Here is a 57,671-nt window from a genome sequence, read left to right as displayed (position 1 = left end):
CTTCAATCCCTTTCTGAAAGACTCCTGCCATACGCATGATGGTTATGCTATGTACGGCCCCATGCCGGACAGCACGCATATCGACGCGTCGGGCGGCTGGCACGATGCGTCGGATTACCTGCAATACGTAACTACCTCGGCCAACGCCACTTATCACCTGCTGGCCGCCCTGCGCGACTTTCCAACTGCCTTTGGCGACCAGCATCAGCTAAATGGGTTGGCGGGTGCCAATGGCCTGCCCGATGTGCTGGACGAAGCCCGCTGGGGACTCGACTGGCTCCTGAAAATGCACCCCACCGACACGTGGCTCTTCAACCAGCTCGGCGACGACCGCGACCATTCGAGTATGCGAATCCCAAAACTCGACAGCATGTATGGCAAAGGGGCTGAGCGGCCCGTATATTTTGCAACGGGCCAGCCGCAGGGGCTGTTTAAGTACAAGAATCGGGCAACAGGCGTGGCCTCTACAGCGGGCAAAGTGAGCAGCGCGCTGGCATTGGGCTATCAGCTGACGCGAAAAAATGACCCCGCCTATGCCGGTAAACTCTGGCAACGGGCGCAGTCGGCGTATAAACTTGGGCTCGAAAAACCAGGCAATTGCCAGACCGCGCCGGGCCGGGCACCTTATTTCTACGAAGAAGACAACTACGCCGACGATATGGAACTGGCCACCGTGGAGCAACTTAACGCCATGGGGGCTACTGGAACACGGGCGGCCAAATTACAAACTACAGCACTGGACTTTGCCCGAATGGAACCCGTTACGCCATGGATTCTGAACGACACCGCCCGGCATTATCAGTGGTATCCGTTTGTGAACGTCGGCCATGCGGAGCTGGCGAAACGGCTACCGGCCCACGATCGAAAAACCGTTACCAATTACTACAAAGCCGGTATTGAGGTAATTTGGAAACGCGCCAGTCAGAACGCGTTTTACCGGGGTGTACCCTTTACGTGGTGCAGCAATAACCTCACAACGTCCTTCGCCACGCAGTGCTTCTGGTACCGGCAGCTCACCGGCGATACGCAGTTTGCCGCGCTGGAACAAGCCAATTTCGACTGGCTGTTTGGCTGTAATCCATGGGGCACGAGTTTCGTTTACGGCCTTCCCACCAACGCCGATACCCCCTCGGACCCGCATTCGTCTTTTACGCATTTGAAAAATTACCCCATCGACGGCGGGCTGGTGGATGGCCCCGTACGGGGTAGTATTTACAGCCGACTGATCGGGATTACCCTGCACGAACCCGACGAGTACGCTTCTTTCCAAAGCAACGTAGCTGTATACCACGACGATTATGGCGATTACAGTACGAACGAACCTACCATGGATGGCACGGCCTCGCTCGTGTACCTGCTGGCCGCCAAGCATGCCGAGAAAGTTCAACCCGCGAAGGCAACTACGTCCCAAAAACGTCAGAAACCGGCAAAAACGCTAAAACTATCGACCAAAGCCGACCTGAAATCAACCTATTTCAAAGGGGCAAAAATCAGGGGTGACACCAGTGCCCGCCGACTGGCGCTGGTGTTTACCGGCGATGAGTTTGCCGATGGCGGCTCCACCATAGCCCGAACCCTGCGAAAGCACCAGGTTCGGGCTTCGTTTTTTCTGACGGGTCGGTTTTTACGGAACCCCGCTTTTACCCCGCTCCTAAAACAGCTTCAACGGGACGGCCACTACCTCGGTCCCCACTCCGACCAGCACCTGCTCTACTGCGACTGGACAAAGCGGGATAGCCTGCTCGTGACCCGGCAGCAGTTTGTGAATGACTTACGGGCTAATTACGCGGGGTTAGCTCATTTTAAAGCCCCTCAAAAAACCACTAAACTGTTTCTGCCGCCCTACGAGTGGTACAACGACAGCATTGCCGCGTGGGCCAGAGCAGAAGGCGTTCAACTTATCAACTATACACCCGGCACACTCAGCCACGCGGATTACACCACCCCCCAGGATAAGAACTACCGCAGCAGTGCCACCATACTGCAATCCATATACACCTATGAGCAGAAAAAACCCACTGGCCTGAACGGTTTTATTCTGCTGATGCACATTGGCGTAGCCCCAAATCGAACGGATAAACTGTACGATCATCTAGATGAATTAATCGCTGAACTTCGGCAGAAAGGATACGCCTTTTTGCGGGTCGATGCGTTGTAAAAAGAACCTAAAACCTTACGCATGAAAGTGTGTTGATATAGATACTGACGACCGGAACTTCGGCCAATGTCGGCTTACTCAACTAATGAACTTTTACCATGCGTACATTCCTGTTTCTTCTGGCGGTTAGTCTGTCTGGCTCCGCCTGCTTCGCCCAGAGCGATTCATTGAAAAAAGTAGAGCAAACCCCTGTTCAGCAAAGTCCGTCACCAAAACAGGTAGCCATTCCGGGCGTTGATACACCCCTGTCGGGTGGTGGCATGACCGCCCAGACGCCCAACAACCCCATTCCGCCCGTTCAGGACAACAAGAAACGTAAAACCCTGCCTCCCAGCGACCCACGGGCGTTTGGTGTATCGGTACCTATTGGAAAAACAAAAAAAGATACCTTGTAAGCCTTACGGATGGCCCAACGCATTTAAGCCTGTCACTCTATTTTAACTATAAGACTGATGGGCTCTGCTTTGTTTTTGGCCAGACAATGCGGTTACTTTGTGTCAACGTTCTTTGTTTTCCGTCAAACAAGCTAATGGTTTTCCTGAGAGGTTCAGGAAATGAAAAAGGAATCGTGTGAGAATCACGAGCAGACGTTGCTACTGTCAGTGACTATTAAAAAAGGGTTTGCCCTCGATGTCCATTGTCCTTCAGCGGTTCGCCCACTCCGGCGAACCGGTTGCGATAGGATGAGAAGGACGGCAAATACCGTCACAAGCCAGGAGACTTGCCTTTAGCTTTGCTGATTACGCCCACACGCGATTGGGTTTTATCACGATTGACTGCTTCATTCCGGCTTCTCCCCGAGGCTGGGTGTGGTATGTCGTGTTGTGTAAATTCTGGATCATGTGGTGGGCGTATGGAGTTCGGCATCGAACGCGATCAACCATTTAATCCGTTTACAACATGATCGCACACAACCTCGGCTATCCACGAATCGGTAGCCACCGCGAACTCAAACGGGCCTGTGAACAATTCTGGGCTCACAAAATCACCCCACAGCAGCTTCAGGAAGCAGGCCTTCAACTACGGCAGGCTAACTGGCTGACCCAGCAACAGGCTGGCATTGCACTCGTCCCCTGCAATGACTTTTCGTTCTACGATCAGGTACTCGACATGTCGCTGACAGTCGGGGCAATACCAAAGCGGTTCAAACCCCTGCTCGATGAATCAGCGCCAAACCCGTTGGCTCTCTATTTTGCCATGGCTCGCGGCTATCAACAGGATGGGCTGGACCTGAAGGCGATGGAGATGACCAAGTGGTTCGATACCAATTACCACTACATCGTTCCTGAGTTTTCGGCAGATCAGTCGTTTTCGTTGCTTTCCGACAAAATCTTCACCGAGTTCGACGAAGCCAAAGAAACGCTGGGTACGCTGCCTAAACCGGTTTTGCTGGGTCCGGTATCCTACCTTCTTTTGGGAAAGGAAAAAGAATCGGGCTTCGACCGACTGACGTTGCTCGACCGCTTGCTGCCGGTTTATGAACAGATACTTGGCCGGTTACAGCAGCAGGGTGCCGAATGGATTCAACTCGATGAACCCTGCCTTTCACTGGATTTGACGGTCCATCAGCAGGAAGCGATAACCTCCGTTTACGGGCAGCTGCGCCAGCAGTTCCCTGATCTCAAACTACTACTTGCGACTTATTTCGAGTGCTACGGAGCCAACCTGAATCTGGCCATTCAGTTGCCCGTCGATGCACTTCACCTCGATCTGGTCCGTTGCCCAAACCAGTTAGCCGACATCCTGACTACTGACTTTGTCAAGCGCCCCACCCTATTGTCGCTGGGTGTGGTGGACGGCCGAAACATATGGATCAACGATCTGGAAAAATCCCTGGCTGTGATTGGGCAAGCCACAGCAGCGCTGGGTGCTGACCGAATCCTGATTGCGCCCTCCTGCTCCCTGCTGCACGTTCCCTGCGACTTGTCGACCGAAACGACTGAAGCAGGATTACCTCTCGAACTCAATCAATGGCTGGCTTTCGCCCGCCAGAAACTCGACGAAGTAGTCACCCTCGCCACGCTCAGCCAGGAACCCGGCAATCCACAGGCGATTGCTTTGCTGGCAGCTAACCGGGCCGCCTTACAAGTCCGGCGGGCATCGGACCAGATTAATCGACCGGCGGTACAGCAGCGGCTGCATCAGCTAAGCGAGCAGGACACCCGACGAACGAGTGACTTTTCACAGCGTCAGGCCGTACAGCATGACCGGCTCAGATTGCCCCTTTTCCCGACGACTACAATTGGTTCGTTCCCCCAAACAGATGCCGTGCGGGCCAATCGGGCGAAATTTAAGAAAGGAGAAAAGACGCTGGCCGAGTACGAAGCCTTCATCCGGTCGGAGACGGAGCAGGCCATCCGCTGGCAGGAAGACGTTGGCCTGGATGTACTGGTACATGGGGAGTTCGAGCGCAACGACATGGTAGAATATTTCGGTGAGTTGCTCGACGGGATCGCCTTCAGCAAAAACGGCTGGGTGCAGAGTTATGGGTCGCGTTGCGTTAAACCGCCCATCATTTTCGGCGATGTTCACCGGCCCGAACCCATGACCGTGCGTTGGGCTCAACTGGCCCAGTCACTGACTGACAAGCCCGTTAAAGGTATGCTCACCGGTCCTGTTACTATTCTGCAATGGTCATTCGTCCGGGACGACCAACCCCGGCGCGACACCTGTCTGCAACTGGCGCTGGCCATTCATGATGAAGTTGTGGATCTCGAAGCGGCCGGCATCGGCATTATCCAGATCGACGAGCCCGCCCTGCGGGAAGGATTACCGCTACGCCGTGAAAACTGGGATACTTACTTAAACTGGGCGGTTATGGCGTTTCGGGTGGCGGCATCGGGCGTACAGGACCACACCCAGATCCATACCCACATGTGTTACGCGGAGTTCAACGACATCATTGGCACCATTGCCGACCTGGACGCCGATGTCATTACCATTGAGACCTCCCGCTCGCAGATGGAGCTTCTGGATGCATTCGCCCGTTTTGCGTATCCGAACGAAATAGGGCCGGGGGTGTATGATATTCACAGCCCACGTGTACCAACTGTAGCCGAGATGGTTGAACTCCTTCAGAAGGCAACTCAGGTATTGCCCGCCCGGAACTTGTGGGTGAATCCCGATTGCGGTCTAAAAACACGCCGATGGCCGGAAACGACCGAAGCGCTGAAAAACATGGTACAAGCGGCCCAAACCGCCCGTGAGACCGTACTGGAAGCGGTATAAGTGCACAGGTCTTCGACTGATTCCGGGTCGAAGACCTACTTTATTTTCCCATTAAAGCCCAATTATTATGTCTATTGACTATACACGTTCGCAGGCTGAACGAATTTTAGCGGCCGAAACCCGAATCTTCAAAGCTGTTTTTCCCGGCACGACCAATCATTACGATACACTGTTTGGGGGTACGGCCCTGCAACTGATGGATGAGGTAGCCTTTATCACCGCAACCCGTTTTTCCCGCAAACGCATGGTTACGGTATCATCCGACAAGATCAATTTCACCAAATCCATTCCGGCCGGAACCATTATCGAGCTGGTTGGCCGGGTAGAACACGTTGGCAACACCAGTATTCGGATCGCCGTCGAGATTTACGTAGAAGAAATGTATTCGATGGAGCGGCACCAAGCTATTCACGGTACGTTTACGTTCGTGGCACTGGATGAAAACAAGAAACCAATCCGGATTTTATAAACTTCCGCTAATCAGAACGAATGAATTATAAAGCTATAACTACCTTAAAAAAAGCCGATACGGAAGGGCGCATACCTCATCATACACTGGATCAATATGTTCGTAATGAGTTAGCCCAGCAGCTGATTAAGGCCCTGAAGCCCACCCTTGCCATTGATCGCCCTACCCCCGAAACAGCCTCGTCCGGTTTGGAAACCCCATTGATGGTTGATTTTACGACCGAACTGTTCATTCTTAAACCCGACCAGTGGCAGCAAGTAAGAAACTCCCTCAATGCATCGGCCAACACCCTCCCGCCTGATCAGCAGCGTCTTATCCGACAACTAATTGATGAGATTGAAACGACTCATGCAGGTCTGCCGCCCTTCGTGTAAGTATAAACCAGCCCCTTGGGTCACGAAACGGTTACCCGGTCCACGCAAATAGCTGGCCAGGGTCTGGCGTTGGGCAGTCCGGTGCACCGTCGTTAACTCGTTGGCTTATCGGGCAGGGGGGCGGATGCGTGGAATTCGGCGTAGATTCGGTGCATATAATCGTCAAGCAGGGTTCGAATGTGGCTTCGATCGTCGGATTGGGCGATGAGGCCGACGTGATATTCGCGGCTGATACGCCAGCAAACCTCCGGGTCGCTAAATACCGACAGGTCGGGCCATTGCTGCCGGGCGAGGGAAATGATCAATCCGGCATGGCGACCCGTATCGGTGGGCGGAATGTAATGTTCTTTATTGGCCATGGCCGTTTCGAGTTTAGCCCATTCCCGCCATAGGTTCACGCCCGAAGCAGCTTCTACCATCTCGGCAATATGAGCGCCACCCACGCGCGAGGCCGTCTCCAGAAAATACAGTTCCCCGTCATGATCGCCCCGGATGTATTCGGAGTGCGAAGCACTATACCGCATCCCGAAAGCCGAAAGCACCTGGTCGTTAATCTGCCGCAGTGCGTCGGTTTCGGGGGTATCGAGGGGTAGTGTTACCGTTCGAAAAATGCCGCCCCCATGCGACACCTCCATCGGCGTCGCCAGGTATTGGCTGACCCGTGTAAACACCGCTTTGCCATCTACCGATAAGGAGTCGACGTGGTAGACGGTTCCCGGCTTAAACTCTTCAATCAGGTAATTATGCCGGTTTTCACCCAGCAAATGAATAGCCGACCAGGCTTCGTCCAGCGAATGCACTTTTCGAATACCCGTGGCCGACGCTTCCGAACGGGGTTTTATGAGCCAGGGTGCTTCGGTGGTCTGGAGGAACGCCGTTACGGTTTCGTCGTGGAAAAGGGAGCAGAAGGTAGGCACGCGGATACCGGCGGCAAAGGCGCGCGTGCGCATGGCCAGCTTATCCCGAAAATAGCGCGCAGTCGTCTGGCCCATCCCGTCGATGCGGAAGGTTTCGCGGATAAGGGCTCCTTTCTCTACATCGAAGTCATCCAGGGCCACCACCCGGTCGATTCGTCGGGAGCGCATCGCATGAGCCAGTCCCATAATCATCTGGTCCAGTACGTCGGGCGCGTTGCTGGGTGATGGCAGGAAAAAGAATTCATCGATGGACTCACGGGGCCATGCTTCATTGGCAAGTTTCTGGTCAGTTAACAGGTAAACCGTATTTCCTGACTCTTTACAGGCCTTCATGAAATCCTGTCCTTTGAAGAACGTGGCGATGCACAGAAAAGAAAGTTGACTCATACGCTCGATTGTTCAGGTTTAGTTTTACCTCTGTAACGCTTTCAAAAAACCTTACAGGGCTATTGTTCCGGATGGCCGGACGAAATAGTAAACTGTGTTTGGCGAAAAAAGATACGGCCAAATAGCCAGACAACGAATTTTCTTACTCCTTTTTGGCAAGAATCAGCTGTAAATACGCGATTAACAGTCGGATACCAAAACCAGTCGCGTTCTTTTGCGATCCAAACTCCGAATCGGCAAACGCCATGCCGGCAATGTCCAGGTGCGCCCAGGCCGGGTGTTTCTCCGAAAATACCTCCAGAAACTTGGCCGCGCTAATGGCGCCGGCGAATGGCTTACCGCTGTAATTTTTGACATCGGCCACATCCGATTTTATGTCTTCGGTATACGCATCCCAAACCGGCAGCCGCCAAAGTCGCTCTCCCGTCTGGTTGGCAGCCTGCGTGAGTGTAGCAGCTAATTCATCATTGGGTGTAAACAGCCCGGCCGCATGGTAGCCCAGCGTGGCAATAACACTGCCCGTCAGGGTAGCCAGGTCAATCAGCACATCGGGCTGGTAGTTGCGGACCATATAGCCCAGCCCATCGGCCAGAATAACGCGGCCTTCGGCATCGGTATCAATGATTTCGATGGTCTTGCCCGAATAGGCCGTCACCACATCGCCGGGTTTGGTGGAGCGGCCATCGGTCGAGTTTTCGGTAGACGGGACAATGCCGATCACGTGAATGGGCAGTTTCAGCTTAGCGGCCACCTCCACCGTACCCAGCACAGCCGCAGCCCCACCCATATCGCTTTTCATAAGGTGCATATTAGACGACGTCTTGATGGATACTCCGCCCGTATCGAAGGTAACACCCTTGCCCACCAGCCCAACTTTCCGGGGGTTTTCGACCCCTTCCGGCTTATATTCAGCGATGATCAGCACCGGCGGCACATCACTCCCCTGGCTCACGCTGAGCAGCGCCCCCAGTTTCTGCCGCTCGAGTTCGGCTTTATCGAGCACCGTTACGCTGTACGCGAACTGATTGCCAGACGCAGCGGCCCAATCGGCCAGCGTTTGCGGTTTTTTGTAGTTGGCGGGGGCATTCATCAAATCCAGCATTTGCAGCTGGGTGTGGGCAATGGCCTCCGCACGGGTCAGGGCTTCCTGCGCGGCTGTGTGCTGGTCGGGGTTTACCTGAAGCGACAATATTCCTGCGTCGGTATAAAAAACCGGTGTTTCGGGTTTGTCGGTCTGGTACAGTTTCAGGTCATACCCACCCCCGCGAACGCCCAGCACAACACCGGCGACTACGTTTCCATCGAAGGAAGTGAGGTCGATGGCCAGCATTGCCGAAAGTTTCCTTTTCTGGTCGAAGAAAAATTTGCGGAATGTACGCAGCCAGTCCATTTCCTGCGGGTCGTTTCCCAACCCTAACAGGTATATCTTTTGCCCATTCTGGCTATACACGGTCAGCACTTCTTTGGCTTCCGCTTTAAAGTCGCGTTGCAGCACCTCAGTCGATAAGCCCAGCGTTGGGGCAAGGCGCGCTAGTTGGTCGGCCAGCGAATCGGATTGCAGAACAGGAACAATCAAATCACCGGAGGCCGGTGACGGTGTCGTTAAAATGATGTTCATAATTACTCAATGAGTTACATAGGTTCTAGCTGTTAGAACCCCTTTCCTACTACTTGCCCTATCTGCATACCCTCAGTTAACAAAGTTATTTCTTCTTAATCTGTATTAGCAGGGATCAAGCTTTACACGAACGACTCAATCAAAATACATCAGAGCCCTTGCTCTTAAAAACATAGAGTTTTCCTGTATTTATGTCAAAGGCCGAAAACTGCGACTCTTTTGCCGTTGAGATAAATAACTTGAAATAGCCTTTATGATTTCCAAGCCCTGAGTTTGCATGGCAAGAACAGCTACTCTGCATAACTAATGCTAATTCTCTAACTGCTCCTAAGCTGTCAGCATATACATAATCATTTTGAGTTGCCTCTGCCAACAAAGTTGGTAGCTGATCCTTTTGTATTTCGAATTCGCCACACATTATCCCTCCTCCCCATAAAATAGAATTACCATTCATGAATTTGAGGGATTTAGCTGTGTTGTTAATGCGCAAACCACTGATTCGTTCGGCCCACTCAATTGACGAAAGAGGTTTTAAAAGATGATACAATGTTAGTCCAGCAGCAACTATACTTGCTAAGATTAGTCTCTTCTTACTGGTCATGGATACATAACTTTGAATAACCTCGCCGTATCGGCCGTATCTTCTTTATAACTTCAGTTAATGATACGGCATTCCAGGCATAATCTCAATAAAAAAGCCATTCTACCGCCTTTGGGAACTCCCGGCTCCAGTGCGCTTCCTGGTGAGTACCAGTGGGATCGACCGATATGCGGATGTCGATCGAATGCCCGCCGTAATGCTGACGGACCAGTGATTCGTTGAAGCGCTGTATATTAGGCACCATGTAGGCCGACTCCTGTTCGCCACCATAGGCGTAGATCTTCATGGGTACGGGCGCTTGAAAGCGAATAGCGTCGAAATAGATTTTGGGCGAAATCCAGAGCGAAGGCGAGAAAACCATCAGTCGGCCAAACACATCGGGGTGCAGCAAGCCCGCGTAAATGCTGATCAAACCACCCAGCGAACTACCGCCAACGCCGGTATGGGCCGCATCGGACAAGGTTCGAAACCGCTTGTCGACGAGAGGTTTTATGGTTTGCAGAATAAAATCCAGGTAATATTTACCCCGCCCCTGACCGGCGCGAGTGCGGGTAAAGGTGAACTCCCGGATACGCTCATCATTGGCATGATCAATAGAAACCAGGATTACCTCGTGGCGATTCCGGCCAGCCAGCAGGGCCATTTTCTGATCGACTTCCCAGCTGCCGAAGCCCGCGCCACCACCAAACAGATTCTGGCCGTCGTGTAAATACAGGACGGGATACTGTTTGTCTGAAGTCCCGTAATCGTGCGGAAGCAGCACATGAACCCGGCGGGTGGCCCCCAGCTGAGGAGATTCGAAGGTATCGCCCAACAACTCTATTTTCGGCAGGAAGTCCGGATTGAACGGCATACCAAACCACCGCCAGTGGGGTACATAATCCTGCTTTACCGATTCGGCAGCAGCTACCCTCCGATTCAGGACGCCCTCGCCCGAAGCGCCCAGTTCCACATGGTCCCAGCCCCCCCGCGTGTATTTATATTCCAGTATATCAGGCAGATCAACGCCCTCCGGAAACTCGTACATAAATTGACCCGGCGCTATAGACTGCATCTGAAAGCGATCCAGATCGGGATACCAGTCACAAAAATTGCCCGACACAAATACCGGACGGTCATCTGTGCTATGCGTACGCAATTCTAAACGTAGTGATGAAGACATACGCTTAGAATCGGATACAGCCCCGGGTTGGTTCAGTACGTTCCGGGAAAGTTAGGGTACAGGAAAGCGGTCAGGCAAATGCCCATGTATCGGCCAATCCTTTTACTACCGAAACGAGTTGGTTGTAATTGGCGGGCTTGGTCATAAACTGGTTAGCTCCCAAGGCCAGACTTCGCTGCCGATCGGTGTTGTCCGATGAGGTAGAAAACATCACAACAGGCAAATGGGCGAATGTGGGTGTGCTGCGAAGTTGCGTCAATGTGTCGAAGCCGTTCTGCCGGTTCATATTTATATCCAGCAAAATCAACTGGGGCAGGCGCTCACAGCTGGCTAGCTCGGGTATGAGTTGATCCCCATCAGTCAGCGTAATTACGCTGACGGGGCGTTCGGCATCTTCAAAAGCAGAGCTAATAAACAGGCGGTCGTCCTCATCATCGTCAACGACCCAAACGGCGGGAGCATCTGCATAGCCCGAACCTAAAGGCGAATGGAAAGCCATCGCAAAAAAAATTAAAGTAAAGCGTTGGATGGTTACGTTCGTTGAGTAGACGATACCGACTGATTACGGTATACGGACCATAGCTTTTCTTCAGCTATGACTTTTGTGCAGGTTACCTTTTTTTACTTATACTGGCAAACCTATGATAATAACAGTTCAAATATAGTATTGTGAAAAATAAAACACTACAAAATAAACTTTTTAATTAACTAAATCTTGTCTGATTTTACCAGAAAACTATACTTTTAACTAGGTTCTTATCATCATGTATGCAAATAACTGCCGCTAAGGTAGATGCTTATTTTAAATAATTCCAAATAGTAGCCTGTAATTAGTCTAAATAATATATCTTTGTGGCCAGATTCTTCACTAGCTAACCATTACATGTTAAAGCCTCGTTTACTCACTCACGTTGTGCCGGTTTTATTTTTAGCCGTCAGTTTGTCGGCTTGTACCGATAAAGAAAACCCTACAACCGTTACGCCCCAGCTCCGCAAAACAGTTGATTACGGGAAACTGACAGATACCACTACCTACGCTACATTTTTTGTGGATAACGATGGAGCTAAAACCGTCGATCTAACTACGGGTGCAACCCGCCTGCTGATGTTCCGGGCCATAAATACCTATAACGGTACGGCGGTAGGTACGGGAGCAACATTGGATGCCAACGTATTGAAGAATATGTTCTCAAACACTGGCAGCCCCTTTTCGGGTACGGCCAATGCAGGCTTGAATACCTCGGGAATCCAACTCCGCAATGTAACGGCTTCGTCCTTATCCGCAACGGATGCCGAGAAAGAGCGGGCAACGATCGAAGCGGGTTTCCCTAAAATTGCCACCGCCAGCCAATCCGTTTCGGCGGTAGCGTCGGAAGGGAAAGCGGGTAAGTTAGGTACTTATCTGGTTGACGAACAGGGAATCGAATGGGGACAGATCATACAGAAAGGGCTGATTGGCGCGTTTCAAGTCGATTATATCGGCAATGTACTCCTGAGCGACAAAAACTTGTCGCTGGATAACACCACGCTGGTCGCCGGAAAAAAATACACGCAGCTTGAGCAAAACTGGGATGAAATATACGGCATTCTGACGGCTAACCCGGTATATGGTGGTAAAGCGACAGCTACCTCATCGGGAGAGAGTTTTATTGGCTCTTACCTGTGGGAGTACAATAAAGAAGACTTTCCGAAAATTCACGCAGCCTTGCTGAAAGGCCGGGCGGCTATTGTCAACAACGATACCAAAACGCTGAAAGATCAGGCTACTTTCATTCATCTGGCCATGGAAAAGGCCATTGCAAACGCAGCCCTAGGGTATCTGGGTAAATGGAAAACCGCCGGAACCAACACAGCCGCTGCGGCCCACGCCATTGGCGAAGGGCTCGGCTTCATCTACTCCCTTCGGTATGCCAAACTGAACAAGGCCGATGCTGCTTTCTCAGACGCTATACTGGCGGGACTGATCTCCGCACCCAATGGGTTCTGGGGTCTGACGAATGCCAAAATTGATGCGGCTTCTTCGGCAATCAAAGCAAAATTCAATATCCCTGTCTAGACAATAAACTACATCTTTTTTCTTCATACAGAGCCGTGTCAGCTACACGGCTCTGTCTCCGTTTTAACTCATGATTACTAGTAAGTGGAAACAAATCGGGTTTATCTGCGCATTCGTTAGCGCACTGTGGGCTTGTTCGGGTAGTAGTTCGGACACACCAACGCCCACCACGCCCACAGATCAGGCAGGCAGCGACCGGAAAGCCATGCTGACCAACCTGGCCGATAATATCATTGTGCCCAGCTACACAAACTTCAAGACAAAATTTGATGCAATGCTGGCCAAGTCGGACGCGTTTGCCGCCAAACCGGACAATGCGTCGCTTACGGCGTTGCGGCAGGCCTGGGCCGACGCCTATACCGAATGGCAGAAAGTTGAACTATTCGATGTAGGTCCGGCGGAGCAGAACACGCTTCGTAACTTTTTCAACATCTACCCGGCCAACGTGACCGGTATCGAAGAGTATATTTCAGCGGGTTCGGGAACGTTCGATGTGCCGCTATCTTATCCCAAACAAGGCTTTCCGGCCCTGGATTACCTCATCAACGGCCTCGGCACGACAGACGATGCTATTGTTGCCCGGTACACAACGGCCGCCGATGCCGCCAAACGAATTGCTTACCTGAAGCGGCTGACGGGCCAGATGAACACCCAGTTCGTAACCGTATACACCGCCTGGACAACGGGTGGCTATCGGGATACGTTTATCAACTGCACCGCCCTGAACGCAGGCTGCTCGACATCCAAACTCGTAAACGGATATGTGCTGAATTATGAGCGATATATCCGTTCCGGGAAACTGGGCATTCCGTCGGGTGCCATGACCAACGGCACGGTAGCGCCCGATAAGGTTGAAGCGTATTACAAGAAAGACCTGTCGCTGACACTGGCCAAAACGGCTCATCAGGCTTCGGTTGACTTTTTCAACGGAAAAAGCGTAAAAACGGGTCAAGAAGGCCCGGGTCTGAAAACCTACCTCAATTCACTCGGCGCGAAAGACAGTAGCACGGGCACGTCGCTGGTCGACATTATCAACAAGCAGTTTGACGCCGTCAATCAGCAGCTTAATACACTGAAGCCTAATCTGGCCGACGAAATCAAGACCAACGAGGCCGCCGTTGTTCTGGCTTATACACAGATGCAAAAGGCCGTTCGTATGCTCAAAGTCGACATGACAACCGCCATGAGCATCACCATCACGTATACCGATAATGACGGGGACTAACCAAGGATACTGTCCATACCAACTATGCAGCAGTATTTTCGTAAAACCACCCCGGCGGCTCCATTGGCCGTTTTCAGGCTTCTGTTTGGACTAATGCTCTTCGGGAGCATTGTCCGTTTCTGGAGTAAGGGGTGGATCGCGGAATTATACATTCAGCCGCGCTTCTTTTTTCCGTTTTATGGCTTCGAGTTTGTGAAGCCGCTGGGGCCATATACCTACATCCTTTTTGCCGTTTGCGGCCTTTCGGCCTTGCTGGTAGCGGTTGGCTTGTTTTACAGACTGGCCAGTGTGTGCCTGTTCTTCAGTTTCACTTACATCGAACTGATGGACAAAAGCACCTATCTCAACCACTACTATTTCACAAGTCTGGTTTGTCTGTTACTTCTGTTTCTGCCCGCCCACGCGTATTTCTCGGTGGATGCCTACCGCCGACCCCGCTTACGGGCCGGACACATTCCCGCCTGGAGCCTCGACTCGCTCAAACTGCTGGTGGCGCTACTCTACTTTTTTGCCGGGATTGCCAAGCTCAACAGCGACTGGCTGCTGAATGGTCTGCCCCTGCGCATCTGGTTACCCGCTCATAATGACATTCCCCTGATCGGGGTTCTGTTCAATTACCCCTGGGTATCCCTTGTCTTTAGCTGGTTCGGCTGCCTATATGATCTGAGTATCCCGTTTCTACTCTGGAATGGCAGAACCCGACCCTGGGCCTATATGGCCGTTGTGGTGTTTCATGGCTTAACGGCCTTGCTGTTCCCCATCGGTATGTTTCCGTACATTATGATTGTGACGGCGTTAATCTTCTTTCCGGCTACTGTTCATCTGGCGTTCCTCCGGGCTATCAGCCGGGTCCTGTCCATACCAACGACCTTCCTGATCTGCCAGCGAACGTATATGTACTCACCCATAGCCACCGCAGCCATTCGGGTGACGTTTGCGTTTTTCTTTCTGTTTCAACTTCTTTTTCCCTTTCGCTACCTCCTGTATCCGGGTGAGTTGTTCTGGACGGAGCAGGGCTACCGCTTTTCGTGGCGGGTTATGCTGATGGAAAAAGCAGGCTACGCTCAGTTTACGGTGAAAGATCATCTGGGGCACCGGACAATTGTGAACAACACCGAATTCCTGACGCCCCTGCAGGAGAAAATGATGGCTACTCAGCCCGATATGCTGCTGCAATACGCACATCTGTTGCGCGACTATTATTCAACCCATGGTTTTAAGCAACCGGCCGTCTATGTAGACTCCTACGTAGCCCTCAATGGTCGCCTTGGAAAACCCCTGGTCGACCCGAATACCAACCTGGCCGACCAGCAGGACTCATTTACCCACAAAGAGTGGATCACTTCGTTCAATGACAACATCTACGGTTTTTAAATTTGCGGGCTTCGCACTCCTTCTTCTTTGTTCAACGGCTACCCTCGCCCAGTATCAGCTTTCGGGTACGGTACAATCCCGGCAGGACAGTTCAGCGGTGAAAAGCTGTATTATCTACCTGAATAATGGCAATCGAACGACCCAAACGGATAGCCTGGGTCAGTTTACCTTTTCTAATCTGCCAAACGGCACCTACATACTGAATACCAGCAGCCCCGATTTCAAGGCCGCTACACAGACCGTAGGCCTCTCCGGGCGCAGTCAGTCGGTGCGTATTTACCTGGCTAGTCGGCTCGAAACGCTGAACGAGGTAACCGTGACCGATAAGCAGTCCGATTTCGGTTTCACCCGTATGCGGGGGGTTGAAGGCATGGGCATTTACGAAGGCAAGAAATCCGAAGTGATTATTCCGGAGCAGCTGGTTGCTAATTTATCGACCAACAACGCCCGGCAGATCTACGCACGGGTGGCGGGGCTTAACATCTGGGAGAACGAAGGTGCCGGTCTGCAACTCAGCATTGGCGGGCGTGGCCTCGACCCCAACCGAAGCTCCAATTTCAACGTAAGGCAGAATGGCTACGACATTAGTGCCGACGCGCTGGGCTATCCCGAAAGTTATTATACGCCCCCCATCGAAGCCGTTGGCCGGATTCAGATTGTGCGGGGAGCCGCTTCGCTCCAGTACGGTACGCAATTTGGCGGGCTGCTCAACTTTGTCATGCGAAAGCCCGTTGCCGACCGTAAGTTCGAGTTGGTGGCCCGGCAAACCGTAGGTTCTTTCGGGTTTTACAACGCCTTTACCAGCGCCAGCGGCACAGTGGGGAAGCTGAGCTACTATACATTTTTTCAGTACAAGAAAGGCGATGGCTGGCGACCTAACTCTCACTTCACCAACTACACGGCCTTCGCCGACATCGACTACCGGTTTTCGGAGACTACGTCGGTGGGGTTCGACATTACCCAGATGAGCTACCTGGCCCAGCAACCGGGTGGCCTGACCGACGCCATGTTTCGGGAAGATCCCCGGCAAAGCAACCGCGAGCGCAACTGGTTCAAGGTAAACTGGACGATGCCCGCCCTGCATTTCGACCATAAGTTCAACGCCAACAACGAAGTCAATGTGCGGGTGTTTGGGTTGTATGCCTATCGGTATTCGCTGGGGTTCCGGCCAAACCGCGTGGCCAGCATCGATGACAACAGCGAACGGGATCTGATAAAAGGTGATTTTCAGAATTACGGGGCCGAAGCGCGGTACTTAAAACGGTACCAGCTCGTCAAACAACAGGCCGTTCTGCTGGTGGGAACGCGCTATTACCACGGCTACAACCACAGCATACAAGGGCTGGGCAGCACAGGTAAGGATGCCAACTTTAGCTTTACGGATACGGAACAGGGCATTGCGTCCGATTATCAGTTTCCTAACCGAAACGTGTCTCTGTTTGCCGAAAACATCCTGTATGTAGGGGATAAACTATCCATTACCCCCGGCGTCCGCTTCGAGTATATTCACACAACGGCCGATGGTTTTTATGGCACCGTTACCCGCGACCTGGCGGGCAACATCATCAACGCCACCCGCACCAATGAAATCCGGACCAACGGCCGTCAATTTCTGCTGGGTGGTCTGGGCATCAGTTATAAACCCACCACGCAGCTCGACATATACGGCAATATCTCCCAGAATTATCGCTCCATCACCTTCAGCGATATGCGGATTGCCAACCCATCGTCTGTGATAGACCCGAATTTGCAGGACGAAAAAGGGTACTCTATTGACCTGGGCATTCGCAGCACGCAAACCACGCTATACAACTTCGATGTCAGCGCATTCTACCTGAATTACAACAACCGCATCGGTGAGGTGCAGTTCTACGATGCCAACGACCGGGTTCTCCGCCGACGGGGCAACATCGGACAGGCCGTTATCATGGGTCTGGAATCCTATGCCGAAGCTGATTTCTTACGGATAGCCAACCCGGCCAATACGAACCTGAGTGGCGTATTGTTTGCCAATGTCGCCCTGATCCATTCGACCTATAAAGCCAGCGAGATTGCGGGAGTCGTTGGTAATCAGGTTGAGTTTGTACCGAATGTAAACCTGAAAAGTGGCGTGCGAATCGGCTACAAAAACCTGAAAGCTTCGTTTCAGTACACCTATCTGTCAGACCAGTTTTCCGACGCCACAAACTCTCGCGAAGGGGGCGTTTCGGCCGTAATCGGGCTTATTCCAGCCTACTCAATCATGGACGCCAGCCTGTCGTACCAGTTCAGCCGGTTCAGGTTGGAAGGCAGTTTGAACAACCTCACGAATCGGGCGTATTTCACCCGTCGGGCCACGGGCTACCCCGGACCCGGCATCCTGCCCTCCGATGGACGCGGCTTGTACATGACCTTACAGGTGAAAATTTAGACCGAACCCGGCTCATAACGACGACAGTGACCGCACTACGATAACCGGCTTTCGGCTACCGGTGGTTTGTTCATAGGCAAGCAGTAGTCCGTTTTTCGTGGCCAGCGCAACCGGATAAGCGGCATCGGCGGTTTCGTCGGTTATATATCTGGTCGGGCTGATGATGCCGTTCTGAACGGTACGCATACCGATTCGCTGGACAAAGGAGCCCATTTCTCCGGAGCCATCCTTCGAAACGGCCTCATCCCAGACCCATATCAGCTGGTTATTGACCGCAACTACCTGCGGGTGTTTCGCCCGGTTCGAGGGTACGCTCGACACCAGTTTATCCGAACCAAGTGCCGCCAACCGTAGTCCAACGGCCTCTTCCTTACCCGAAAACCAGGTCATCAGCAGCTCACTGCCCAGCTGAGTTACGGAAGGCCCCGCATGCGGACAGGCGTTTACCTGCCAGTTGTCGGCATACACACGTTGCGGTTTACTAAACGTTTTACCGCCGTCGGCCGAAACCGCCGTACTGATGTCGCGCGATGCGGGTTCGTCTTTTTTGTTAGACGGGATCAGATCGCGGTAGGTCAGGTGAATGGTTTTTTTGGCGTCGACAAACACATTTGTCCGGCAGCACTGGCAGGCATTATCATCGACCAGCACCGCCGGGCCGAATCCTTTTCCTTGTGTTGTCTGGGCAAACACCACCGGTCGCCCCTCCTTGCCGGGGAGTTTCTCATCTAAATACACAACCCCGATTTCGCCGTTGGGCAATCGGGCAATGTCGCCGTAGGAATGACTCGTACCGGGTTTTATTGCCTGATAAACAGGAGCGGGATCGGTCCAGTGCTGGCCATTGTCTACGGACATAGTGTACAACAGATCACCGGCAAAGCGTGATTCGGGGGTTGGGTTGGGCACTTCGTAAACGGCAATGATCGTCCCGTCGGCTTTTACAGCAATTTTGGGCATTCCTTCGGCATGGCTGGAGATCCCGGCGGGGGCGTTCACCCTTATTTTCTCGCCAAACGTTTGCCCATTGGCCGCTACGGCGAAATAAAACGCTGTTTCTTTCTCACTGACTTTTTCCACCCAGCTCAGCAGCGGCTTACCGGCGGCATCGGTCGTAAGGCGGGGAACGGCCCCGGAGAACTGGGGATTTGAAACGGGCGTTTCGGTGGTCGACAGACTGACGAGAAGTAAAATCAGGATTGACGTTAATTGTGCCATTTTGATAGTTTTTACTAGGTAGAGACGCGAAGGCCGGGCCGCCGGTGCGGTCGCGTCTCTACACAGGTTGAAAATTCATTTACCGGAAAACGTATATTGAACCCCAATCACCACCGTGCGCGGGGCAGCTGGCGTGTAGGTGGTGCGGTCGGTGGCGTTGTTGCCCCGGGTGGCATTGGTGGCGAAGAGCGCATTGGTTACATTCATCACGTTCGTAAATACCTCAATGCCTTTCCACTCGTAACCCGCCCGGACATTGGCAAAATCATAGCCGCCATACCGGACGGTGTTGATCTGGTTCTGATACCAGCCCGCCACATGCTGCCACTCTACCGACGTTCGGAAATTTTTCAGCCAGGCCGGATAGTAGCTGACTTCCGTATTCCAGAGGGTGCGTGGGGCCGAAGGCATGTCTTTGCCATTCACATTTCGTATGGCATCGGATATGCGCTGGCTAAGTGTAAACTCCACAAACTGATGCACGGCATGAGTGCCCCCAAACCGAAAAAACACCTGCTTCGACGGTCGGTAGGTAATGCCCAGCTCAACGCCCCGGTGCAGCGTTTTTCCCGCTGACTGGTAATCAGTCGAGTTGTCGGGCTGGCGAATGTTCAGCAGTTCGTTGGTACCGTTCATCTGGTAAAACGCCCCGTCGATATAGAGCTTATGGTTCAGCAGTGAAGCCCAGCCGCCTATTTCCATGTTCGTAAACCGGGCAGGCTGCAGGTTGTAGTAGAATAGCTCGCCGGTAGCGGCTGGCGTCGTTCGCTTGAGAAAAATAGACGTAAGTGCCGGGGGCGAAAACCCTTTCGATACATTAGCATACAAACCTTTGCTCTTGCCCAGATCATAGGTCATGCCTAGTTTGGGCGTTAGCTGGCTGTAGTCTTTACTGCCCGAACTCCCGTCCAGCGCGTTGACATAATCAAAGGCCATCCGGTCGTAACGCAGGCCTACAGAGAGCCGCAGGTTGGGTACCGGTTCAAGATCATACTGCCCATAAGCTGCTACGTTATGGATATGCGCCGAGTAGTTGGCCAGTTGGTTATCGGGCCGCTCCCGGACCTGGGTATACTTTATCACCGACTTTTTATCGGCCCGCAGTTCGGCGGTCAGGTCCGTCTGATACGCGTAATACGAATTGGGCGACAGGTCGAGCGTGGTACCCAAAATGATTTTACTGTTCAGGAAACTCAGCTTCTGTGTATGCTGAGCAATGAAGCCGTAACTGCTGAAGTCGTTGCTGTTGATCTGCCCCGTTGCCGTTGGCGAACCGGTTGTCCAGCGAATTGAATAAGCCGGATTCTGCCCAACGCTGTTGTTGCGGGCAAAGCCCGTTACGAACGACTCCGAGCCGTTTTTCCAGGTGTGTTCGAGCGTCAGGCGGCTGCGGAACGAAACCGTTTTTCGGTACGTAAAATCGGTCGTGCTCACGTATTGCCGGGCAAAAAACGCCGTACTGTCTACACTACCGCTCGTTTGCGAGTTGTAATCGTTGTACGAAATGGTGCCCGTCAGGCGGGTATTCGATGAAAAAGCGTATTCGAGTCGGGTAAAATAAGACGATTTGTCGTAGTTGGAGCTGGCCAGCCAGGAATCGCGCTGCCGCGAAAGCAGTCCGCCAACGTAAATCCCGAACTTACCCTGCCGGGCACCCGCCCCAACCTGTATCCGCTGATACCCCCACTGGTCGACCTGAATACCTGCGCGGGCGGTTGGCACGGCCGTTGGACGCTGAGTAATAAAGTTCACCGCCCCGCCCACGGCTTCCGGGCCATAGATAGACGACACCGGCCCTTTCACCACTTCGATGGAGCTTACTGTAAACTGATTCATTTCCAGCAACGCGTTGTGATTAAACACGCCCATTGGCCGAATGGGTACGCCGTCTTCCAGATACAGAAAATAAGCATTGGTGGTCATGGGCTGGCGAATAGCCATCATGTGCTGTTCATTATTCAAGTTGACCATTAGTACCCCCGGCGTTTTGTTAATGACTTCGTAGATGCTCGTGGGTTTGGTTTCGTTAATGAGTCGGGCCGACAGTTTCGAGATTGCGATGGGCGTTTCGGTGCGCAGGGCGGCTTCCCGATTTCCAGTTACCACAACGGTTTGCAGGTCTTCGACGGCGGGTTCGAGGGCGATGCGGACGGGTTGGCCTGGTACAAGAACCACCTCCTGCCGACGGTACCCAACCGCCGAAATCGTAACGCGGGTAGGGTTCGTAACCAGCGAGAATCGCCCGGAGGCATCGGTTACCACGCCTTTTCCGGCAGTAAAAACCAGCGTTACGCCGGGTAATGGTTCTTTGGTCTGGGCATCGAAAACAAGTCCATAGGTACTAAGCTGCGCCAACGCACAGACTGACGTCATGGCCCATACGAGAGAGGCCATGAACAGTTTATAGATGTTCATTATGAATAGTCAGGTCAGAAAATGTGAAGAATACGCACACCCTGCGCCACGTATGAAAGTGGTGCGGGCAAGGTGTTTCAACAGCTTAGAACAGCTGTTGAAATTATCCATTCAGGAGCCGCAGAGATTGCAGCCTCAGGCCTGAGGAGGGTGAAAAAGCTTCTGAACAGGAGCTGTGTAAGCCGAAGAATGGTAAGCCGAAAAGGCAACTGACACCAGCAAAGGGTAGTAGCGGTCGAAGTTAAACAATAGGTTATCCTGGCAGAATAGTTGAATAACGGGCGTGTTGTTTACCCGTTCGGTGGTTTCCTTGTCCTGCCGGTCCTGCTGGGCTTTTAACTGTTTCGCTAAATAACACTGACCATCGCAATGGAGTTGCGGCTTATCCCGGTTTTCGCAAAGGACACGGGCAATGTATGCTTTGTTGACATTGTAATACGCAATGGTTCCCCACTGGCTGACGGTTGGTAGCAGCGTAGCGAGCAGGAGAATATAAATGAGCGCGTTTTTCATGTCCCGCACAAAAGTAGAACAGGATTGGCATGCCTTGTTCATTTTTGGCGAGAAAGTTTTTACCAAACTAGTAGGTTAACGGTCGGCGGGCAACTCATCCAGTTGCACTTCTTTCTCGAAGGCGATGAAATTGACGATTTCTTTTTGATGATTTGTAATTGGGCGAATCACAACGTTACACCAGTAAGCCGTTTGATCTTTCCTATAATTCAGCAGCAATTCGCTCACCGTCCGTTTTTTCTGAATGGCCTTCCGCATACGTTGTCGAGCCAACAACGACGTTCCTTCACCCTGTAAAAAATTAGGACGACGTCCCAACGCTTCTGTGTTGGTGTACCCGGTCATCTTTTCGAACAGCGGATTCACATATTGTATAATCTGTTCGGCGTCTGTAACGACAATCGCCCATTCGTCGCTTAGTAGATCATGGCGAATAGGGGCCGTCAATAGCCAGTTCTGCTTTTTTGCCAACAGTTGCCACCCAGTATGACCCGTTTCGAGTGCCGGTCGTTGTCGGAACTCCCAGCCTGCTAACAAAGGCGTTAGTAAAGACTGCCGATAATGTGCAGCGAGTTGTTCGTCGTAAGGTCCGCAAAAGTCCATAATGGTAGGTAAAATAATTCCTCCGCATCTACTTGGCAGAGTGCAATTGGTAATCATACAGACTTTATAACTAATTCGTGCCCTTTCCGGACCAATCCACATCCTTTTTTTTACCTGTTACTTATTATAAGGTGATAATTTACATCAGCTTTTCGTATATATACATTTTTTAACATGTATACTTTCAAGACTTTTAACAGTTCGCTGTAACCCATCAGAAGGACCACTCAGGATAATCAGCGTAACCACCTCACCCATAAATCAGTTGTTCTTTACAGACCAACAAACTACTCTGGGCCGACCACTAACGAATGGCACACGAACATAATCATGAAGACCACGCAGGACACCACCACGGTCCTGCCGTTTTAACGTCTGTCAATCGGGCTCTGATCATCGGAGCCGTTTTAAACACGCTGTATGTGGTGGTTGAATTTGGCATGGGGTTTTATTACAACTCGCTGGGCCTGATTGCAGATGCCGGACACAACCTCAGCGACATTGCCGGGCTACTGCTTTCACTACTGGCGTTTCGGCTGGCCCGCATTCGTCAGACGCCGAGTTTCACCTACGGCTATCGAAAGAGTACGGTGCTGGCATCTCTTACCAACGCGGTTATTCTGCTGATCACGATTGGGGCTATTTTATGGGAAAGCATTCAGCGTTTTCAACACCCCGAACCGGTGGCGGGTGGTCCTGTAGCGTGGGTTGCGGGGTTTGGCATACTGGTGAATGCAGCATCAGCACTACTTTTTTTCCGGGATAAAGACCACGACCTGAACATCAAAGGAGCGTACCTTCACCTGGCGGCCGATGCGCTGGTATCGCTTGGCGTCGTTGTGGCGGGTATTGTTATCAGTTATACCGGCTGGGTCTGGCTCGACCCCTTTATCGGGCTGGTTGTGGCCGCCGTAATTCTTGGTTCTACCTGGCGCCTGCTGAACGATAGTTTACGGCTATCGATGGACGGCGTCCCAACGGATATTAACCTCAACGACGTACTCGCTGACCTTCGGGCCGTAACGGGCGTGCGCGATGTGCATCATGTACATATATGGGCCATGAGCACAACCGAAAACGCCCTCACGGCCCACCTGGTTATTCAGCCTGGTCTCTCCGACTTGCAGATCGATGCGCTTAAACACGACGCACGCCACCGGCTCGAACACCGAAAAATCAACCACGCTACGCTGGAAACCGAAACGAAAACAAAGGACGAACACCAGACAGAGGTGTGTTAAGAGAAGACGGTTATCAATCAGCTAAACGGGTTGTGTACTGGTGGTTTCCGGTAGCCGATATCAACGCCCCGTTGACGAAAGAGAACGGGATTCCGTACTTTCTTTCGTCAACGCAGAGTGATCATTATTAGGCTATAGAATGTTTTCTATCGACGCTTCAGCAAGGTATAAGCGCCCGCCGTTACCAGTCCTCCCACCAGATACCAGCCAATGGTCATAGCGGCAGTTGCCGGAGTACGGCTGCTGGGAGCGGTGCCCAAGCCCATCGGTCCGGGTAATGCCACTGCTCCGACGCCAGCTGCCAGCCCCAGCACAGCACCCGTCAAAACGGCATTTTCAGGTTTAGCCAGTCCGATAAGGCTGTAATAAAGCGTGTTCGAAACCACGTCGCCACCCAGTGCCCAGTCGTGGAGTTCATCATCGGCAGGCGGCTCTTCATCAACACTTGCCATTACTTTTTTTATAGCCCGCATCCCCAAAATATCCGCTCTAGGTGCTTCGGGGATGAACTGGCGGGCCGTTTCGTGAAGGGCCGTCAGGGCGCAGGCACCCGCCAGGCCACTGCCCAGCGATTGCAGGAGAGTCTTGTTTATATCAGTCATAGGTGCTTAACTTGTGAGCCTGTACAAATGTTAAATTTCGGCACTACACCTAATAACATCGTGCGTTTTCTGACCCTATTCCTTCTGTCAATCAGCTCGTTAGTCGCTAGCTATGCGCCTAGTCTGGCCCAGCAAAAGACTAACCGGACCTACTGCAATCCGATGGACATTAGCTATCGGTATAATTTCGAACAGTTGAACGAGAAAATCTCGTACCGGTCCGGGGCCGACCCGGTCATCATTAACCATAAGAAAGAATACTACCTTTTTGTCACGATTCAGGGCGGCTGGTGGCATTCGAAAGATATGGTCAACTGGAACTACGTTGTCCCCGACAAATGGCCGATGGAAGACATGTGCGCCCCGGCAGCCCTGTCGGTTCGCGACACGCTCTACCTATTCCAGTCGACGTTTGAGCAACGCCCTATTTTTTACTCGACCGAACCCGATAAAGGGAAACTGAAATTCTTCAACCGCTGGCTACCCCGTTTACCCAAAGACATTGGCCCCTGGGACCCGGCCCTGTTTCACGACGACGATACCGACAAATGGTACATGTACTGGGGTTCCTCGAACGTATACCCGCTTTTCGGTGCTGAGCTGGACAAGAGCCGAAACCTGACCTATGCGGGCAATAACCCGGCAGCCTCGTACAAAGCTATGTTCTGGCTCGACCCATACAAGCACGGTTGGGAGCGCTTCGGCCCAAACCACTCCGACCCCTTCAAACCATTTACAGAAGGAGCCTGGATGACCAAACACAACGGCAAATACTACCTGCAATACGGTGCGCCTGGTACCGAATACAACGTGTACGGCAATGGGACATACGTGGGTAAAGACCCGCTCGGGCCGTTTGAATATGCACCTTATAATCCGGTTGCCTACAAGCCAGGAGGATTCGCTACGGGCTGTGGGCATGGCAACACCTTCCAGGATAATTTTGGCAACTACTGGAATACGGGCACCACCTGGATTGGCTACAACTGGGGGATGGAGCGCCGGATTGTGATGAACCCCGCCGGTTTCGATAAAGACGACCAGATGTTCGCCAATACACGTTTCGGTGATTTTCCGCACTACCTACCCGACAAAACCGTTTCGAGCCAGAATGGAATGAACACCGACGCGCTGTTTACGGGCTGGATGCTCCTCTCTTACCGCAAACCGGCCGTAGCTTCGTCGACACTCAGAGCCGCACCAACGGACACGCTGTCGGCGGACAGAACCACCGACGAAAACCCGCGCACGTTCTGGGTAGCCGGTCAGAACAAGCCCGGCGAAACGCTCACCCTCGACCTGGGCGCAGAACGGGATGTGCGGGCCGTACAGGTGGATTACATCGACTACAAACAAACCATTTACGACTCCGATTCGACGGTGTACACGCAGTTCAAAATCCTGACATCTACGGATAATAAAAAATGGACTGTGGTGGCTGACCTGACCAAAGAACCTAAACGCGACCGGGCGTGCGCGTATGTTGAACTGCAAAAGCCAGCCCGTGCCCGCTATGTCCGTTACGAGCACGTATATGTAGCCGGTTCGCATCTGGCCATCAATGCATTTCGGGTATTTGGTAACGGCCTGGGTAAGGTTCCCGCTACTCCCGCGACGCTCACGGCCAAACGTCAGAAAGACCAGCGTAATGCCGACCTCTCGTGGAGCAAAGTTCCGGGCGCAGTGGGTTACAACATCCGCTGGGGTATTGCGCCCGACAAGCTTTACCAGAATTATCAGTTCTGGAACGACGAGCCCAACACCTTCGAACTTCGTGCCCTGAACGTCGGCGTACCGTATTACTTCGCTATCGAAGCTTTTGACGAAAACGGCGTATCAGTCCTAAGCAAGGTGATTGACGACGGATTTCGTAATCCTTAATCTGTATCCCGAAATCCGTAATCTGCATCCCGAAATCCGTAATCCCATCCCGTATCCCGTAAGCTGCGCATACGGCTATCCACAGTCAACACCTTCGGCGTTGTGGACGACTGCCTCTCTCAACGCCGAAGGTGTTGACTGTGGATAACCATATGCGTAACTTACGGGTGCAGCACACAGGCGTAGCCTACGGGCACAGCTCGGCCCCCTTACAACATGTATCCAGTTCCGCCAAAAAAGTTGACAGTAGGAATTCCTGTACCTATTTTGCAGGCTATGAGCTACCGCCAGATATTATACCAAATTGTATTCTGCACAAAATACAGGAACCCGGTCATCACGGATATACATTGCGAGGAGTTGTATAAATATATTTGGGGAGTTATAAAAAATAAAAAATGTACACTGTTTAGGATCAACGGCATAGAAGACCATATTCACATCCTGAGTGATTTGCATCCTTCTGTAGCGTTAGCTGATTTTGTTAAAGAAATCAAAGTAGCCAGCTCGTTATGGATGAAAGCCAGTGGGCTATTCCCTGATTTTGAGGGATGGGCCGAAGGATATGGGGCTTTCACATACTCGATCAAAGAACGTGACCGTGTCATCAACTACATAAAAAAACAGAAAGAGCACCACAGAAACATAACGTTCAACGATGAATATAAGAACCTGCTGGACGAACACGGCGTAGCGTACGACGAAAACCATCTATTCCCCTAACAACGCCGAAGGTGTTGACTGTGGATAACCGTATGTGCAACATACGGACAGGTACAGCTCACGGACAGGCATAGCTCACGGACAGGTACAGCTCACGGACAGATGTAGCCTACACGGACAGATGTAGCCTACACAGACACAACCCACACAACTTCCTTCACTATGACCACCACCTTCCGAAACGACCAGCCCGACCTCGCCCTTGCTATCCTCCGTGAAGTGGGCCAATGGCTCGCCGACAATGACCGCGAACTCTGGCAAGTCAGTACCCTCACCGCCGAAAATCTGCTCGACAAATACACAACCGGCAACCTGTATGTCATGTATGCCGACCGCAAAGAAGGCACCGGCCCCGAACCGGCTGCGGTCTTTATCCTGCAATGGATAGATCCGCTCTACTGGCCCGATGTACCACCCAATACTTCGGGTTTCATACACAAACTGGCCATTCGCCGACCGTTCAACGGGCAAAATCTCTTTGCGGCTATTATCGACTTCAGCCGTGCCGAGTGCCTGAAACGCGGCATCAACACCCTGCAACTCGAAACCGATGCCACACGCCCTAAACTGATGCAGTTTTACGAACGCTACGGCTTTCAGCCAACGTATCAGCGCGCAATGCACGAGTTTGGCCAGTCGTTTACCTGTCAGTTTTACGTCATGACGTTTTAAGTCGATGTGCGCACTAGCTCCCTACAAACTGCCTCTGGCTTTCCGCAACTGCAACTGACCTAGCAGGGCATCGTATACCGAGCGGAGGTAGTTCGTCTCGGCCTGTTGCAAGCTGTATTCACTGTTTCGGAAGTCGGCCATCAACAGCGTACCGGCATCAAAACGAACCCGGTCAACGGCGAGTATACGCTGCGCCTGTACGATGTTCTTCCGGGTTTGGACGAGGTTCTCCCGGGCTTGATCGAGGGTATTCTTAGCCGAACGCGTTTCGTACTCGAAGTCGTTTTTGAGTTGTAAAATGGTATTCTGGTTCACTTGAGCACGACGTACGTAGTCCTGCCGATTAAGCCGCGCCTGTCGCCCGTCGAAAATCGGGATGTTGACCTGAACCCCCACATAGTTGTAGCGATACCAGGTATCGGCTTGAAAGGGATTAAAGACATCGGCCAGTTGCTGTGCAAAATAAGCCCCATAGGCCGACACTACCGGCGCGAGTCGGGCCTGCTCGCGTTGCTGATTCAGCTCATTGAGCTGGCGGCTCAGTTCTTCCTGTTTCAGTTCCACCCGGCTCCCGGTTGCTTCCTCCTGAAACTGGGTAAACAAAGCTTCCAGCGAATCGGCAGGTTCAACGGTCTGGGTCGTGTTGATCCGATAACGGAGGTTATCCAGACTGAGCGAATAGTCGCGCTGGTCGTTGCGGTAGGTAAGCTCGGCATTGCTCAGATCAAGCGCGAACCGGTCGAAATCCGTTTGCAGGAGTGTTCCGGCCCGAAGGCGGGTTTGCGCCTGTTCCAGATAGCCCTGCGCCCGCATCCGGGCCCGCTCCGACAACCGAATTTTCTCGCGGTTGAATACGGCCTGATAGTAGGCTTCCGTTACCTGCTGCCGTATGTCGATGGCGGTTTTCTCCAGCGTCGTCTGCTGAGTCGTTACATTGACCTGATTTATACGGCGGTCGATGGGCGATTGGGCGTCGTAGATTTTCTGTTCGGCCTGCACATTCAATACGTTGGCGATTGGCGTCCCGAAGCGGAGCACAACATCCTGCCCGTTAGCAAAGGGTGCATTTTTTATGACGCTCTGCTGAATTTGCGTGTTCCACCGAAAATCAGCTGTGGCTTTCAGTTGCGGTTGCCAGCGGGCGCGTCGGCGGGCTTCGTCACTCTGCGCGATCTGCGTTTGTAACTGACCATTCAGCAACTCCAGCCGGTTGGCCTGTGCCTGCTTAAGGGCCTGATCCAGCGTAAGCGTAAAGGGTTGTGCCTTCCCATTGAGCGAAAAAATGAGTGTAAAGAAGACTATAGCGGATAGCGACTTCATGCTGATTAAATAAAGTAAAAGTAATAGACACCTGTCCTGAGCAAGCCAGGCCCACATTCACTCGTTTATCACCGCCTGAATACCGACGCGGGCTCCAGCGATGTGATACGCCGAATCGCAAACAGACTGCCGCCCAGCGCAATGAAAAGGGTAACGCTGATAAAGCCCACTTCGAGCCAGACAGAAAAGCTGAAGTTGGAACCGATTGACAATAGCAGTAAACGAAACCCCTCGACAAACAACCGCCCGATCCCGTAGCCAATAACCGCCAGTATTATGGCCTGAAGCAGAATAAGTCGGGCGATGTAGCGGTTCGTTGCCCCGATGGCTTTCAGGGTACCGTAATCCTGTATGCGCTCGTTGGCCGCCGAATACAACGTAAGACCGATAATGACAAACCCGGCGATGATAGCAAACACAATCAGGAAGCCGAAGGTGGCGGCAAAACCACCCGACACAACGGCCCGTGTAAATGTGCTTTCCGCGAAGGCTTCGCCCGTCCAGGCCCGGATGCCCGGAATGGCTGCGTTGATACGGTTTACCAGTTGTACCTTATCGACATTGGGCTGTGCCTCCACCAGAAAGAAGCTGACCTTGTCGGACGAAAAGCCTGTCAGGCTACGGGCGCGTTCGATGGTAGTAAACGCATAGTCGATGCCCAGTCCCTGCGTACCGCGGGTCTGTCCGGCTTTGTATACCCGTTCGCCGTTCAGTTCGAAAGCCTCCCCTACTTTCACGTCTTTAAGGTTCTCCGAAAAAACGTCCATAAACAAAGCGCCTTCGGTCAGTAGCAGGCTGGGCGAGGTTTCCGGTTCGACATTCCACATCCCGGCATAGGCGGGTGCCTGCACACCGATGAGCGAAAGACCGGCGGTTTTCCCATTGAGCCGCTTTACAGAACCCGCCGATATAACCACTTCATGTACCTGCTTTACCCCGGCAATACTGGCAATCTCCCGCCCGATCCGCACATCCAGCGGAACAGTCTTATTGGCATCGGTGGTACTTTCATCGACAATCCAGATGTATTGGCGGTTGCTGTTGACTACGTTGATAATGGAGTTAGTCAGAAACAGAAACACGCCCGTTTGCTGGCCAACCAGAAACACCGACAGGGTAATGCCAACCATCGTTCCAATCGACTTGGCTCTGTCATATTTCAGAAAGCTGAATGCCGTTTGAAGCATAATTAGTTAACATTAATGAGGCATTCTACCCGTGCTCCAATGATTACTTTACCGGGATCATCCAGCCGGACCCGTACTTCGCGAACGCGCCGGTCTTCGAGGTTCGACGCGTTATCGGAAAAGAGCGATTTCTTACGCAGATAAGGTGACGCCAGTACGACGGTACCGGTCGTCAGGCGGTCGCTGCTCCCCTGCTGGCGGATATATGCCTTCTGGCCAACTTTTACCTTTAGCGCAAACAGTTCGTCGATTTCCGTTACCGCTACCAGTGGACCAGCGGGAGCAAAATCGCCAATGGACTGGTTACTGCTCAGGTACTGCCCAATTTTAGCATCCAGACTCAACAAGGTACCATCGGCGGGTGCCTTTACCGTTTTCAGCCCCGCTACTGTACTGGCATACTCGCTATCGGCCCGCAGCTCGGTAATGCGCCCCTGCGCTTGTTTCACCTGTGCTTCCGACGCCCGAATCTGCTGTTGCAGGTTTTGTACATCGTAGCGTGAATCATCGAGTTCTTTTCGGGTGAGGGCATTACCGGCAAACAGTGTTTCGTTCCGTTTCAAGTCGGCTTCGGCCTTCTGGAGCTGCACCCGAAGCGTCTGTACATTTTGCCGGGCCGTTTCAATAGCGTCCTGCTGCGTCTTCATTTTAACGGTCGCCTGCTGAAGCTGGGCCGATTCCACGGCGTTATCCATCGTCAGGAGCACCTGTCCTTTTTTGACCTGCTGCCCAATGTCGACGTTCACTGTTTTAACAAGCCCATCGGTTTCGGCGGCCAGCTTGCTGATGCGGGCGGCTGGCTCGATTACAGCCACACCCAGCACTTCGGCAATTTGCCGGGCCGTTTGCGCCGTTCGAACTGAGTCCTGCTGGGCCTCGGCTTTCTGCTTTTTATCTCCGCAGGAAAACAGCGAAAGGCTGGCCGTCAGGATGCAAAAGATCATTGAACAGGCTTTTTTGCGCTTTGCGTTTACACAGCTGGCGGTAGGTTTACGTAGTGTATTATTCATGGTTATACGTCATTGAATTCACTTGTTTCCTTAACAAATCCGTTGTCGACCTCCACAATCCGATGAGCATACGATTTCAGGCGCGGGTCGTGGGTAACAACGGCTACCGATTTACCACCATCGGCCAGCGCCCGTAATTCGCGCATGACGATAGCCAGCGAGTCTTTGTCGAGCGAGGCCGTAGGTTCATCGCACAAGACCAGCTTGGGGTTAGTCACTAGCGCGCGGGCAATAGCAATGCGTTGCTGCTGCCCGCCCGAGAGTTGTTTAGGCAGATTTTTTCGGCGGTCGATCATCCCGACCGTTTTGAGCGCCTGTTCGGTACGGTCGCGAGCTTCGGCCTTATTGACACCCTGAAGCTGAAGCGGCATCAGCACGTTTTCTTCAGCGGTGAGCGGAGCCAGCAAGTTGAAATTCTGAAAAACAAACCCGATAGTATTCAGCCGAAGAGCTGCCAGCGCTTTCTCACTGAGCTTATTGATATGCTGCCCATCGACCCATAGATTGCCGTAACTGGGGTAGATAACACACCCCAGCATCGACAATAGAGTGGTTTTACCCGAACCTGATGGCCCAATGATGAGCATCAGTTCACCTTCGCTTAATTGGAGCGTCGTTGGTTGCAGGGCGACAATCGTCTGATCGCCGGTCTTGTATTCTTTGCCCACTTCTTTTAGTTCTGCTATCATCCGTTTGTAGTAGCCAGTAGTCGCTTGTCCATATGTGCATTGCGTCTTTACCATGAGCCCGTGAGCAAGGCAAGAAACAACATATATTATATAACCGTAGTTATCTCACATCATAAATGCAATAATACTACGCATTCGTAATAAATTATTCTTTTAGTTTAAAAAATTTTATTTTCGTAGCGATTTCGTAAGACAAGTACGTTGTTTGTTACGAAAGCGTAGTGTTATGGATAAAGGAGAGCAAAACGTTATTGAGTTGGTTAATCGATGGGCCGCTTATAGTGCCGTTACGCCAGATGCCACGCTGGCGGGTTTCTGTCTGCATTTCCTAACCAATCAACTGCATGAATCGGCAACAAACGGGGCCATTCCTACCGTCGATGACGACAAGATTCACAACGACCAATGGAAAGAGAGCCTCAGCGACACGGTACACCAGCCGATGATTTCTATTCGGCCCGAAGCCCGGTTGGCGGCATTGGTCGGCAGGCTGTCGAAATATGCTTATTTCTACTCTAAAAAGGCCATGCAGTCGCTGGATGTCAAAGGCATGGACGACCCAGTTTATCTACTTGTCGTATTACAGATGGGTACGCCTAAAAAGAGTGAAGTGATCTATGAAATGATGGCGGAATTCGCGTCGGGGACCGATATTATCAACCGGCACATCCGAATGGAATACCTCGAAGAGTTTCCCGACGAACAGGATCGCCGGTCCAAACGTCTGCGTTTAACACCAAAAGGGCTGGCGACTATTCAGGAGTGTTTCCCAATCATGAATCAGGTAGCCGACGTCGCTTTCGGTTCATTGACAGACGGCGAGAAGGCCATTCTGGTACAGATTCTTGATAAACTCGACCGCTACCATACCGACCATTACAAACAAAGTCGGAATAGTGAATTCAACGAGGTATATGAACGCATGGTAGGGTAACTTTGCACCCTACCGAACCCCTTTTTTGTGGCCAACCGTCAACTGTTTCATATTTACGCCATCATTTTCATTGATGTCATTGTCGGCTCGGCGGTCGGCCCAATTTTGCCGGAGTTTGTAAAAGGGCTGGAACGCCCCCAATTATGGCTGGCCGTTGGTACAGCGCTGTTTCTGGGTATGCAGTTGTTCTCGGCCCCGCTGTTAGGAAAGCTCTCTGATGGTTACGGCCGTCGCCCCATTTTTATCATTTCGGCCATTGGCACCTTCCTCGCCGACTGCCTGCTGCTTCCCGTTCGGGTGGGGTATTACTTTGCGAATCGGGTGAGCGATGGCACGACGAATGGCATGTACGCCACGGTCCGCTCGGCAATTACGGATATTTCGCCCAAAGAAAGTCTGTTTAAAAACCTCGGCATTGAAGGTGCAATCATCTCGCTCGGGTTCGTCATTGGTCCGGCGGTATCGGGCCTGTTGCTGACGACCTTCGATGTGGTTCAGGGCGATCAGGCACGGGTGGTCGCGATCATGGCCGTTACCTTATCGAGTGTGAACATGATTCTAAGCTGGACACTGCGCGAAACCCATCCCAATCCGCCAGGTATTACAACAGCAGCCCTGAAAACGGAACTGGCCAACTCACTCGACGTACATACTCTGTGGACAAGGCTGCTAGCCAAAGATCGGCAATACAAAGGCCTGAAGATATTGGTTATGATGCAACTGGCGCTTACGCTCAGCACCGGCTACTATTTTTACTTCGTCACCTTCGCCAGCTTCGGGGCGTTGCAGATGGACGCCAAAGCTATTTCTTATTTCTTCATGTATTTCGGAGGACTAAGCGTTGTCATCAGCTATGTCTTTTACGCCTACATTGCCGATCGAATTAACCAGCGACGGGGCATTTTCTGGCTTGCTCTTTTGGGTGCACCAGTGCTGGGCAGTTATGGACTAGTGGGAACGTCAGTTTTGTGGCTGTACATCCTGGTTACAGTCGACTGTCTGACGCTGTCGCTCATTCAGGGCCTGATTGAAGGACTGATGGCCCAACTAACATCAGACGAAGACCGGGGCGAAATCTTCGGGATCAACCAGGCCTTACAGGGCGTAGCCAGCTTTGTGACAACCGTGATATTTGGGATTCTATCGTTGATTGATCTGCGATTACCCTTCGCTTGGTTTGGTACTTGTCTGGCCGTAGTGGCGTGGTTGGCGTGGAAGCGTAAAGCTTAATCGGTTGCGCTGGCGCGCGCATACGCTCGTGCCTCTTTATGAAGTCAGTATTTACTGACGAAAGCAAACCGGGACGCCGGACCGGCTTCCCAGATGAAATGGCATGAGTAAATACTCACTCCAGCGTCCTCTTTTTCATATGCGCCATTATCTATTTTTAATACTCTTTCTATTGACAGGCTGCCACTCAGACCCTCAACCAGAACCCATACAATATAGTGTGCCAACTGAGGTGGAGCCGTATATCCAGTCGTTTCGGAAAGAAGCGAAAAAGCGAAACAGTCAGGTTTCGACCGACAATCTGATTGTTACATTCGGGTCAGCCGTGAGCGAAGATATATGCGGGGAGTGTTTGCTCGACAATGGCAAAACACCCCGTATTACGCTAAATAGCGACGCTTTTTGCTGGCAGCAAGCCAGTCAGCAGGCGCGGGAATGCCTGGTGTTTCATGAACTTGGCCATTGCCTGCTGAAGCGGGCGCATAAAACAGACAAATACCCGAATGGAGCGTATGTCAGTTTGATGAACCCCAACGATGTGGCGATCTATGCGGCCTGCCTATATCCGATTGGTGGCGATGAATGTAATAAACGCCCAAGACGAGATTATTACATCGACGAGCTTTTCGATGCAAATACACCTACGCCTGTCTGGGGAAAATAAGTAGAAAGGACAAAACAGCGCTACTGCACGCGAATATGATGTATACCCACCACCGGTCGTCCATCGGCCGTGATGCCCTGTACGACTACCCGCAACGTTCGCACAACGTCTGATAGCGGGAACACCAGTTGGCTATGGCCCTGACTGTCGGTTTGCATGATGGGCTTCCAGTACAACACGTCCCGTCGGTCGATACGCTCCGAAGACTCCGTCTGCCCTTCGCCGGGCCGATCTGCCGAAGCGGTTTCATAGTGGGGCACGTAAAACTCCCGCTGAACGGATGGGAAACCAATAACCTGTATCTGTTTTATACCCGCTTTTTCATCATCAGCGGTCGACTGCCCCGGCCGGAAACGCCTGGAGTAAAACGCAATGACCCCATTGCCGCCCCGAACGCCATAAATACCCGCCGTGCCCCCGTTTTTCAGCACTTCGATCCGCTCAATATCGGCCGGATTAAAGGAGAGCAAAGCGGTACCATCAGCATCATCAATGGGCATGCCATCCATCAGAAATAATGGCTGTGTACTACTCTTAAGACTGCCAATTCCCCGAATAATGACCTGATAAGACCCCACCAGCGATGTCGTTGACTGGGCTACGGTAACTCCGGCGACCCGCCCTCGTATCATTTCGTACAAATTGAAAAAACGGGGTGACTTATCATCGAAGAGTAGTACCGCATCGGCTTCTTTGTGCAGACTGGACCGTTGAATATCCTCCGGACGATCATCGGTTCGTCGGCCTCGAACGGTCACTTCTTTCAGTAGTTTCACTCGTTTATCCCGGTAAAACTCTGCGTCTCCTTCCTGACGGGTGCGAGCTGCATCCAGTTGCGCCCGCAGAGCCGACCAATTCGGCAGTACCCGCGCGGTATCCGGCAGCCAGCTGGTTTGCGGCCCTTCCAGCACCAGATGGACGTCTTTACCCGGAATATTTTTTAACTGACGATCGGTAATCTGGGCTACCAGCTTAAGCGTATCGGCAATGGAAAAACCCGCAAGCCGAAACCGGCCCCACTCGTCGGCACCCGCCGACCGCACAAATGCCTGCCCGGCAGCAGTAGAGGCCAAAATGACCTGTGCGCCCGCCATCGGTTGGTTTTTGGTGTTGAGTAGCCGCCCCATCACCGAAACGCCCCCGAGTAATTCGGTGGAGGGAGTACCGCTTACCCGTCGCCAGCCCTGCGTCAATAACAGGTCATCGACCGCCCGGCGGGTTGCAGGTGAGTTATCGGTAACGTACCAATTAGGTTGTTCAACATGTCCGCGTAGTTCGCCGGTGAGCAATAAGTGCGTACGAATGGTGGCTTCTGCGGTATCGTCAGGCACCTGCCCAATATCGGTGATGGAAGCCGACAACCCTGCTACGGCGGGTAAACCATCATCATTCAGGTTAACACTCATGATTACCTTCTCACGGGGCTGATAGCGCGTTTTGTTCACCCCCACAATTACTTTTATGGGCGGTACCCGTTCGGGCAAAAAGACCAGCCGTTCGGCTTGTGGGCGGGCGGTAGCATCGTAAAGGGTAATCTGGTTGAGCCCCGACGGCAGCGACGCACTCGGCAGATTTACCCGCGCCACGCCATTGTCGAGCAAAATCTTTCGTTGCTCCACCAGTCGGCCCTGTTGCTGAATCAGCACATACACCGAGTCTTTCGCCGGGCGGCTGGTACCCAGTATTGTAAGCGCCAGCCGACTGGTATCGCTAACTACATCGGCCGCCAGCATGAATCCTTCCGGCTCGGCTGAGGGCAGCGGAGTCAACTGCTGGTAGCCATTGTGCTGCACTTCAGCGTAATATTTACGGCCGTTCTGGGGCGTCAACACGACACTACCCATCCCGAGCGCACTGGTTACAAACCGGGCGACTTCCATGCCCTGCTCGTTTACAATCCGACCCGTTACAGCTAACCCATGCCCGTTTGGCTGAACGATCTTGATGCCTAGCCGGGCAGGCAACCCCACCAACCATCGACCGCCTTCGGGCAAAAGCTGAACGTCCATTGACTTTTGCAACGTATCGGTAGCAACGGATTTGCGCGTCAGGCCCGTTCCCTGAAGAATATTATACACCGCAATAGACCGATCAAAAGCAGGTCGGTGCTGGCCGTCGTCTTCATCCGTATAGGCCCTCAACCGGTACGTTCCCGAAGCCAACGTGTCTGACAACCGGAAGTTTCCAATTGCCCGACCGTCCTCCACCTTTAGCCATTGATGTTGAATAAGTTTGCCCGAGGCCGTCAGCAGATCAGTATGAATAGCTGTTTCACCAAGTGGTCGGCGGTTCGTAGTGGCATCGAGCAGGTACGCACTTAGCCAGACGCGGTCGCCGGTAGCGTAAAGAGGCTTATCGGTATGCAGAAACAAAACTGGCGCCAGTGCCTGAAACCGCTCGTTAAAGGCCCTTGCAATCCGGTTCATGCGGGCGTCGGGCGGCATCAGCTTTCCCTGAGTAGCAACGGGGGCGTTGATCTTCGTAGATTCGGCATCGGCCGGATTAGGAGTCCAGTCGGCGGGCAGCATGGTCGATACGCGGTCGTCGGCCAGCGACCCCTGAATTTCAGCGCCGAAGGGCAGCGTAACCGTTCCATCCACCGTCATTTCGAGTTGTCCGGCAGGTAGCACAATTTGTGTGTAGGCATAACGGGCATCGAAATACGGTGAATAGTTGGACTGGGCATTGGTGTAAAACACCACCAGGGGCTGGGCCGATACCAGCCGTCGCTCGTTTGGCAATCGCCCCGGCTGAATCATTTCTTTTATGCGTAATGGCTTGAGACGGCCATTCACCGAACCGAATAATGTAGTTCGATTATCTCTATTTTTTGCAATTGGCACGACCAGATCTTCCTGATAGACCAGGAAGCCCTCCTTCTCGTACGTGCTGTCGATCAAACTGGCCATCAAATGCCGGGTCGATCCTTGATAAGCCCGCATTCGGTTACGCCGGAATCGGTTAGCCTGCCGTTCATCCGTCGGCTTGATCTCTTCAAACCGGGTAGCTCCGGCATAATATACCTTTTTTGATGTTCCGTCGAAGTGCAGCAGGTCGTACCAGATTTTATACCCCAGCGCCTGGTTCTCAATAACGAGTGGCTCGCTGGCGGTGGCTTTCAGATGGCTGTCTTCTTCGTGAAAGCTCAGTGCATCGACATTTAAAATCTGGCATTGGCCACCAAAAGGTTCGCCCAGTAGCTGCCGTTTGAATTGCCTCAGATGCTGCTGCCATTTTTTAGGATTTCCCCGAACGGTAACGGTGGCCAGCGTTTGATCGCTGGGTTTAAGCCGGAAGCTAACTCTATTATCGGGGTTATTATCCAGCCGAAATATGCGTTTGCTCGGCTGATAGCCAATGAAGGAGGCCACTACCTCAACCGTTCCAAGTGGCACGCCCTTTAGTGAATAATACCCCTGCTCGTTAGTGGTCGTACCGCGGGTGCTGCCGTTAAGATAAACGTTGGCAAACGGCATTGGTTTACCCGTGGTGGCATCCGACACATAGCCCGTGAGCGTGGTGGTTTGCCCATACGTGATCGTGGTCAGCCAGGTTAGCAGACAGGTAGTCAACCAGGTAATGGAAAGCTGACGATTCATGTATGTTGAGGGGTTGATATTTTGTGTGCAGAAGGCACAATTTAAGTGATTTTACTCACTGAATCAACCGTTTATCTCTTCCAGCTTTTCGCCCGAAAACGCTATGGGTCGCTCGGCGAAGAGCACTTTGGTAGCGGCCCAGGTTGTGCGAAATAGGTCACTTCGGCGATAAGCCTCCAGCGCGTCGGCCGATTCCCAAAGGCTGTAGGTCATACGCACGTTTGGCTGATCGGAATCGCGTAGGAGTTCGAGGTGATGATTACCGGAAAAAGCCCGAATGTGGTGCTTTGATCGGTCAAAAATGGCATGAAAATCGTCCAGTTTATCCTCCTGAAACGTCATGCGAACGATACGAACGAGCATATTTTTTGTAGTTAGACGAATAGAATAGGTTCTGTCAGCCATGTTTTTTATGAACCACAGAAACACAAAGAACACAAAGTCTTCCGTATACAGTCGGATAGCGACACAGGTACCCCCTCTTAATAATCCTTTTGCTCTGTGTTCTTTGCGTCTCTGTAATTCAATATCTTTATAAACTACAGAGACACAAAGACTTTCTGTAAATAGGTGTAGTGAACAGACAAGCCTAATTCTAAAAGCATCCCATCCAAAAGCTGAAAAAAATATTCTTTTTTGGTTAGACAAACGTAACCACTACGAACGAAGCACCCTATAAATCGCTAAGCAGTAAGATTATAGGTGCCAGTATTGACGTACACCGGGAGTTAGGCTCTGGCTTACTCGAAAGTGTGTATGGAGAATACCTCTCATTTTATTCGAACTGAAAAGTCTCGGCCTGTACGTTGAGCGACAGGTCGAATTACCCGTGATTTACAAGGGCCATATTTTGAACAAAACATTCGCTATGGGCATTGTGATTTATGAAGCAATCATCATAGAACTGCAAGCCGTTCAGGAACGGATGCCAATCCATCACATTCAACTCCTTACTTACCTCCGAATGGCTCGAGTAAAATTAGGGTTGCTTATTAACTTTAACGCTGATTTACTGTGCAATGGCATTCACAGGAAAATCAACGGTAACTTATATTCATAAAAACTAATTAACGACAGCGGTAAAAGGACACCGGAAACGCCTTGCTTGTAAAGTGCCCTGATGAACCGCTCTAAATTCAACAAATTTTAACCCTTGTTATGAAGTATCGTACATTTGGCCGGACAGGCTGGAACATCTCTGAAATTGGCTATGGCATGTGGGGCCTGGCTGGCTGGACCGGGTCCGATAAAGCTGAAGTTTTGCGCGCCCTCCAGCGCTCCGTTGAACTGGGATGTAATTTTTTTGATACCGCCTGGGCCTATGCCGATGGTGTCAGTGAAGAAATTCTCAACCAACTATTGAAGAACAACTCCGACAAGCGACTATACGGAGCCACCAAAATTCCACCCAAAAACCGGCAGTGGCCATCGAAAGCAGGCGCTAAGCTGAAAGACGTTTTTCCGGCCGATTACATCGTTGAATACACCGAAAAAAGCCTGAAGAACCTCGGTGTGGATACCATCGACCTGCAACAGTTTCACGTCTGGGAAGACAGCTGGGCCGATCAGGATGAATGGAAAGAAGCCATCATGAAGCTGAGTGAACAGGGTAAAGTACGGGCGTGGGGCCTGTCGGTGAATCGCTGGGAGCCGGATAACAGCCTCAATACCATCCGCACGGGGTTAATCGACGCTGTACAGGTTATTTACAACATCTTCGACCAGAACCCCGAAGACAACCTGTTTCCGCTCTGTCGTGAGATGAACGTGGGCATCATTGCCCGTGTCCCCTTCGATGAAGGTACGTTAACGGGCACCTTCACGAAAGAGACGACCTTCCCGGCAAACGACTGGCGGTCAACGTATTTCGTACCCGAAAACCTGAATAGCAGTGTTGACCATGCCGATGCGCTGAAGCCGCTCCTTTCAGGCGGTATGACCATGCCCGAAATGGCCCTTCGCTTCATTCTGAGCAACCCGGATGTACACACGACCATTCCGGGAATGCGCCAGATTCGCAATGTAGAAGCCAATACCGCCGTGAGCGACAAAGGTCCCCTAGCGCCCGAGTTGTTACAGGAATTGAAAGGCCACCGCTGGGACCGTACGCCAACCGAGTGGAGTCAGTAAACTTGTACCAGACAGCCTGTCTCCGGCCACCCGGCCCGCTGTCTGTCGGCAACATACAGACAGCGGGCCGGGTGGCCGGAGACAGGCTGTCTGATACAATCCTATGAAAATACTCCTGATTGAAGACGAACCCGCTTTACAAACCGCGGTACAGCACTATCTGGAAAGTGAGGGCTATGCCGTTACTACAGCTACCACATTTGCCGAAGCGGCTGAAAAAATAAATGATTATGACTACGATTGCGTAGTGGTCGACCTGATGCTGCCCGACGGCAATGGCCTCGATTTGGTCAGGGCACTTAAAAAGCGGCAGTCGACGGCAGGCATTATTGTCGTAACGGCTAAAGACGCACTGGCTGATAAACTTACCGGTCTGGATGCCGGAGCCGACGACTACCTGACAAAGCCTTTTCACCTGCCCGAACTCAACGCCAGGTTGCGGTCGGTGCTGCGCCGACGCTTGTTTAATGGGCAGGCCCAACTAACAGCCGGGTCGCTCACTCTCTGGCCCGACCAGCAACGGGTGACAATTGAGGAGAGCGATATTAAACTGACGGGTAAAGAATACGAACTGCTCCTGTTTTTAGTTACCAATGCCAATCGGCTACTGTCGAAATCAGCCATCGCGGAGCATGTCTGGGGCGATGCCATGGATGCCGCCGACTCGCACGAGTTCCTGTATACGCACGTCAAAAACCTGCGCCGTAAGCTCATAACGGCGGGGTGCCCGGATTATATCCAGACCCGATACGGAGCCGGTTACGTCTTTTCGACCCGACTGCCATGAGCCTTCTCAGCCAGACAGCACGCTATTTACTCAGCACAGCTTTCGCAATTGCGCTGGTAGGCTCTGTAGGCTTTTATACACTTATCCACAGAACAATCCGGTATGAAGTCGATGAAATTCTGATGGCACAAGTCAACCAGACGGCCCAAAAGCTGCGTTATCAGCCACTTTCGATCCTAACCGACTGGGACAACAACCCGCGCATCGAGCGGGTGAATACATCCATGAGGCCCACCTTCACCGACATAACCGTACCTGACTCGCTGAATCATAATGAACCAATTCCGATTCGGCAACTTCAACAAACGGTACTCATACAGGGACGGCTGTATCTGATCACCATTCAGCAGCCGTACTATGAATTCAATGAGCTGTCGCGCGAAATCTCGGTGGGGGTTATCGTTGGCTTTTTGCTGCTCATGGGTTTATCTGTCGCGATTGGTGTTGGCTTATCAAGTCGTTTGTGGCATCCTTTTTACGCCACCATCAGCCAACTTAGCACCGTCCGGCTCGATACGGGCAGCGAACCGGTATATCCAGAAAGCAACATCCGGGAGTTCAGTCTCCTTAATCGTTCGCTAAGGGAACTGACGCAGAAATTACGACGCCAGTTTTCTCTACAAAAACAATTCGCCGAGAATGCCTCGCACGAATTACAAACCCCGTTGGCGGTTGCATCGGCCGAGCTGGATTTCCTACTTCAGTCCGACCACCTCACGGAAAATGACTACGCCCATCTACAACGCGCCACCGACGCGCTGGAACGGCTGAGCCAGCTCAATCGTTCATTACTGTTACTCACGCAGGTAGAAAACAACCAGTTTGCCAACGACGAATCTGTTGACATGAGCGAGTTACTGACACAATGTGCGGATGAATACGAGCCTTTTTTTCAACACCGGCACTTGGTGGTTAAACGAGCTATCGCCCCCCAAGTCATTCTGCGTATGAACCGGCAACTAGCGCGTGTCCTACTCACAAATCTTCTGAAGAACGCAGTTCGGCATAGCGGTGGCGGAGATGAAAAACAAGAAAGTTCTATCCGTTTAGCCTTAACGACCAATGCGTTAACCATCACAAATACAGGCGAGCCACTACCCTTTCCCGAGCATCAGCTCTTCAATCGGTTCGTCAAAAACCCAGCCCGGCCCGACTCGATGGGATTGGGGCTGGCACTTGTCAAGCAAATCTGCGAGCGCTATGCCCTGCCTTTAACTTACGTGTACGATAGAGAAAGATGGGAGCACTCTTTTCGCATAGAATTTCCGACCTGATAAGCTTTCTTCAAATTCTCTTCATAATTCCCGCCGAAACTTGCTGTCAAATTCACAGCTTCACAGCAATGAAACACCTCTTCTTTATTGGACTGCTTCTTTTTAGCGCGTTTTCTTCATTCGGTCAAGCTAATCTCCTGATTCGGGTTGAAGATAGCCTGACTCATGCCCCCGTTATTGCGGCAACCGTCCGTACGCCTTCAAAACCCGTAGTCGGCAACGTCACCGATGTGAATGGCCTGACCAGACTCACCAACGTGCCCACTACCGTTAAAACCCTGACGGTTAGCGCCGTTGGTTACAAAACCGAGTCATTTCCGATAACTACTACCGCCGACACTCTTGTTTTTCGGCTTCATAGTCAGGATGAATCACTCGATGAAGTGACCGTAACCGCTACCCGAACCAACTCCCGAATCGACGATTTACCCATTAAGGTAGAAGTGCTCGGTCAGGAGGATATGGACGAGGAAAGCGCGGTCGTTCCGGGTAACGTGAGCAGCATTCTAGGCGATATTTCCATTATTCACATTCAGCGAACATCGGCGGTCAACGGCAATCAGGCTATCCGAATGCAGGGGCTTGATCCTAAATACACGCAGATTCTGCGCGACGGATTACCACTCTATGAAGGATTTTCGGGCAATCTCGGCGTCTTGCAAATTCCGCCCCTGGATTTAAAACAGGTGGAGATTATTAAAGGCTCCGTGTCGACGCTGTATGGTGGCGGAGCTATTGGTGGCATGATCAACATCGTGTCGAAATCACCCACCTCCCACAAACCCACGTTTACGGCTCTGATCAATCGGTCAGGCCTGAAAGAAAGTAACAGCAACGCCTATTATTCGCAGCGTTACGGAAAAACCGGACTGACGTTATTTGCGGGCTATACCAACCAGCAAGCCGTCGATGTAACGGGCGATGGCTATACGGACAGCCCACAAATCAAGCAGGTCAATTTCCATCCGAAGTTCTTCTACAACCCTACCGATCATACGCGGTTGAACATCGGGTATTCGTTCACCGACGAACACCGCGAGGGGGGGTATCTGGCCGCGCTGGAAGGCACTCAGCCCAATGCCTACCGCAACATCACCGACCTGCAACGGCATACGGTCGATTTCGACGCCAGCCACAATACGTCAGAAACCAACGCTATTACCCTAAAAGGGGCGCTGAGTACATTCCACCGGCAAAACACCGATTACCAGAAACTTTCCGACGGAAAGCAGTCTTCACTCTATCTGGAAGGGAACAATCTGAAACGATTTGGCAAACACCAGCTCATCGTTGGTGCGAACCTAACCGTTGAAGCTTTCCGTAAGAACCCTGACAGCACCCGATTGGTCGATTATACATACCAAACCCTGGGCGGGTTTGTGCAGGACGACTGGCAGGTGGGCTCAACAGTAGCGGTGCAGGCGGGTCTTCGGCTGGATCACCACAATACCTTCGGCAATTTCCTGCTGCCCCGCCTTTCGGTTAAGCTGAAACCTTCCGAGCCGTGGACCGTTCGGCTGAGCGTGGGAACGGGCTACAAGACGCCAAACTTATTTGTGAATCAAACACCCGGCGCGTTGAATGTCAGTCTGATTTTCCCACGCTTGCTTCCCATTGATGTGGCGAATGTAAAGGCTGAAAAATCGGTGGGTGCCAATATGGATATTGCGTACTTAAAAACCTTCGAAAGTGGCTTATCGGTGCAGGTCGACCAGGCCTTTTATTATACGTATGTCAACTCGCCGGTGGTATCGGCTTTCGCGAGCACGTCGAATAACCTGGGCGCTTACACACAGTTGATCAACGCACCATACAACCTGCTCAGCGTAGGTACAGATACGTATGTTCGGCTGGAGTACAAGGATTATGAACTCTATCTAGGTTACAACCACACCTTATCCCGGCGCGACGGACCATCCAGTCCGGGACCAGTTGACGATACATATCTGCCGCTAGCTCCACAGGACAAATTTTCGACCACGGTTGCCTGGGAGCCGGAGCATTTTCGGTTCGGCATAGAAGCGGCTTACGTGGGTTCGCAATACCTTTACAACAACCAGAAAGTAGCGAATTACTGGTTCTTTGCGGGAGCCGCTGAATACCATTACAACGATCACTGGCGGCTCGTTCTGAACGCAGAGAACCTCTTCAATATCAAACAGGCCAATTACGAAACCGTTGTTAGCGGTCCCGTTACGCAACCCACGTTCCGGCCGGTATGGGCACCACTCGAAGGGCGAATCGTAAATCTGGCATTGAAGTTTACATTGTAACCGGCAGGCTGGCGCGGGTATTTACCCATGCCAGCCTGCCTACTTCATTCAACCACCAAAACCGAATGCAACGCCAGCTCTGGCACGGTTACGGTGGCAACACCTCTGTCATAGCGAACGGGCAAAACCCTGTTTTCGGGTTGCTGAACGATGCGCCGGGGTTTCTTATCCAGACGAAGCCGAACGGTGAGGTTAGTCAGGGGTGGCACTTCGTCGTACGTAAAAACCTGCGGATTGGCGTGATGACCGCCGGTATTGATCAGGTTCACCGCCAGCCGGTCGCGTTGCCGGTTCAGGACAACGTGTACCAGATGAGAGCCGTTTACCTCAACCACCGGATTGGGGAGTAATGGCCGAGTGAGTGACGCGATAAAATCACGCAGTTTAGCGGATTGATGCTTTTCGTAATCCCGGCTCAGGTCGGCGTAGACAGCCGTCAGTTTTCCTTCACCAAACTGCGTTTCTGTAGCGATAACTCCAGATATCGGGCCACCCGCTTCCGATTGAAGGAAGTTCCCGATGGTCTTTGTGGCCGGGCTGGTAATGCGCACGGGCAGAAACGGGCCGGTCAGCACAATCGACGCGCCGTTGTTCAACACCCATTTCGGACCAGCCGAACTCTCTTCCATTGGCCCAACGCCCAGCTCATGGGCAAACGACCGGGTTGTTTTGGCACCGATCAGCAACAGATGACCACCCTGACGGGCGTAGTTGAGTAGTTCACGCCGGAACGCCGGGTCGAGCGAATCCTGCTGCGATACCACAATGATGGGATATTGACTTAATCGCCCGCGCAGATGGTGCTCGGCCAGTACCTCAACGGGCAGCTGAGCATCCAGCAGTGCGGTCAGCACTCCGCTAATTCGGTGCGTTTGCCCATTCCCGAACAGCGACTGGTTAAACGCCCGAACGGTCGTGTTGGTATACAGCATGGCAATCTGCGGTATGGGCGTACTGCCCTCGCAAAAGGGTTGCCTTGCCCGTACAAACCGGCTTAGCGCAGCCATAGCCGGCAGTTCGCGCCGGGGCAGGGCCGCATCCCGGCTTTGCTGGTAATAGGCCTGAAATCCACCGCCGAGTGCAATGATTTCGGCCGCTTCCTGCATCAGATGTACCGCCGACTTCTGATCGCCCTGCCGCTGTACCGGGTTGAATTCGTACCAGAAGCTCCACGACATCAGATCCCAGGGCTTTTGATAAAGCTGGCCCTGTGCGGCCATAACGCGCCCTTCCAGCGCGGCCGAATTTACACTGTTACTTGGCGTCAGATCGCCTGACAGATAATCAACAGTTGTTGTGATGGGTTCGGGCATCATAGACGAATAGGCCCAGTTCGACGCTATCCGAAACGTGGGTTGGTGACGATGAACCGCATCGACATACTGCCCTATGTACCGGACGAACGACCGCCGGGCAAACTCGTTGAATGCTCCATAGCCAGCGTCTTTCGTCGACCGTGGCACCGTTTGAACCCCCGTTTCGGCCCGGAATTTCGCCAGAGCGGCTGGTGAATAATCCAGCACCGTTGCCCAGCACTCTCCATCGACCCATACGCCATCGGCACCATAATCGGCCAGTTCGTTGAGTTGCGGAATCAACAGCGAGTCGATATAGGGGCCGTGAACAGATGTTTTTGACATATTCATGGAGCCATCGGCTTTCACGGCCGCCCAGCCGGGGTGTTTGGCCAGTACAGCATCGTCGTATACCCCCGAGTAATGTAAGTATAACCCAATGCCATGCTTTCGTGTAACGGCCCGGTAGAATGCCAGAGGGTCTTTAACAATATGTGGCGCTACGGTCGCATTGGCCACCTTTGAAGGGTAACTCGACACGCCGGGATGTCCTTTGCAGTCGATCTGAATAAAATCGGGTTTAACGGCCGTCAATAGTGAATCAAGTCCACGTTCCGACAGGTTTCGTCCAATTAGCGAGTCATTGCTACCGGCATGAAAATCGAAGTGAAGCCCAAAATACCGTTTTGAAGCAGGCTGTTTACGTGCCCTGACAGGCGATTGTGCACTTAAGTGGACCTGGAGAAGCGAAAGAACGACGATAAACAAGGTAACCTTCATTTTTTGTGCTCATTTGATATAAATCAAGGAAGGACACCCTTGGAAAAGCTTACTGCTTTAGCGGATATCGCGCCATAGTACGGGGCACATAACAAGCTGGAGCATGACGAATGCGGACTTTTTGCAGGATGCACCTTGCCGTTTAAAACCCGCCCACACGCTTAATATCAATTTATGAAAAATACCTACTTAATTTGCAATTTATACTCAATTAATAACCAACAAATACACGAGAGTTCAGAAAAAATTAATACTCCGCCGGTCTTACGGACCAGGAATCGAAATCGGCCTACCTACTACCTTCTACTTAGCGAACCCAGCGTCACTAATTTAACCATAACGATTCATTTCAATTGAATGCAATCTACCTCCTTTAAAACAAACGCTGCCTCTACACCCCAACTGTTAACCGTCAATAAGTCACTAGGTATTGGTCTGTATGCACTACTTACCTGCTTATACGGCCTTTTCTTCGTAAAGAATTTTTCGGGACCGCTGGCTGAAGTACTCCCCGGCGATACAGATCAATGGGAGTATATGGGGTATTATGTGCTGGAGAATCTAACGTTTACACCCCTGCCCCACTTAAATCTGGTCGGTGATCAAACCTTTTTTCCGTACGGCACCAATCATGCATTTCAGGGGTGGGCGCTGGAGTCAAACATGTGGTACGGGATATGTTATTCGCTCTTCGGCATGGGCCCCTGGCTAAACATCTATTACTTGTTAAGCCTATTGATATCCAGTGCAGGCACCTACCTTTTACTACAGGCCGATTATGGCAAACGCCGTGCCTGGCTGGCCGGGCTTCTGGTCTCTTTCCTTAACTTCTATGCGCTCAACAAATACCCGGGGCACTTTGCCTATAGTACCATTCACTGGATGGTGTTAAGCGTGCTGACCGACTTTCTGCTTGTTCGGCGGGTGGTTTTAACGCAGGCTGTATCGCTGAGACTGGTCTTATTAAAAGTGTTGCTGCTAACCCTTTGCCTGGGGCTGGATGTGGGTTATATTCTTGGCTATGCACTTAGCTCGTTTACGTTAAGCGCCTTATTCATCACGGCCCTGCTCAGCTATCGAACGTTCAGTAAGTCGTCCGGACCGTCGCCCTATATTTACCTGCGTACTATCGTGCGCACCTGGCCCGGCCAATGGCGTCCGGTTGAATCGGTCAGCCTAGTGCTGGTGATTGTTGCCCTGGTTTTTTTTTACGTTCCCATACTGATCGGCGTGATTCAGAATGCCAATGCATTTGTGTTCGTCGATCGGTTCGCGGGCGGGCATGGCTGGATGCACCCTCTTCGCCTGTTAATACCCTACCTTCCCGGTTTCAATGCGCTCGACGCTGTATGGACTATCCGGCTGCGTGATATGGCCGAAGGCTATGGTGGCGGGAGTCCAGGCTGGCTGGTTCTCGGCCTGGCTGCTGCCGGTTTCTGGTACACCCCAAAATCCGTTCGGCTGGCGTACGTCCCCTTAGCTATTTTCTTTGTCCTGCACGTTTTTTACCATCCTATTCACGTACCAACGTTACGGATTTTTCCCTGGTGCCAGTTTAACCGTCATGCATCGAGGGTAACCCTCGTCTATCCGGTCATTGCCGCTGTACTTGCCATGCACATACCCACAAACGTGCCACGCTTCCTGTGGCTGCCCCTGCTGCTCATTGGCACGCTGGAAAGTAGTGTGGTATACCAATTCAGGTATGACTGGAAGCCCTATTATTTCCCGGCCTCGTTCGAATCATATATGAACCGAATCCGTCAGCAACCCGGCGAAGCGATCCTGGACTGGCCATTTTGCGTGATTGGTGGTAATGGCATGGGGGGCGAAACCGGTCTATGTCCGCTTTACGAGCGCAACAATTTACTATATACACTCAAGCGATTCCACGGTAAGAAAACCATCGGGCAGTATTTTGGTCGACTGCACGAAAGTCAGCTACAATCATTCATCAAAGCGGGCTGGCCCCGGCTTCTGGAACCTGCCAACAAGCCTGATTTCATGAAAGCTCACCACCTGACAACCTGTTTCACCGCCCAACAGTGGGCTTTTTTCGACCGTTTTTACGAACTCAATGATTTCGCAGGCATAAATTTGTGTACCGATTTGCTCCCCAAAGCCTGCGTACAGGCCTTCTACGCCCGTTATGGGCAACCCGTAGCCACCACCGAAGTATCTGGCTCGGGGCATCTTGCGTTCATTCCCAAATCGGCCCTTGCCCGAACTAAAGTTAATCCACGTCTGGGGAAGCAGGTTCGTTTTCCCTGTGGATGTGCTATCCACTGATTATTCTAGTCCAACGCATACGTTCAGTGTAGGAACTATTATAATCTTGGCCATCCTTTGGACAAATTCATCGTAAGATAAATCTATCTCAAGATATTTTTATCTTACGATGAATTTGTCTTATATTTGATTAGAAATAGGTAAAGCCTTATGAGTCCTTATGTACTTTCCCCAACCGTCGGCACGATTCCACCTGACAAAATAGTTGGCCGTGATAAAGAACTAAAACAATTAGGCACACTACTTATAGCCCAAAGCGTAACCATAGAAGAGTTTCGGCGTATGGGCAAAACGTTGCTGGTTCAGAAACTGGAATACCTCAGTGTAGCAAATGATGATCCTAACAAGGTGATTTATTTCATGCTTCAAGGGGTGAAAGACGTTACTGAATTAACGGATGTTTTACTGGATACGCTACGCAAAAAAGAAAGATTAGGCATACTTAAGGTTGGATGGCATGGTATAAAAAATCTTTACAATACGTTTAAGCCCGCTGAGGTAAAAATTCAGGAAGTCACGTTTAAGCTTCCCGAATTTAAAACCAAATGGAAAGATGCATTAACTGCTTGTATCAAAGATTTAGCAGCTCGTACCCGAAAAGATGGTGAAATACTGACATTAGTACTTGATGAGTTTCCCGTAATGCTCTGGGATTGGCTGGAAAATGGCAAATCACAGGATGCCATCGAACTCCTGGACTTATTCCGGAATTTGCGCATTGACTTGAAAGAGCAGGGACATATCCGATTTGTAGTTTGTGGCTCGGTTGGTATGCAGGTTGTTCTGGATCGGCTACGTCGGAAGCATAACTATACAGGCGAGCCGTTTAACGATACAAAATCGTTTCGGTTAGACCCCATGAATGACGCAGACGCGTTATTTTTATGTCAATGCCTGGCCTTATCTGGGTTTACATACCCAAGTGATGCTACTGAACTCTATCAGCGCATTCACCGATTCGCCGAAAACTTACCCTTTTATATCAACACAATTTTCCAGCTTATTCAGTCGCACCATAACGGTGAGATAAGCGACAGTACGATTAATAAAGCTCAGGAGAGCCTACTGAACGACCCGGACGAAGCAAAGGTGTTTAACCAATTATACCAGCGAATTGGCATTTATTACGAGTCTCAAAAAGCTGAACGGATGATTGCGATATTAAATCAGTTAGCGCATCAGGCTGACTTTACATCCGAAAACGACCTGCAACAGCATATAGCAACAGACAACAAAGCACAACTCCTGGATGCTTTGGAAACACTATGGAAAGAACAATATCTGATTCGAAAAATTGAGAACGGGGCAAGACACTACCAATTCAAATATAACCTCATTAAACAGTGGTGGAAACTCAACAAAGCATAGGAAACAAAGGCATCAGTACATTTCTGAGTTTTGGCGCTAAAAACGTTAAGCCCGACATTCTGGAAAAAATGCTGATAGGCCGCCAGAAGACGGTAAGTTTACTGGAGCAGTATGTACGGGAAATTGCACAAAACGGCGTAAACCATCAGGTGTTCATTATAGGACCTCGCGGTGCAGGCAAAACGCACATGCTTCGGGTCTTGTATTACCGGGTAAATGATCTTGTGCAATCACGGGCCATTGTTGTCTCTTACTTTGCCGAGGAAGAATATGGTATTTCTGGCTATCTCGACTTCCTGATTCGCGTCATCAACGCGTTTATGCGCTGGTATGATGCAGACCGGGCAACGTTGGAAACCCAACTGAACATCCTGCGCGAGACCCCCGAAAGCCGCCAGGAGTATGTAGCCGAAACCATTATCAGCGACTATGTTGGCGACAAGCCTCTACTGATTTTAAGCGAAAATTTTGACTCCATCCTGGAAGCGTTAAATAAAGAGGGACAATCGAAACTACGGGCCTGGCTTTACAGGCATAACCGAATCAGCATTATAGCAACCTCTCAGGCTACCAGCCCTGACCTGGGCCGCGAAGACCGTCCATTTTACGGTTTCTTCTCCACAATCACGCTTAAAAAACTTACCTATGAGGAGTCGCTGGAGTTATTAAGAAGCCTTGCTCAGATTGAGAATAATGCGACCATGATTGAGCATCTGGCCGGAAAAGGACAGGCGCAAGTGCGGGCAATTCATGAGTTAGTAAAAGGAAACCACCGGCTTCTGGTTACGTTCTATGAGTTTTTAAAAGCGGATAGCTTAGCCGACCTCTCCGTAATTTTTATGAAAACCATGAACGATCTCAAGCCCTATTACGAGACGTTCATCCGGTTTTTACCCGCCCAGCAGCAGAAAATCCTATACTATCTGGCACTGGCAAAAATCCCGCAAAAAGGCACCGACATCGGCAAAAACTGCTTCATCGCCACCACATCCCTCACCAAGCAACTCAGTGAACTCCAACGCCAACACCTAATTGACGCCCTACCCGACCCGACGGACAAACGCAACAAACTCTACGATGTATCGGAGCCGCTGTTACGTATTGCCATCGAGATTGGTGAACAGCGTGAAGGTGTTACCGCCTTGTTTATTGATTTTCTGGCACTGTATTATTCTCATGATGAGATTAAAAGTCAAAAATTCCGCTTTGAAAGTCTATATCAAACCGAAGTCGAACCGCTGAAAAAGCAGAAATTATATTATGAGATAGAGGCTCGTGAGCGGGCCTTGAAGGTGCAGGAGGAGTTGGGGAGTGTTCATAAGGATATATCGATAAAAATTCAGGAGCAAATTGAATTTGGTAACAATCACATCAAACAAGGTAATTATATTTTAGCTATTGAAGCTTTTCAAAACGCAATTCAGATGAAATCTAACTCTGAAATAGCTTGGAATGGATTAGGCTACGCATATGCTAAATGCAATGAATATACTCAAGCTATTGAAGCTTACTTACATGCAATTCGAATAAAGCCAGATTTTGAATGGGCTTGGTATTTTTTAGGTAATGCATACTTTGATCAAGACGATTATGATGAAGCCATCAAGGTTTACTCACAGGCAATTCAGATAAAGCCAGACTTCGTGTGGACTTGGTATAATCTGGGAAGTGCCTATGGAAAGCAAGACCAGTACGAACAAGCTGTTTATGCTTTTCAAAAGTCTATCGACCTTAAACCGAGCGACTCAGCTTGGTATAACTTAGGAGTTAGCTATAGTAATTTGGGTGAGGATTTTGAGGCAATTATAGCTTATCAGAAAGCCATTGAGTTAAAGCCAGACAAATACGAGGCTTGGTACAATTTAGGAATCTCATACTATAAGCAAGCCCAGTATGAGCAAGCTATTACTGCTTACAAAAAAACAATTGAAATAAAGCCAAACAACGATGCCGCATGGTGCAACTTAGGCGTTACTTACGATGATATGGGCAATCACGGCCAAGCGATAGTTGCCTATCAGCAAGCACTTAAAATCAATGCATTAGATGATGCGGCATGGTATAATTTAGGGAATACATTTACCCAACAGGGTGACTATAAGCAGGCGGTTAACTGTTATTTAAAGGCAATTTCCGTAAAGCCAGATAAACACACAGCTTGGAATAATTTAGGGAGCACTTATGTAAAATTAGGAGCTTACATTGAAGCCATTAAAGCCTACGAAAAAGCTATCAATATAGAAACGATAGATAATGATGCTACTAAAAACTTAGGAGAAACAGTCATAAGTTACCTCCAAACTCAAACCGCCACCGAACCCGAACTCATCGACCTAGAAACCTGGCTACAAGGACGCGCTGGATTTGAGATTATTTCGACCTACGTCAGTACCTATCGCCGGGTGGTGTTTGGCAAGGAAGAAAAAGCCCTTTACGAACTACCAAAAGAGCAGCGCGAATTTTTTGAGCGGGAAATCTTAAAAAGGCAAGCCCAATAATGCAAAAAAGGGAGGAGTGCGATGAAGTTCCCCTTCGTCCCACACCTCCCCTTTTCTCCCTCAAATCAATACTCCTGCACCAGCGGGTGCACCATGAACTCGTCGATCACAACGTGGGCGGGACGGCTCACGATGAAGAGCATCGACTCGGCCATGTCTTCGCTTTGCAGCCAGCCTTTCGATGTTTCGTGACCGTGGCCTTTCTCGTGAAAATGCGAGTCGACAAGGCCCGAGTACACGCCCGTCACTTTGATGCCGAACGAGCGCACTTCTTTGCGAAGCGCACCCATAAAGGCTTCCTGCGCGTATTTGCTGGCGGTATACAGCGAGCCACCGGCAAAAGTACGCTTGGCGACGTCCGAGGCTACGACAACAATATGGCCTGATCCCTGTGCTTTCAACGTGGGCAAGGCGGCTTTGGTTAGTACAAACGTACCTTTTACGTTGGTAGCCATGAGGGCATCCCATTCCTCGACGGTAATTTCATCGACGTTTTTGAAAACGCCGTAGCCCGCATTATTGATCACGACGTCGATCCGACCAAACTGATCCAGCGCCGTTTTTACCACAGCTGCCATATCGGATTCGCTGGCTACGTCACCAGCAACGGCAACGACTTTACCCCGGACGTGCCCCTCGGCGGCATCTTTTTCGAGTTGCTTCAGGTCATCGGCACTACGAGCGGTAACCACCACATTCGCACCATGTTGAGCCAGCAGCAAGGCCGTTGCCCGACCAATACCGCGCGACGCCCCCGAAATAATAATGGTTTTATTTTCTATAGTCATCGTAATTCTGTTGAGCCATTTTGGCGAATACCTGCAAAGGTCGCAAAGGTTCGATCAAAGTTCGCAAAGAAGTTTTCCCGGTGCGACATTTACACCCTATTCCAAACAACACCTTCATGCACGAATCACTCACCGACAAGCTTAACCAACTGGAGCAGAAATTTGCCGCTATGGGGCAGGACATGACGTCTTACCTCGAGGGACTGCTCCAGGCCGATTACCTGACTTACTGGGATTACATTCACCTCGAAACCCTGCTGTCGCTCCAAAACCCGAAAACAGCCTATCCCGATGAGCTGATCTTCGTGACCTATCACCAGATTACGGAGCTGTACTTTAAACTGATTCTGCACGAAATTGACCAGATTTCCCATGCCGAACCGCTTACTGACGCCTTCTTTCTGGCGCGGATGCAGCGTATTAACCGGTATTTTGCCTTGCTGGAAGAGTCATTCAGCGTGATGATCATGGGCATGGAACGCGAGCAGTTTCTTAAATTCCGGATGGCGCTGTTGCCGTCGAGCGGCTTTCAGTCGGTGCAGTTTCGGCAAATTGAAATCGTATCGACCGATTTTCGAAGCCTGCTAACCGGCGCTCCATCGGAACCGGCCTATAGCCCAGGCCTATACGAATTTATTTACTGGAAGCAGGGCGTTACCGAACTCGCCACCCGAAAAAAAACGCTGACCCTCCGCCAGTTCGATCATCATTACCGGGCGCAGCTTGTCCGCTTAGCCGAAGAGTACGAAGCCAAAAATCTGTATCAACGCTACCGGTCCCTGGCTGCTGCAGGTGAAAGCAGCGCTGAACTGGCAGCGGCTCTGCGCGAGTACGACTGGCGGGTCAACGTTCGCTGGAAACTGGCGCATCTGCGGTCGGCGGTGCAGTATCTGCATAAGGAGCCGCAGGATATTCAGGCAACGGGTGGCACCAACTGGCAATCATATCTGCCGCCCCAGAAGCAACTGATCATCTTTTTCCCGGACTTATGGACCGATGCGGAACGGGCATCCTGGGGGCAAACGCTTTCAGTACCCGGCTCAAACTAAGCAGACAACGCATTTCTTACATTTTCCCCAGCGGCCACAAACTCAATTGGCCGCTTTTTTTTAGGGAAATCTAAATCCAGATGAGGCTGTTGCGTGTATATTTGATCGAAAGTTTGACACCCTGATTAACACCCCGTCAGCACAGAGATGATCGAGTGGCTCCATGCTCATCGGTTTCGCGTAGCCCGTTTGCTATTTGGTCTGTTCCTGACCATATGGCTCAACGGCGTGGTGTTTCGCCATGCGCACCGGTTGTCTGATGGTCGGCTGATTGTCCACGCTCACCCTTACTGGCCGTTCGGCAAAGGGCCGATTTTACCGAATACGCACACGGCCCAGGAGATTTTACTGCTCGACCTGGCCGCTCATCTGCCCGTTGTTGTCAGTGCTTTTTTTGCGTTTCTCTTTCTACTGCGCAGCCAGCAACAATCTGTTTTCTGGGATCGATTTCAGACATTTCGTTCTAGCCTTCGTTTCTTCTGCTTCTCCCACCGGGGCCCTCCCATCGTTTGGTAACTTCCTGATTAGCATACATCGATTTTCCTGTCGGTGATTTTTGCTGTATTCCATTGGAGTACTCAACCAAACGCAACACCCTGAATGAAATCATTTTTAGTACTGATTAGCCTTGCGCTAACCGGCAAACTGGCGTATACACAACCCGCGCCAAACCGAGTTATTCGTGGCTCGGTAACCGACGCCGACAGCCGAAAACCTGTTCCCTTCGGCACCATCAATCTGATTGGGCAAAACAAAGGCGCTATCACCGACGCTCGTGGGCAATATTCGTTGTCCATCAAAGCCGATTCAATGGTGCGCAACCTGATTATTTCCTGCGTCGGCTTCAAATCCGATACGGTACAGATCAGCCCTGGCACCGACGTATATGACGTAACGCTACTACCCATCGTTAACGCCCTGAATGAAGTGGTGGTAACGGGCGTAACGCGGGGAACGCTCATGAAACAGAACCCGGTGGCTATTCTGGCCATCTCGCGACGCGCCATTGAGAGTACAACCAGCAGCAACATCATCGACGTACTGGTGAAAAACGCGCCCGGACTAACAGCCGTGAAAACCGGCCCCAATATTTCCAAACCCTTCATTCGAGGATTGGGCTACAACCGCGTACTGACGCTCTACGATGGAGTTCGGCAGGAGGGCCAGCAATGGGGAGATGAGCACGGCGTTGAAGTTGACAATTACCACATCGACCGGGCCGAGGTCATCAAAGGCCCGGCCAGCCTGATGTACGGTTCCGACGCCCTGGCGGGTGTTGTGAGCATGATGCCGATCTATCCAAAAGACACCGAAGGCAAGCTGAAAGTAGGTGTCGTGACCGAATACCAGTCGAACAACCGGCTCCTGGGCGAATCAATCAGTCTGGCCTCCGGTGGGTCGCGCTGGGCCTGGAATATGCGCGGGTCCATACGGGCGGCTACTAACTACCAGAATAAAGTTGACGGCCGGGTGTACAACACCGGCTTTTCGGAACGAACGCTCACCACCATGCTGGGCTATTCGGGCCACCAGGGCTATTCGCGTTTCGGGGCTTCGCTCTACGACAATTTGCAGGGTATTCCCGACGGAAGCCGCGACTCGCTGAGCCGCCAGTTCACCCGTCAGGTGTTCGAATCGGACCTGGACAACATCAAGAACCGACCCATCGTGCCTGCCAGCGAGTTATCGTCCTATCGGCTTAGCCCGTTGATTCAGCATATTCAGCATTACCGGCTGCACACGAATAATCATTACCAGATCGGCAATGGCGAACTGGACGTATTGCTGGCGTTTCAGCAGAATGTTCGGCGGGAGTTCAACCATCCCACTCAACCCAACCAGCCGGGGTTGTACGTCCGCCTAAACACCCTGAACTATGGCGTACGGTACAACCTGCCGAACGTAGGGCGACTGGCAACAACAGTGGGCGTAAACGGGATGGCTCAATCCAACAAGAATAAGAACGGTACGGCCTTCCCAATTCCGGACTATAAACTCTTCGATGTCGGCACGTTCGTCTTTCTGAAATACCAGGCTGACAAACTCACCCTGAGCGGTGGCCTTCGCTACGACAACCGCCACCTGACCGGCGATGATTTTTACGTAGGCGTCGACCCAAAAACCGGCTTCGACAAACGCGCTTTTTTACCAGATACTGCCGGAGCCACCCTTCAATTTCCCAGCTTGAAACAGTCGTTCACGGGTATTTCCATGAGTATGGGGGTGACCTATGAGTTCTCGGAGAGACTGGCGCTGAAAGCAAATATTGCCCGTGGATACCGCGCGCCGAGCATTACGGAAATTGCCTCCAACGGTCTTGATCCCGGTGCGCGTATCGTATACATCGGCAACCGAAATTTCAATCCGGAATTCAGCTTACAGCAGGACATTGGCCTCACCGCTACCTTCCCCGACATCAATTTCGGCGTCAGCGTATTCAACAACTTTATCCAGAATTACATATCCCTGACGCAATTGGTCGATGCGCAGGGCGAGCCGGTGGTGATTGTTCCGGGCAACAAAACGTACCAGTACCAGCAGTCATCGGCCCAATTGTATGGTCTGGAAACGCAGGTAAGTCTGCACCCTACAACGTGGCGGGGCTTTAGCTTTGATAACAGCCTGGCAGTAGTGTATGGCTATAACCGGGGAAGCCGATA

45 protein-coding genes, 1 pseudogene and 1 riboswitch (2 of these 47 cut by a window edge) are annotated in these 57,671 nt (G+C 51.6%); of the genes and pseudogenes, 28 read left to right on the top strand and 18 right to left on the bottom strand.

Annotation, left to right across the window (positions count from 1 at the left end; genetic code table 11):
- The 5 genes from NT073_RS08110 to NT073_RS08090 all read left to right on the top strand — a co-directional run.
- Nucleotides 1–2,158 carry the 3' portion of a glycoside hydrolase family 9 protein gene (locus NT073_RS08110; protein ID WP_297371493.1) on the top strand. The gene continues 407 nt to the left of window position 1, outside the view, so 2,158 of the gene's 2,565 nt are visible here — the last part of the coding sequence; the start codon falls outside the window, past its left edge; the stop codon is at nucleotides 2,156–2,158.
- A 98-nt stretch (nucleotides 2,159–2,256) separates the two neighbouring features.
- Nucleotides 2,257–2,553: a hypothetical protein gene (locus tag NT073_RS08105; RefSeq protein ID WP_297371490.1), complete on the top strand. Its 297-nt coding sequence runs from the start codon at nucleotides 2,257–2,259 to the stop codon at nucleotides 2,551–2,553.
- A gap of 118 nt (nucleotides 2,554–2,671) precedes the next feature.
- Nucleotides 2,672–2,902: riboswitch (cobalamin riboswitch) on the top strand.
- A 156-nt stretch (nucleotides 2,903–3,058) separates the two neighbouring features.
- A complete protein-coding gene (metE, locus tag NT073_RS08100) occupies nucleotides 3,059–5,386 on the top strand; it encodes a 5-methyltetrahydropteroyltriglutamate--homocysteine S-methyltransferase (protein WP_297371488.1) in 2,328 nt (775 codons plus the stop codon).
- Between the two features lie 67 nt (nucleotides 5,387–5,453).
- Nucleotides 5,454–5,855 carry an acyl-CoA thioesterase gene (locus NT073_RS08095; protein ID WP_297371477.1) on the top strand — a complete coding sequence of 134 codons (402 nt, stop codon included), beginning with the start codon at nucleotides 5,454–5,456 and terminating at the stop codon, nucleotides 5,853–5,855.
- Between the two features lie 20 nt (nucleotides 5,856–5,875).
- Nucleotides 5,876–6,229 carry a hypothetical protein gene (locus NT073_RS08090; RefSeq protein WP_297371472.1) on the top strand — a complete coding sequence of 118 codons (354 nt, stop codon included), beginning with the start codon at nucleotides 5,876–5,878 and terminating at the stop codon, nucleotides 6,227–6,229.
- Between the two features lie 92 nt (nucleotides 6,230–6,321).
- Here the strand turns inward: NT073_RS08090 and NT073_RS08085 are convergent, their stop codons facing one another.
- From NT073_RS08085 to NT073_RS08065, 5 genes are all read right to left on the bottom strand, one after another.
- Nucleotides 6,322–7,533: an ATPase gene (locus tag NT073_RS08085; protein ID WP_297371469.1), complete on the bottom strand. Its 1,212-nt coding sequence runs from the start codon at nucleotides 7,531–7,533 to the stop codon at nucleotides 6,322–6,324.
- Nucleotides 7,534–7,675: 142 nt separating this feature from the next.
- Nucleotides 7,676–9,151, bottom strand: a complete 1,476-nt coding sequence (locus NT073_RS08080; protein WP_297371466.1) for a leucyl aminopeptidase — start codon at nucleotides 9,149–9,151, stop codon at nucleotides 7,676–7,678.
- A 139-nt stretch (nucleotides 9,152–9,290) separates the two neighbouring features.
- Nucleotides 9,291–9,752 (bottom strand): hypothetical protein, encoded by a 462-nt coding sequence (locus tag NT073_RS08075; RefSeq protein WP_297371462.1) that lies wholly within the window; start codon nucleotides 9,750–9,752, stop codon nucleotides 9,291–9,293.
- Between the two features lie 85 nt (nucleotides 9,753–9,837).
- Entirely contained in the window at nucleotides 9,838–10,914 is a 1,077-nt protein-coding gene (locus NT073_RS08070) for an alpha/beta hydrolase-fold protein (RefSeq protein ID WP_297371459.1), read from the bottom strand.
- Between the two features lie 70 nt (nucleotides 10,915–10,984).
- Nucleotides 10,985–11,413 carry a response regulator gene (locus NT073_RS08065; protein ID WP_297371455.1) on the bottom strand — a complete coding sequence of 143 codons (429 nt, stop codon included), beginning with the start codon at nucleotides 11,411–11,413 and terminating at the stop codon, nucleotides 10,985–10,987.
- A 384-nt stretch (nucleotides 11,414–11,797) separates the two neighbouring features.
- Between NT073_RS08065 and NT073_RS08060 the strand changes: the two genes are divergently transcribed.
- From NT073_RS08060 to NT073_RS08045, 4 genes are all read left to right on the top strand, one after another.
- Entirely contained in the window at nucleotides 11,798–12,970 is a 1,173-nt protein-coding gene (locus tag NT073_RS08060; RefSeq protein ID WP_297371453.1) for a DUF4856 domain-containing protein, read from the top strand.
- Between the two features lie 70 nt (nucleotides 12,971–13,040).
- Complete coding sequence (locus tag NT073_RS08055) at nucleotides 13,041–14,195, top strand: imelysin family protein (protein WP_297371451.1); 1,155 nt, start codon at nucleotides 13,041–13,043, stop codon at nucleotides 14,193–14,195.
- Between the two features lie 24 nt (nucleotides 14,196–14,219).
- Nucleotides 14,220–15,569, top strand: a complete 1,350-nt coding sequence (locus NT073_RS08050; RefSeq protein ID WP_297371449.1) for an HTTM domain-containing protein — start codon at nucleotides 14,220–14,222, stop codon at nucleotides 15,567–15,569.
- Nucleotides 15,547–17,979: a TonB-dependent receptor gene (locus NT073_RS08045; protein WP_297371447.1), complete on the top strand. Its 2,433-nt coding sequence runs from the start codon at nucleotides 15,547–15,549 to the stop codon at nucleotides 17,977–17,979. Before NT073_RS08050 ends, NT073_RS08045 begins: the two co-directional genes overlap by 23 nt.
- A 12-nt stretch (nucleotides 17,980–17,991) precedes the next feature.
- Here the strand turns inward: NT073_RS08045 and NT073_RS08040 are convergent, their stop codons facing one another.
- From NT073_RS08040 to NT073_RS08025, 4 genes are all read right to left on the bottom strand, one after another.
- Nucleotides 17,992–19,197, bottom strand: coding sequence for a sialidase family protein (locus NT073_RS08040; protein WP_297371445.1), 1,206 nt, complete (start codon nucleotides 19,195–19,197; stop codon nucleotides 17,992–17,994).
- A 75-nt stretch (nucleotides 19,198–19,272) separates the two neighbouring features.
- The gene (locus tag NT073_RS08035; RefSeq protein WP_297371443.1) at nucleotides 19,273–21,612 is read right to left on the bottom strand and encodes a TonB-dependent receptor; all 2,340 of its coding nucleotides are present in this window, start codon (nucleotides 21,610–21,612) and stop codon (nucleotides 19,273–19,275) included.
- Nucleotides 21,613–21,747: 135 nt separating this feature from the next.
- Complete coding sequence (locus NT073_RS08030) at nucleotides 21,748–22,125, bottom strand: hypothetical protein (protein WP_297371669.1); 378 nt, start codon at nucleotides 22,123–22,125, stop codon at nucleotides 21,748–21,750.
- 75 nt (nucleotides 22,126–22,200) lie between these two features.
- Nucleotides 22,201–22,728 carry a PAS domain-containing protein gene (locus NT073_RS08025; protein ID WP_297371441.1) on the bottom strand — a complete coding sequence of 176 codons (528 nt, stop codon included), beginning with the start codon at nucleotides 22,726–22,728 and terminating at the stop codon, nucleotides 22,201–22,203.
- Between the two features lie 311 nt (nucleotides 22,729–23,039).
- Between NT073_RS08025 and NT073_RS08020 the strand changes: the two genes are divergently transcribed.
- Nucleotides 23,040–23,969 (top strand): cation diffusion facilitator family transporter, encoded by a 930-nt coding sequence (locus tag NT073_RS08020; protein WP_297371439.1) that lies wholly within the window; start codon nucleotides 23,040–23,042, stop codon nucleotides 23,967–23,969.
- Between the two features lie 146 nt (nucleotides 23,970–24,115).
- Here NT073_RS08020 and NT073_RS08015 read toward each other — a convergent pair whose 3' ends face one another.
- Nucleotides 24,116–24,571 (bottom strand): hypothetical protein, encoded by a 456-nt coding sequence (locus tag NT073_RS08015; protein ID WP_297371438.1) that lies wholly within the window; start codon nucleotides 24,569–24,571, stop codon nucleotides 24,116–24,118.
- 27 nt (nucleotides 24,572–24,598) lie between these two features.
- On the opposite strand from NT073_RS08015, the gene NT073_RS08010 reads away from it, so the two are divergent.
- The 3 genes from NT073_RS08010 to NT073_RS08000 all read left to right on the top strand — a co-directional run bounded on the left by NT073_RS08010 (nucleotide 24,599) and on the right by NT073_RS08000 (nucleotide 27,847).
- Nucleotides 24,599–26,452, top strand: coding sequence for a family 43 glycosylhydrolase (locus NT073_RS08010; RefSeq protein WP_297371436.1), 1,854 nt, complete (start codon nucleotides 24,599–24,601; stop codon nucleotides 26,450–26,452).
- A 216-nt stretch (nucleotides 26,453–26,668) separates the two neighbouring features.
- Nucleotides 26,669–27,175: an IS200/IS605 family transposase gene (gene tnpA / locus NT073_RS08005; protein WP_297371433.1), complete on the top strand. Its 507-nt coding sequence runs from the start codon at nucleotides 26,669–26,671 to the stop codon at nucleotides 27,173–27,175.
- Between the two features lie 162 nt (nucleotides 27,176–27,337).
- Nucleotides 27,338–27,847: a GNAT family N-acetyltransferase gene (locus NT073_RS08000; protein WP_297371430.1), complete on the top strand. Its 510-nt coding sequence runs from the start codon at nucleotides 27,338–27,340 to the stop codon at nucleotides 27,845–27,847.
- 21 nt (nucleotides 27,848–27,868) lie between these two features.
- On the opposite strand, the gene NT073_RS07995 is transcribed toward NT073_RS08000, so the two are convergent.
- The 4 genes from NT073_RS07995 to NT073_RS07980 form a co-directional block, all read right to left on the bottom strand.
- The gene (locus NT073_RS07995) at nucleotides 27,869–29,167 is read right to left on the bottom strand and encodes a TolC family protein (protein WP_297371426.1); all 1,299 of its coding nucleotides are present in this window, start codon (nucleotides 29,165–29,167) and stop codon (nucleotides 27,869–27,871) included.
- A 68-nt stretch (nucleotides 29,168–29,235) separates the two neighbouring features.
- Nucleotides 29,236–30,354 carry an ABC transporter permease gene (locus tag NT073_RS07990; RefSeq protein WP_297371423.1) on the bottom strand — a complete coding sequence of 373 codons (1,119 nt, stop codon included), beginning with the start codon at nucleotides 30,352–30,354 and terminating at the stop codon, nucleotides 29,236–29,238.
- A 2-nt stretch (nucleotides 30,355–30,356) separates the two neighbouring features.
- The gene (locus tag NT073_RS07985; protein WP_297371420.1) at nucleotides 30,357–31,364 is read right to left on the bottom strand and encodes an efflux RND transporter periplasmic adaptor subunit; all 1,008 of its coding nucleotides are present in this window, start codon (nucleotides 31,362–31,364) and stop codon (nucleotides 30,357–30,359) included.
- A 2-nt stretch (nucleotides 31,365–31,366) separates the two neighbouring features.
- Nucleotides 31,367–32,053 (bottom strand): ABC transporter ATP-binding protein, encoded by a 687-nt coding sequence (locus NT073_RS07980; RefSeq protein WP_297371419.1) that lies wholly within the window; start codon nucleotides 32,051–32,053, stop codon nucleotides 31,367–31,369.
- 226 nt (nucleotides 32,054–32,279) lie between these two features.
- On the opposite strand from NT073_RS07980, the gene NT073_RS07975 reads away from it, so the two are divergent.
- The 3 genes from NT073_RS07975 (at nucleotide 32,280) to NT073_RS07965 (ending at nucleotide 34,881) form a co-directional block, all read left to right on the top strand.
- Entirely contained in the window at nucleotides 32,280–32,987 is a 708-nt protein-coding gene (locus tag NT073_RS07975; protein ID WP_297371416.1) for a MarR family transcriptional regulator, read from the top strand.
- Between the two features lie 27 nt (nucleotides 32,988–33,014).
- A complete protein-coding gene (locus tag NT073_RS07970; RefSeq protein ID WP_297371414.1) occupies nucleotides 33,015–34,217 on the top strand; it encodes an MFS transporter in 1,203 nt (400 codons plus the stop codon).
- A 220-nt stretch (nucleotides 34,218–34,437) separates the two neighbouring features.
- Entirely contained in the window at nucleotides 34,438–34,881 is a 444-nt protein-coding gene (locus NT073_RS07965; RefSeq protein ID WP_297371412.1) for a hypothetical protein, read from the top strand.
- Nucleotides 34,882–34,901: 20 nt separating this feature from the next.
- Here NT073_RS07965 and NT073_RS07960 read toward each other — a convergent pair whose 3' ends face one another.
- Together NT073_RS07960 and NT073_RS07955 are read right to left on the bottom strand one after the other, a co-directional pair.
- Nucleotides 34,902–38,480, bottom strand: coding sequence for a carboxypeptidase regulatory-like domain-containing protein (locus NT073_RS07960; RefSeq protein WP_297371410.1), 3,579 nt, complete (start codon nucleotides 38,478–38,480; stop codon nucleotides 34,902–34,904).
- Between the two features lie 63 nt (nucleotides 38,481–38,543).
- A complete protein-coding gene (locus NT073_RS07955; protein WP_297371408.1) occupies nucleotides 38,544–38,843 on the bottom strand; it encodes an antibiotic biosynthesis monooxygenase family protein in 300 nt (99 codons plus the stop codon).
- A 329-nt stretch (nucleotides 38,844–39,172) separates the two neighbouring features.
- Here NT073_RS07955 and NT073_RS33325 point away from each other — a divergent pair.
- From NT073_RS33325 to NT073_RS07935, 6 genes and pseudogenes are all read left to right on the top strand, one after another.
- Nucleotides 39,173–39,268, top strand: a pseudogene (locus NT073_RS33325) (GxxExxY protein); the annotation flags it as partial.
- Nucleotides 39,244–39,540 (top strand): GxxExxY protein, encoded by a 297-nt coding sequence (locus NT073_RS33320; RefSeq protein WP_366107233.1) that lies wholly within the window; start codon nucleotides 39,244–39,246, stop codon nucleotides 39,538–39,540. The pseudogene NT073_RS33325 and the gene NT073_RS33320, both read left to right, overlap by 25 nt.
- A 98-nt stretch (nucleotides 39,541–39,638) precedes the next feature.
- Complete coding sequence (locus NT073_RS07950) at nucleotides 39,639–40,610, top strand: aldo/keto reductase (protein ID WP_297371405.1); 972 nt, start codon at nucleotides 39,639–39,641, stop codon at nucleotides 40,608–40,610.
- 103 nt (nucleotides 40,611–40,713) lie between these two features.
- The gene (locus NT073_RS07945) at nucleotides 40,714–41,397 is read left to right on the top strand and encodes a response regulator transcription factor (RefSeq protein WP_297371403.1); all 684 of its coding nucleotides are present in this window, start codon (nucleotides 40,714–40,716) and stop codon (nucleotides 41,395–41,397) included.
- Nucleotides 41,394–42,671: a HAMP domain-containing sensor histidine kinase gene (locus tag NT073_RS07940; RefSeq protein ID WP_297371401.1), complete on the top strand. Its 1,278-nt coding sequence runs from the start codon at nucleotides 41,394–41,396 to the stop codon at nucleotides 42,669–42,671. The genes NT073_RS07945 and NT073_RS07940 overlap by 4 nt, the downstream gene beginning before the upstream one ends.
- Before the next feature lie 68 nt (nucleotides 42,672–42,739).
- Nucleotides 42,740–44,944, top strand: coding sequence for a TonB-dependent receptor (locus NT073_RS07935; RefSeq protein ID WP_297371398.1), 2,205 nt, complete (start codon nucleotides 42,740–42,742; stop codon nucleotides 44,942–44,944).
- A 44-nt stretch (nucleotides 44,945–44,988) separates the two neighbouring features.
- Here the strand turns inward: NT073_RS07935 and NT073_RS07930 are convergent, their stop codons facing one another.
- Nucleotides 44,989–47,019: an alpha-amylase family protein gene (locus NT073_RS07930; protein ID WP_297371395.1), complete on the bottom strand. Its 2,031-nt coding sequence runs from the start codon at nucleotides 47,017–47,019 to the stop codon at nucleotides 44,989–44,991.
- Between the two features lie 357 nt (nucleotides 47,020–47,376).
- Here NT073_RS07930 and NT073_RS07925 point away from each other — a divergent pair, with 357 nt between their 5' ends.
- From NT073_RS07925 to NT073_RS07915, 3 genes are all read left to right on the top strand, one after another.
- The gene (locus tag NT073_RS07925; protein ID WP_297371392.1) at nucleotides 47,377–49,308 is read left to right on the top strand and encodes a hypothetical protein; all 1,932 of its coding nucleotides are present in this window, start codon (nucleotides 47,377–47,379) and stop codon (nucleotides 49,306–49,308) included.
- 150 nt (nucleotides 49,309–49,458) lie between these two features.
- Nucleotides 49,459–50,676 carry a hypothetical protein gene (locus NT073_RS07920; RefSeq protein WP_297371389.1) on the top strand — a complete coding sequence of 406 codons (1,218 nt, stop codon included), beginning with the start codon at nucleotides 49,459–49,461 and terminating at the stop codon, nucleotides 50,674–50,676.
- The gene (locus NT073_RS07915; RefSeq protein ID WP_297371386.1) at nucleotides 50,655–53,174 is read left to right on the top strand and encodes an ATP-binding protein; all 2,520 of its coding nucleotides are present in this window, start codon (nucleotides 50,655–50,657) and stop codon (nucleotides 53,172–53,174) included. Before NT073_RS07920 ends, NT073_RS07915 begins: the two co-directional genes overlap by 22 nt.
- Before the next feature lie 65 nt (nucleotides 53,175–53,239).
- Here NT073_RS07915 and NT073_RS07910 read toward each other — a convergent pair whose 3' ends face one another.
- A complete protein-coding gene (locus NT073_RS07910) occupies nucleotides 53,240–53,962 on the bottom strand; it encodes an SDR family oxidoreductase (protein ID WP_366107232.1) in 723 nt (240 codons plus the stop codon).
- 116 nt (nucleotides 53,963–54,078) lie between these two features.
- On the opposite strand from NT073_RS07910, the gene NT073_RS07905 reads away from it, so the two are divergent.
- The 3 genes from NT073_RS07905 to NT073_RS07895 all read left to right on the top strand — a co-directional run.
- Nucleotides 54,079–55,011, top strand: coding sequence for a tryptophan 2,3-dioxygenase family protein (locus NT073_RS07905; protein WP_297371382.1), 933 nt, complete (start codon nucleotides 54,079–54,081; stop codon nucleotides 55,009–55,011).
- Between the two features lie 147 nt (nucleotides 55,012–55,158).
- Complete coding sequence (locus NT073_RS07900) at nucleotides 55,159–55,527, top strand: hypothetical protein (RefSeq protein ID WP_297371377.1); 369 nt, start codon at nucleotides 55,159–55,161, stop codon at nucleotides 55,525–55,527.
- Between the two features lie 84 nt (nucleotides 55,528–55,611).
- Nucleotides 55,612–57,671, top strand: the 5' portion of a protein-coding gene (locus tag NT073_RS07895; protein WP_297371374.1) for a TonB-dependent receptor. 415 nt of this gene lie beyond the right edge of the window; only the first 2,060 of its 2,475 coding nucleotides appear in the window; the start codon lies at nucleotides 55,612–55,614; its stop codon lies off the right edge, out of view.

Source organism: Spirosoma sp., assembly GCF_026391055.1.
In the GTDB taxonomy this organism is placed as follows: domain Bacteria; phylum Bacteroidota; class Bacteroidia; order Cytophagales; family Spirosomataceae; genus Spirosoma.
This window is presented reverse-complemented; position numbering and strand designations above follow the sequence as displayed.

What these genes read in the sequence shown, in the direction of transcription:
- NT073_RS07990 (WP_297371423.1), bottom strand. Translation starts at nt 30,354, where the DNA reads ATGCTTCAAACGGCATTCAGCTTTCTGAAATATGACAGAGCCAAGTCG.
- NT073_RS07975 (WP_297371416.1), top strand. Translation starts at nt 32,280, where the DNA reads ATGGATAAAGGAGAGCAAAACGTTATTGAGTTGGTTAATCGATGGGCC.
- metE (WP_297371488.1), top strand. Translation starts at nt 3,059, where the DNA reads ATGATCGCACACAACCTCGGCTATCCACGAATCGGTAGCCACCGCGAA.
- NT073_RS08080 (WP_297371466.1), bottom strand. Translation starts at nt 9,151, where the DNA reads ATGAACATCATTTTAACGACACCGTCACCGGCCTCCGGTGATTTGATT.
- NT073_RS08055 (WP_297371451.1), top strand. Translation starts at nt 13,041, where the DNA reads ATGATTACTAGTAAGTGGAAACAAATCGGGTTTATCTGCGCATTCGTT.
- NT073_RS07980 (WP_297371419.1), bottom strand. Translation starts at nt 32,053, where the DNA reads ATGATAGCAGAACTAAAAGAAGTGGGCAAAGAATACAAGACCGGCGAT.
- NT073_RS07925 (WP_297371392.1), top strand. Translation starts at nt 47,377, where the DNA reads ATGCAATCTACCTCCTTTAAAACAAACGCTGCCTCTACACCCCAACTG.
- NT073_RS07985 (WP_297371420.1), bottom strand. Translation starts at nt 31,364, where the DNA reads ATGAATAATACACTACGTAAACCTACCGCCAGCTGTGTAAACGCAAAG.
- NT073_RS07940 (WP_297371401.1), top strand. Translation starts at nt 41,394, where the DNA reads ATGAGCCTTCTCAGCCAGACAGCACGCTATTTACTCAGCACAGCTTTC.
- NT073_RS07945 (WP_297371403.1), top strand. Translation starts at nt 40,714, where the DNA reads ATGAAAATACTCCTGATTGAAGACGAACCCGCTTTACAAACCGCGGTA.
- NT073_RS08010 (WP_297371436.1), top strand. Translation starts at nt 24,599, where the DNA reads ATGTTAAATTTCGGCACTACACCTAATAACATCGTGCGTTTTCTGACC.
- NT073_RS07960 (WP_297371410.1), bottom strand. Translation starts at nt 38,480, where the DNA reads ATGAATCGTCAGCTTTCCATTACCTGGTTGACTACCTGTCTGCTAACC.
- NT073_RS08065 (WP_297371455.1), bottom strand. Translation starts at nt 11,413, where the DNA reads ATGGCTTTCCATTCGCCTTTAGGTTCGGGCTATGCAGATGCTCCCGCC.
- NT073_RS07950 (WP_297371405.1), top strand. Translation starts at nt 39,639, where the DNA reads ATGAAGTATCGTACATTTGGCCGGACAGGCTGGAACATCTCTGAAATT.
- NT073_RS08060 (WP_297371453.1), top strand. Translation starts at nt 11,798, where the DNA reads ATGTTAAAGCCTCGTTTACTCACTCACGTTGTGCCGGTTTTATTTTTA.
- NT073_RS08015 (WP_297371438.1), bottom strand. Translation starts at nt 24,571, where the DNA reads ATGACTGATATAAACAAGACTCTCCTGCAATCGCTGGGCAGTGGCCTG.
- NT073_RS08025 (WP_297371441.1), bottom strand. Translation starts at nt 22,728, where the DNA reads ATGGACTTTTGCGGACCTTACGACGAACAACTCGCTGCACATTATCGG.
- NT073_RS08075 (WP_297371462.1), bottom strand. Translation starts at nt 9,752, where the DNA reads ATGACCAGTAAGAAGAGACTAATCTTAGCAAGTATAGTTGCTGCTGGA.
- NT073_RS07905 (WP_297371382.1), top strand. Translation starts at nt 54,079, where the DNA reads ATGCACGAATCACTCACCGACAAGCTTAACCAACTGGAGCAGAAATTT.
- tnpA (WP_297371433.1), top strand. Translation starts at nt 26,669, where the DNA reads ATGTATCCAGTTCCGCCAAAAAAGTTGACAGTAGGAATTCCTGTACCT.
- NT073_RS08030 (WP_297371669.1), bottom strand. Translation starts at nt 22,125, where the DNA reads ATGAAAAACGCGCTCATTTATATTCTCCTGCTCGCTACGCTGCTACCA.
- NT073_RS08095 (WP_297371477.1), top strand. Translation starts at nt 5,454, where the DNA reads ATGTCTATTGACTATACACGTTCGCAGGCTGAACGAATTTTAGCGGCC.
- NT073_RS08050 (WP_297371449.1), top strand. Translation starts at nt 14,220, where the DNA reads ATGCAGCAGTATTTTCGTAAAACCACCCCGGCGGCTCCATTGGCCGTT.
- NT073_RS07930 (WP_297371395.1), bottom strand. Translation starts at nt 47,019, where the DNA reads ATGAAGGTTACCTTGTTTATCGTCGTTCTTTCGCTTCTCCAGGTCCAC.
- NT073_RS07920 (WP_297371389.1), top strand. Translation starts at nt 49,459, where the DNA reads ATGAGTCCTTATGTACTTTCCCCAACCGTCGGCACGATTCCACCTGAC.
- NT073_RS07900 (WP_297371377.1), top strand. Translation starts at nt 55,159, where the DNA reads ATGATCGAGTGGCTCCATGCTCATCGGTTTCGCGTAGCCCGTTTGCTA.
- NT073_RS08035 (WP_297371443.1), bottom strand. Translation starts at nt 21,612, where the DNA reads ATGAACATCTATAAACTGTTCATGGCCTCTCTCGTATGGGCCATGACG.
- NT073_RS07995 (WP_297371426.1), bottom strand. Translation starts at nt 29,167, where the DNA reads ATGAAGTCGCTATCCGCTATAGTCTTCTTTACACTCATTTTTTCGCTC.
- NT073_RS08000 (WP_297371430.1), top strand. Translation starts at nt 27,338, where the DNA reads ATGACCACCACCTTCCGAAACGACCAGCCCGACCTCGCCCTTGCTATC.
- NT073_RS07910 (WP_366107232.1), bottom strand. Translation starts at nt 53,962, where the DNA reads ATGACTATAGAAAATAAAACCATTATTATTTCGGGGGCGTCGCGCGGT.
- NT073_RS08105 (WP_297371490.1), top strand. Translation starts at nt 2,257, where the DNA reads ATGCGTACATTCCTGTTTCTTCTGGCGGTTAGTCTGTCTGGCTCCGCC.
- NT073_RS07955 (WP_297371408.1), bottom strand. Translation starts at nt 38,843, where the DNA reads ATGCTCGTTCGTATCGTTCGCATGACGTTTCAGGAGGATAAACTGGAC.
- NT073_RS08085 (WP_297371469.1), bottom strand. Translation starts at nt 7,533, where the DNA reads ATGAGTCAACTTTCTTTTCTGTGCATCGCCACGTTCTTCAAAGGACAG.
- NT073_RS08090 (WP_297371472.1), top strand. Translation starts at nt 5,876, where the DNA reads ATGAATTATAAAGCTATAACTACCTTAAAAAAAGCCGATACGGAAGGG.
- NT073_RS08070 (WP_297371459.1), bottom strand. Translation starts at nt 10,914, where the DNA reads ATGTCTTCATCACTACGTTTAGAATTGCGTACGCATAGCACAGATGAC.
- NT073_RS07935 (WP_297371398.1), top strand. Translation starts at nt 42,740, where the DNA reads ATGAAACACCTCTTCTTTATTGGACTGCTTCTTTTTAGCGCGTTTTCT.
- NT073_RS08020 (WP_297371439.1), top strand. Translation starts at nt 23,040, where the DNA reads ATGGCACACGAACATAATCATGAAGACCACGCAGGACACCACCACGGT.
- NT073_RS08045 (WP_297371447.1), top strand. Translation starts at nt 15,547, where the DNA reads ATGACAACATCTACGGTTTTTAAATTTGCGGGCTTCGCACTCCTTCTT.
- NT073_RS08040 (WP_297371445.1), bottom strand. Translation starts at nt 19,197, where the DNA reads ATGGCACAATTAACGTCAATCCTGATTTTACTTCTCGTCAGTCTGTCG.